At 70.9% G+C, this 43,097-nt stretch carries 48 protein-coding genes and 3 pseudogenes (1 of these 51 only partly in view); 20 read left to right on the forward strand and 31 right to left on the reverse strand.

The window, feature by feature from the left end; genetic code table 11:
• Together Q9S36_RS18645 and purB are read left to right on the forward strand one after the other, a co-directional pair.
• On the forward strand, positions 1-104 hold the end of the coding sequence (locus Q9S36_RS18645; protein WP_308210388.1) for a low molecular weight protein-tyrosine-phosphatase. It extends 370 nt beyond the left edge of the window; only the last 104 of its 474 coding nucleotides appear in the window; its start codon lies beyond the left edge, outside the window; the stop codon is at positions 102-104.
• Between the two features lie 26 nt (positions 105-130).
• Complete coding sequence (gene purB, locus Q9S36_RS18650) at positions 131-1,513, forward strand: adenylosuccinate lyase (RefSeq protein ID WP_311286417.1); 1,383 nt, start codon at positions 131-133, stop codon at positions 1,511-1,513.
• Positions 1,514-1,581: 68 nt separating this feature from the next.
• Here the strand turns inward: purB and Q9S36_RS18655 are convergent, their stop codons facing one another.
• The gene (locus tag Q9S36_RS18655) at positions 1,582-1,935 is read right to left on the reverse strand and encodes a hypothetical protein (RefSeq protein ID WP_064002711.1); all 354 of its coding nucleotides are present in this window, start codon (positions 1,933-1,935) and stop codon (positions 1,582-1,584) included.
• Positions 1,932-2,573, reverse strand: a complete 642-nt coding sequence (locus tag Q9S36_RS18660; RefSeq protein WP_311286418.1) for an acyl-CoA synthetase — start codon at positions 2,571-2,573, stop codon at positions 1,932-1,934. Before Q9S36_RS18660 ends, Q9S36_RS18655 begins: the two co-directional genes overlap by 4 nt.
• 95 nt (positions 2,574-2,668) lie before the next feature.
• On the opposite strand from Q9S36_RS18660, the gene Q9S36_RS18665 reads away from it, so the two are divergent.
• Complete coding sequence (locus Q9S36_RS18665; RefSeq protein WP_311286419.1) at positions 2,669-3,799, forward strand: PQQ-dependent sugar dehydrogenase; 1,131 nt, start codon at positions 2,669-2,671, stop codon at positions 3,797-3,799.
• On the opposite strand, the gene Q9S36_RS18670 is transcribed toward Q9S36_RS18665, so the two are convergent.
• The 5 genes from Q9S36_RS18670 to Q9S36_RS18690 all read right to left on the reverse strand — a co-directional run bounded on the left by Q9S36_RS18670 (position 3,774) and on the right by Q9S36_RS18690 (position 8,876).
• A complete protein-coding gene (locus Q9S36_RS18670; RefSeq protein ID WP_311286420.1) occupies positions 3,774-4,226 on the reverse strand; it encodes a hypothetical protein in 453 nt (150 codons plus the stop codon). The genes Q9S36_RS18665 and Q9S36_RS18670 overlap by 26 nt on opposite strands.
• A 127-nt stretch (positions 4,227-4,353) precedes the next feature.
• Positions 4,354-5,346, reverse strand: a complete 993-nt coding sequence (locus tag Q9S36_RS18675) for a DUF2332 domain-containing protein (protein ID WP_311286421.1) — start codon at positions 5,344-5,346, stop codon at positions 4,354-4,356.
• 151 nt (positions 5,347-5,497) lie between these two features.
• A complete protein-coding gene (locus Q9S36_RS18680; protein ID WP_253034677.1) occupies positions 5,498-6,295 on the reverse strand; it encodes an alpha/beta hydrolase in 798 nt (265 codons plus the stop codon).
• Positions 6,296-6,406: 111 nt separating this feature from the next.
• Positions 6,407-7,918: an MATE family efflux transporter gene (locus Q9S36_RS18685; protein WP_311286422.1), complete on the reverse strand. Its 1,512-nt coding sequence runs from the start codon at positions 7,916-7,918 to the stop codon at positions 6,407-6,409.
• 127 nt (positions 7,919-8,045) lie between these two features.
• Positions 8,046-8,876, reverse strand: coding sequence for an aldo/keto reductase (locus Q9S36_RS18690; protein ID WP_311286423.1), 831 nt, complete (start codon positions 8,874-8,876; stop codon positions 8,046-8,048).
• A 196-nt stretch (positions 8,877-9,072) separates the two neighbouring features.
• Here Q9S36_RS18690 and Q9S36_RS18695 point away from each other — a divergent pair, with 196 nt between their 5' ends.
• Positions 9,073-9,594, forward strand: a complete 522-nt coding sequence (locus Q9S36_RS18695; RefSeq protein WP_311286424.1) for a sigma factor-like helix-turn-helix DNA-binding protein — start codon at positions 9,073-9,075, stop codon at positions 9,592-9,594.
• Positions 9,595-9,690: 96 nt separating this feature from the next.
• On the opposite strand, the gene Q9S36_RS18700 is transcribed toward Q9S36_RS18695, so the two are convergent.
• The 4 genes from Q9S36_RS18700 to Q9S36_RS18715 all read right to left on the reverse strand — a co-directional run bounded on the left by Q9S36_RS18700 (position 9,691) and on the right by Q9S36_RS18715 (position 12,890).
• On the reverse strand, positions 9,691-10,020 hold the full coding sequence (locus tag Q9S36_RS18700) for a hypothetical protein (protein ID WP_311286425.1): 330 nt from the start codon (positions 10,018-10,020) through the stop codon (positions 9,691-9,693).
• Positions 10,021-10,172: 152 nt separating this feature from the next.
• Positions 10,173-11,033: an SDR family oxidoreductase gene (locus tag Q9S36_RS18705; RefSeq protein WP_311286426.1), complete on the reverse strand. Its 861-nt coding sequence runs from the start codon at positions 11,031-11,033 to the stop codon at positions 10,173-10,175.
• Positions 11,030-11,824, reverse strand: a complete 795-nt coding sequence (locus tag Q9S36_RS18710) for a thioesterase family protein (protein ID WP_311286427.1) — start codon at positions 11,822-11,824, stop codon at positions 11,030-11,032. Before Q9S36_RS18710 ends, Q9S36_RS18705 begins: the two co-directional genes overlap by 4 nt.
• A 58-nt stretch (positions 11,825-11,882) precedes the next feature.
• Complete coding sequence (locus Q9S36_RS18715) at positions 11,883-12,890, reverse strand: SDR family oxidoreductase (protein ID WP_311286428.1); 1,008 nt, start codon at positions 12,888-12,890, stop codon at positions 11,883-11,885.
• A gap of 199 nt (positions 12,891-13,089) precedes the next feature.
• Here Q9S36_RS18715 and Q9S36_RS18720 point away from each other — a divergent pair, with 199 nt between their 5' ends.
• Complete coding sequence (locus Q9S36_RS18720) at positions 13,090-13,335, forward strand: hypothetical protein (RefSeq protein WP_311286429.1); 246 nt, start codon at positions 13,090-13,092, stop codon at positions 13,333-13,335.
• Between the two features lie 357 nt (positions 13,336-13,692).
• Positions 13,693-15,111, forward strand: coding sequence for a DUF222 domain-containing protein (locus tag Q9S36_RS18725; protein ID WP_311286430.1), 1,419 nt, complete (start codon positions 13,693-13,695; stop codon positions 15,109-15,111).
• A gap of 379 nt (positions 15,112-15,490) precedes the next feature.
• Here the strand turns inward: Q9S36_RS18725 and Q9S36_RS18730 are convergent, their stop codons facing one another.
• Entirely contained in the window at positions 15,491-16,741 is a 1,251-nt protein-coding gene (locus Q9S36_RS18730) for an FAD-binding protein (protein ID WP_311286431.1), read from the reverse strand.
• Between the two features lie 58 nt (positions 16,742-16,799).
• Positions 16,800-18,179, reverse strand: coding sequence for an APC family permease (locus Q9S36_RS18735; protein ID WP_311286432.1), 1,380 nt, complete (start codon positions 18,177-18,179; stop codon positions 16,800-16,802).
• A 220-nt stretch (positions 18,180-18,399) separates the two neighbouring features.
• On the opposite strand from Q9S36_RS18735, the gene Q9S36_RS18740 reads away from it, so the two are divergent.
• Positions 18,400-19,215: an EI24 domain-containing protein gene (locus Q9S36_RS18740; RefSeq protein ID WP_311286433.1), complete on the forward strand. Its 816-nt coding sequence runs from the start codon at positions 18,400-18,402 to the stop codon at positions 19,213-19,215.
• Between the two features lie 130 nt (positions 19,216-19,345).
• Here the strand turns inward: Q9S36_RS18740 and Q9S36_RS18745 are convergent, their stop codons facing one another.
• Positions 19,346-19,771, reverse strand: a complete 426-nt coding sequence (locus Q9S36_RS18745) for a helix-turn-helix domain-containing protein (RefSeq protein ID WP_311286434.1) — start codon at positions 19,769-19,771, stop codon at positions 19,346-19,348.
• Between the two features lie 134 nt (positions 19,772-19,905).
• On the opposite strand from Q9S36_RS18745, the gene Q9S36_RS18750 reads away from it, so the two are divergent.
• Positions 19,906-20,778, forward strand: coding sequence for an oxidoreductase (locus Q9S36_RS18750; RefSeq protein ID WP_311286435.1), 873 nt, complete (start codon positions 19,906-19,908; stop codon positions 20,776-20,778).
• 5 nt (positions 20,779-20,783) lie between these two features.
• Here Q9S36_RS18750 and Q9S36_RS18755 read toward each other — a convergent pair whose 3' ends face one another.
• On the reverse strand, positions 20,784-21,041 hold the full coding sequence (locus tag Q9S36_RS18755) for a hypothetical protein (RefSeq protein WP_311286436.1): 258 nt from the start codon (positions 21,039-21,041) through the stop codon (positions 20,784-20,786).
• Between the two features lie 23 nt (positions 21,042-21,064).
• Here Q9S36_RS18755 and Q9S36_RS18760 point away from each other — a divergent pair.
• Positions 21,065-21,190, forward strand: a pseudogene (locus tag Q9S36_RS18760) (aldo/keto reductase family oxidoreductase); the annotation flags it as partial.
• 111 nt (positions 21,191-21,301) lie between these two features.
• Here the strand turns inward: Q9S36_RS18760 and Q9S36_RS18765 are convergent.
• The 7 genes from Q9S36_RS18765 to Q9S36_RS18795 form a co-directional block, all read right to left on the reverse strand.
• Positions 21,302-21,640: a DUF6804 family protein gene (locus Q9S36_RS18765; RefSeq protein WP_217528765.1), complete on the reverse strand. Its 339-nt coding sequence runs from the start codon at positions 21,638-21,640 to the stop codon at positions 21,302-21,304.
• Positions 21,637-22,923, reverse strand: a complete 1,287-nt coding sequence (gene nhaA, locus Q9S36_RS18770) for a Na+/H+ antiporter NhaA (RefSeq protein WP_311286437.1) — start codon at positions 22,921-22,923, stop codon at positions 21,637-21,639. The genes Q9S36_RS18765 and nhaA overlap by 4 nt, the downstream gene beginning before the upstream one ends.
• Before the next feature lie 63 nt (positions 22,924-22,986).
• Positions 22,987-23,148, reverse strand: a complete 162-nt coding sequence (locus Q9S36_RS18775; RefSeq protein ID WP_217528769.1) for a hypothetical protein — start codon at positions 23,146-23,148, stop codon at positions 22,987-22,989.
• 42 nt (positions 23,149-23,190) lie between these two features.
• Entirely contained in the window at positions 23,191-23,640 is a 450-nt protein-coding gene (locus Q9S36_RS18780) for a DUF805 domain-containing protein (protein WP_311286438.1), read from the reverse strand.
• 237 nt (positions 23,641-23,877) lie between these two features.
• Entirely contained in the window at positions 23,878-24,330 is a 453-nt protein-coding gene (locus Q9S36_RS18785; RefSeq protein ID WP_311286439.1) for an MSMEG_6728 family protein, read from the reverse strand.
• Position 24,331: 1 nt separating this feature from the next.
• Positions 24,332-24,706 (reverse strand): DUF2256 and DUF3253 domain-containing protein, encoded by a 375-nt coding sequence (locus tag Q9S36_RS18790; RefSeq protein WP_311286440.1) that lies wholly within the window; start codon positions 24,704-24,706, stop codon positions 24,332-24,334.
• 63 nt (positions 24,707-24,769) lie between these two features.
• Positions 24,770-25,420, reverse strand: coding sequence for a GNAT family N-acetyltransferase (locus Q9S36_RS18795; RefSeq protein ID WP_311286441.1), 651 nt, complete (start codon positions 25,418-25,420; stop codon positions 24,770-24,772).
• A 133-nt stretch (positions 25,421-25,553) separates the two neighbouring features.
• On the opposite strand from Q9S36_RS18795, the gene Q9S36_RS18800 reads away from it, so the two are divergent.
• Positions 25,554-25,955 (forward strand): hypothetical protein, encoded by a 402-nt coding sequence (locus tag Q9S36_RS18800; RefSeq protein WP_311286442.1) that lies wholly within the window; start codon positions 25,554-25,556, stop codon positions 25,953-25,955.
• 152 nt (positions 25,956-26,107) lie between these two features.
• Here Q9S36_RS18800 and Q9S36_RS18805 read toward each other — a convergent pair whose 3' ends face one another.
• The gene (locus Q9S36_RS18805) at positions 26,108-27,100 is read right to left on the reverse strand and encodes an alpha/beta hydrolase (protein WP_311286443.1); all 993 of its coding nucleotides are present in this window, start codon (positions 27,098-27,100) and stop codon (positions 26,108-26,110) included.
• Between the two features lie 94 nt (positions 27,101-27,194).
• Between Q9S36_RS18805 and Q9S36_RS18810 the strand changes: the two genes are divergently transcribed.
• Both Q9S36_RS18810 and Q9S36_RS18815 read left to right on the forward strand, forming a co-directional pair.
• Positions 27,195-28,748 (forward strand): cryptochrome/photolyase family protein, encoded by a 1,554-nt coding sequence (locus Q9S36_RS18810; protein ID WP_311286444.1) that lies wholly within the window; start codon positions 27,195-27,197, stop codon positions 28,746-28,748.
• 23 nt (positions 28,749-28,771) lie between these two features.
• Positions 28,772-29,509: an SDR family oxidoreductase gene (locus tag Q9S36_RS18815; RefSeq protein WP_311286445.1), complete on the forward strand. Its 738-nt coding sequence runs from the start codon at positions 28,772-28,774 to the stop codon at positions 29,507-29,509.
• 1 nt (position 29,510) lies between these two features.
• Here the strand turns inward: Q9S36_RS18815 and Q9S36_RS18820 are convergent, their stop codons facing one another.
• From Q9S36_RS18820 to Q9S36_RS18845, 6 genes are all read right to left on the reverse strand, one after another.
• On the reverse strand, positions 29,511-29,942 hold the full coding sequence (locus Q9S36_RS18820) for a hypothetical protein (protein WP_311286446.1): 432 nt from the start codon (positions 29,940-29,942) through the stop codon (positions 29,511-29,513).
• Between the two features lie 82 nt (positions 29,943-30,024).
• Positions 30,025-30,453, reverse strand: coding sequence for an SRPBCC family protein (locus tag Q9S36_RS18825; protein ID WP_311286447.1), 429 nt, complete (start codon positions 30,451-30,453; stop codon positions 30,025-30,027).
• 224 nt (positions 30,454-30,677) lie between these two features.
• A complete protein-coding gene (locus Q9S36_RS18830; RefSeq protein WP_311286448.1) occupies positions 30,678-32,855 on the reverse strand; it encodes a heavy metal translocating P-type ATPase in 2,178 nt (725 codons plus the stop codon).
• A complete protein-coding gene (locus tag Q9S36_RS18835) occupies positions 32,852-33,139 on the reverse strand; it encodes a heavy-metal-associated domain-containing protein (RefSeq protein ID WP_217528798.1) in 288 nt (95 codons plus the stop codon). The genes Q9S36_RS18830 and Q9S36_RS18835 overlap by 4 nt, the downstream gene beginning before the upstream one ends.
• 28 nt (positions 33,140-33,167) lie before the next feature.
• A complete protein-coding gene (locus Q9S36_RS18840; protein ID WP_311286449.1) occupies positions 33,168-33,449 on the reverse strand; it encodes a metal-sensitive transcriptional regulator in 282 nt (93 codons plus the stop codon).
• Between the two features lie 147 nt (positions 33,450-33,596).
• Entirely contained in the window at positions 33,597-34,301 is a 705-nt protein-coding gene (locus Q9S36_RS18845) for an FCD domain-containing protein (protein ID WP_311286450.1), read from the reverse strand.
• 167 nt (positions 34,302-34,468) lie between these two features.
• On the opposite strand from Q9S36_RS18845, the gene Q9S36_RS18850 reads away from it, so the two are divergent.
• From Q9S36_RS18850 to Q9S36_RS18880, 7 genes and pseudogenes are all read left to right on the forward strand, one after another.
• A complete protein-coding gene (locus tag Q9S36_RS18850; protein ID WP_311286451.1) occupies positions 34,469-35,851 on the forward strand; it encodes a GntP family permease in 1,383 nt (460 codons plus the stop codon).
• Positions 35,844-36,611 carry an SDR family oxidoreductase gene (locus Q9S36_RS18855; protein WP_311286452.1) on the forward strand — a complete coding sequence of 256 codons (768 nt, stop codon included), beginning with the start codon at positions 35,844-35,846 and terminating at the stop codon, positions 36,609-36,611. Before Q9S36_RS18850 ends, Q9S36_RS18855 begins: the two co-directional genes overlap by 8 nt.
• Positions 36,612-36,626: 15 nt before the next feature.
• Positions 36,627-37,649 (forward strand): L-idonate 5-dehydrogenase, encoded by a 1,023-nt coding sequence (locus tag Q9S36_RS18860; protein ID WP_311286453.1) that lies wholly within the window; start codon positions 36,627-36,629, stop codon positions 37,647-37,649.
• Entirely contained in the window at positions 37,646-38,143 is a 498-nt protein-coding gene (locus tag Q9S36_RS18865; protein ID WP_311286454.1) for a gluconokinase, read from the forward strand. The genes Q9S36_RS18860 and Q9S36_RS18865 overlap by 4 nt, the downstream gene beginning before the upstream one ends.
• 105 nt (positions 38,144-38,248) lie before the next feature.
• A pseudogene (locus Q9S36_RS18870) lies at positions 38,249-39,166 on the forward strand (UbiA family prenyltransferase); the annotation flags it as partial.
• Positions 39,073-40,590 (forward strand): NAD(P)/FAD-dependent oxidoreductase, encoded by a 1,518-nt coding sequence (locus tag Q9S36_RS18875; RefSeq protein WP_311286455.1) that lies wholly within the window; start codon positions 39,073-39,075, stop codon positions 40,588-40,590. The pseudogene Q9S36_RS18870 and the gene Q9S36_RS18875, both read left to right, overlap by 94 nt.
• 167 nt (positions 40,591-40,757) lie before the next feature.
• Entirely contained in the window at positions 40,758-41,237 is a 480-nt protein-coding gene (locus tag Q9S36_RS18880) for a GNAT family N-acetyltransferase (protein ID WP_311286456.1), read from the forward strand.
• Between the two features lie 305 nt (positions 41,238-41,542).
• On the opposite strand, the gene Q9S36_RS18885 is transcribed toward Q9S36_RS18880, so the two are convergent.
• Together Q9S36_RS18885 and Q9S36_RS18890 are read right to left on the reverse strand one after the other, a co-directional pair.
• Complete coding sequence (locus Q9S36_RS18885; RefSeq protein ID WP_311286457.1) at positions 41,543-41,863, reverse strand: hypothetical protein; 321 nt, start codon at positions 41,861-41,863, stop codon at positions 41,543-41,545.
• Positions 41,864-42,011: 148 nt separating this feature from the next.
• Positions 42,012-42,344 carry a metalloregulator ArsR/SmtB family transcription factor gene (locus Q9S36_RS18890; RefSeq protein WP_311286458.1) on the reverse strand — a complete coding sequence of 111 codons (333 nt, stop codon included), beginning with the start codon at positions 42,342-42,344 and terminating at the stop codon, positions 42,012-42,014.
• Between the two features lie 78 nt (positions 42,345-42,422).
• On the opposite strand from Q9S36_RS18890, the pseudogene Q9S36_RS18895 reads away from it, so the two are divergent.
• Positions 42,423-43,097, forward strand: a pseudogene (locus Q9S36_RS18895) (heavy metal translocating P-type ATPase); the annotation flags it as partial.

Here is a 43,097-nt window from a genome sequence, read left to right on the forward strand (position 1 = left end):
ACCCCTACTACGGCGGCCCCACGATGTTCGATGAGGTGCTCGGTATGATCGAGAGCGCCAGCCGGGCGTTGTTCCGGCAGCTCGAACCCGCGCTTCGCCGGTGAGCGCACCCCCCACCGAACGGAGTCGCGTGTCCTCCCTGCCCTCGATGTCCCTCAGCCCGCTCGACGGTCGTTACGCCGCCGCAGTCGCCCCGCTGGCCGAGTACCTCTCGGAGGCGGGCCTCAACCGGGCCCGCGTCGAGGTCGAGGTCGAGTGGATCATCACGCTGACCGACCGCGGTCTGTTCGGATCGTCCGCGCTCACCGATGAGCAGAAGGATTCGCTGCGCAGCCTCTACCGCGATTTCGGCGACGACGACATCGCCTGGCTCGCCGAGAAGGAGGCCGTCACCCGGCACGACGTGAAGGCGATCGAGTACCTCGTCCGCGACCGCCTGTCATCGCTCGGGCTCGACGCCATCGCCGAGCTCACCCACTTCGCGTGCACGAGCGAGGACATCAACTCCGCCTCGTACGCCCTCACCGTCCAGCGCGCCGTCGAGCGGGTCTGGCTGCCCAAGCTGCGCGCGGTCATCGCCTCGCTGACGCAGCTGGCCGAAGAGCACCGGGATGCCGTCATGCTCTCGCGCACGCACGGTCAGCCCGCGACGCCCTCGACCATGGGCAAGGAGCTCGCCGTCTTCGCGTGGCGCCTGCAGCGGGTCGCCGGCCAGATCGAGGGCGGCGAGTACCTCGCGAAGTTCTCGGGCGCGACCGGAACCTGGTCGGCGCACCTCGCCGCCGAGCCCGACGTGGACTGGCCCGCTCTCTCGCGCGGCTTCATCGAGGGGCTCGGCATCGGGTTCAACGAGCTGACGACCCAGATCGAGTCGCACGACTGGCAGGTCGAGCTGTACGACCGCGTGCGCCACGCAGGCGGCATCCTGCACAACCTCGCCACCGACGTGTGGACCTACATCTCCATGGGCTTCTTCGCGCAGATCCCCGTCGCGGGTGCGACCGGCTCGTCGACGATGCCGCACAAGATCAACCCGATCCGGTTCGAGAACGCCGAGGCGAACCTCGAGATCTCGGGCGGGCTGTTCGGGACGCTCGCGCAGACGCTCGTCACGTCGCGCCAGCAGCGCGACCTCACCGACTCGACGACGCAGCGCAACATCGGCGTCGCCTTCGGCCACTCGCTGCTCGCGCTCGACAACCTGCAACGCGGGCTCACCGAGATCTCGCTGTCGCGCGACGTGCTGCTGGCCGACCTCGACGCGAACTGGGAGGTCCTCGCCGAGGCGATCCAGACCGTCGTGCGCGCCGAGATCGTCGCCGGCCGCTCGCAGATCACCGACCCGTACGCCCTGCTGAAGGACCTCACCCGCGGCCGCCGCGTCGGAGCGCCCGAACTCGCCGAGTTCGTGAACGGCCTCGACATCGGGGATGCCGCGAAGCAGCGCCTGCTCGCGCTCACCCCCGCCGGCTACGCGGGTCTCGCCGACCGGCTCGTCGACCTGCTGCGCTGAGCGCGGGGGGCGGTGCTGCCCCGGGCGCGACCGTGGGCTGAGTCGCGGCGCGGCGCGGTGCGCGCGGGTCAGTGCGGGGAGCGCGGGCCGCGGCCGGCGTCGCCGGGGGCGTCCGGAGCGGCGTCGTCCTCCGGGTCGAGGAGTAGGCCGCGGTCGACCTGCTTGCCGACCTGCGCGGGGTCGACGACCAGCAGCGACAGCGCCATGATCACGAGCGTCGCGATGAAGGTGACCCCGGCGACGATCGCGGCGACGCCCCAGGCACGCAGGTGCTGGTCGACGTCGCTGGTCGGACGCTGATCCTGCAGCACCCCCATCGAGACGAGGGTCACGATCCCGGCGAACAGGGCCGCGAGCAGCGCGAAGCCGAGCAGCTGGACCGGGCGCATCAGGTCGCGGCGGGTCGGGTTCTTGTCGGTCATGAGCGGCCTCCAGCGGCATCCGTGTCGGCCGTCTCCACCGCGGGGACCGCAGCGGGACGAGGTGAGAATGCGGCGATCCCCAGATACACCGCGACGATCGCCGCGTAGCCGCCGAGCACACCGACGCCGATCGTGATGCCGGTGAGGGTGAACGAGCGACGCGCCTCGTCGATGTAGTACTCGAGCATGTACTCGCGCGGGATGAACACCAGCGCGACACCCAGCACGATCGTGAGGGCGCCGACGAAGACGGACTCGCGCGCGGCGGGTGCGCCCCGGCGGCGGCCGACGATGCCGATCACGAGCTCCGCGACGCCGGCCGCGAGCGCCCAGACGAGGACGACCGTGAAGTATCCGTCGACGGTGCGCGCGACGGGCAGGGTCGCGATCATGCCCGCGACGAGGGTCAGGTTGCCGAGGAGCACCGCCTGCCAGCGCTCACCCGCGCGGAACACGAGCCACGCCGACAGGATCAGGATGAGTGCGGTGGCCACGGCGAACCCGCTGAAGACGGCTCCGCCGACCTGCGCGGAGTGATCGACCGAGAACGTGATCATGACCGCCGCGATCGCCGCGAAGAGGGCGCGCCCCATCTGCAGGTGGCGCACCTCAAAGGTACGGGGGGTGGCGTCAGGCACGGGATGTCTCTCGGGGACGGGGACGGGATGCCCCCAGTTTAGGTCGTCCGCCCGGTTCCGGCCTCCGGAGCGGCAGGATGCGGTTGACTGAGCGCATGTCCCCGCCCCGCCGCTCCACCGCCTCGTCCGCCGGGCTCGGCCTCGCCGCGGCTCTCGCTCTCGCGGGGTGCGCGGCGCCCGGCCAGCCGACCGTCGAGCAGCCGACCGCTGCGTCCCCGACGCCGACGGTCACCGCCACAGCGACGCCCACCCCGACACCGACGCCCACCCCGGTGACGCCGCGCACCGTCGCGACGGGGCTCGAGGCTCCGTGGTCGATGGCCGTGCACGGGGACACCGTGTTCGTGAGCGAACGCGACAGCGCCCGCATCCTCGAGGTCGCGTCGGACGGCGCCACGCGTGTCGTCGCGACGGTCGAGGGCGTCGTGCACAGCGACGAGGGCGGTCTGCTGGGTCTCGCGATCGACGGCGACGACCTGTTCGTCTATTCGACCGCCCGCGACGGCAACCGGGTGCAGCGCTACCCGATCACAGGCTCTGCGGGTTCTTTCGGGCTCGGCGAACCGGAGTCGGTCATCGACGGGATGCCGGCGGGCACCCACCACAACGGTGGGCGCATCGCGTTCGGCCCCGACGGGATGCTCTACATCGCGAACGGCGACACGAGCGACGAACCCGCCTCGCAGGACTCCGGTTCGCTCGCGGGCAAGATCCTGCGGATCGCGCCCGACGGCAGCATCCCGTCGGACAATCCCGACCCCGACTCCCCCGTCTTCAGCCTCGGTCACCGCAACGTGCAGGGCTTCGCATGGGCGGACGACGGCACGATGTTCGCGAGCGAGTTCGGCCGCAACTACCGCGACGAGCTCAACATCATCGAGCCCGGCGGCAATTACGGCTGGCCGTACGTCGAGGGAACCGGCGGCGAGGCGGACGGGTTCATCGACCCGGTGCAGACGTGGCCGACGGATGCCGCCAGCCCCAGCGGCATCGCCGTCGTGAACGACACGATCGTCATCGCGAACCTGCGCGGCCGCGTGCTACGGGCGGTTCCGGTCGCCGATCCGTCGACGTCCACCGAGCTGACGCGCGAGTACGGCCGGCTCCGCGACGTGACCGTCGGCCCCGACGGCACGCTGTTCGTCCTCACGAACAACACCGACGGGCGGGGGTCGGCCCGCGAGGGCGACGACCGGATCGTCAGTCTCGCGGTGCCGCAGCCCTGACGAGTTCGCGGATGCGCTGCTCCACGGCATCCGTCATCTCGATCACCGCGAACGAGACCGGCCACATCGGACCGTCGTCGAGCTCCGCGGGCTCGTCGAAGCTGACCGTGCCGTAACGGGTGTTGAACTTGGATGCCGGCTGCCAGAAGACGACGACCTTGCCGTCCTTCGCATAGGCCGGGAAGCCGTAGAACGTCTTCGGGTTGAGGTGGGGCGCCTCTTCGAGGACGATGACGTGCACCCGCTCGGCGATGATGCGATCGGTGCCCTCGAGCGCCTCGATCGCGTCGAGGCAGGCCTGGTTCTCCTTCTCGATCTTGGCGAGGCCCTTCAGGCCCTTCATCGCCTTGAGCTCATCGGCCCGCTGCTTCATCGCGGCCTTCTCGGCGTCGCTGAAGCCGGCTCCCCCGCTGGTCTTTCCTGCCATGGTGGTTCCCTCCTGCTGTGGTGTCGATGTTGCCACTCGCGCGCTCGTGGGACGAGGGGGCGGTTCCGGGGACGCGTTTCGTCGGGTGGGATGCTGCGCGGCGACGGGTCGCGTCCCCGGAGCGGGGTCAGAGCGCGCGGTAGCTGCGGCCGTGCGGATGCGTGAGCGCGACGGGCTCGCCGTCGACCGCCAGCACGAATCGGTGCCTCTCGCCGGGCGGCACCATCCGCTCGAACTCGGGGAAGACGCCGAGCCCCTCGTTCGAGAGCCACACGGCATCCGTGTCGGCCATCGTCCGCCGGAACCGCTCGCGGTCCTCTGGACTCAGGTACGCGAGCACCGCCGTATGGAAGACGACGAGGGTCGCATCGCGAGGGGCGGATGCCGCGGCATCCGCGATCAGGTCGTTCAGGTCGCCGGCGCGGATCGGCGCGGGATCGGATGCCGCGATGCGCGCCGCGGCGGCGAGGCGGGCGCGGCGGTCGTCGTGCTCGGGCCACACGAGCGCGTCGAGCCAGGCGAGGGTGTCGGGGTCGGCCGGGTCGAGTGGGTTCAGGTCGATGCCACCGCGCCACACCACCTCGGGCAGGCGGGTCGGGGGCGCCGCGTTCTCGATGCGGCAGTCGACGACGACGTCGGTCGGGGTCGTCGGCTCGATGGCGGTGACGGTGCCGTCGTCCGCGGTGTAGCGGTACGCGTACCGGTCGGGGTGGAGGCAGAGCCCCGCCGACGCGCCCACCTCGAGCAGGGCGAGCGGGCCCGGGATGCGGACCAGCTGCGGCAGCAGGACGGCGCAGCGGGCGGCCTCGTTCGTCTGCGTCGCGTGGGTCAGCGCGACCTCGCGGATGCGCGGCCAGCGCGAGATCGCGTGACCCCGGGCATCCGTCCACGACGTGATCGGCACACCGGCGACGCGCATCGCGGCGAAGACGAGGTTCGCCTGCCGCTTGGCGCGGGGGAGCTCGTCGATCAGCGCGAGCATGTCGCCGTCGTCCGCGATCCCGAGCGCCCAGTCCTCGTACGTCGCCGATGATCCGGCCGCTTCGCGCGCACCGAAGGTGCGGTAGTGCTCGGCCGTCGGCGAATCCGCGGCGACGCCCCACGAGGGAAGGTCGGTCATGGCGCGAGCGTAGCGCGCGGTTCCGGCGCGTCATCGGATTCGGAGATGTGCAGCGGATTCGGACGCGGGAGCGCTCACAGGTCCCAATCCGGCGACATCGTCCGAATCCGATGACGCGGATGCCGCGGCCCGAGAACGCCGCCCCCGCGGCCTACTCGGCGAGGAAGGCCAGCGCCGCCTCTCGGAAGACGCGGGAACCCGGTGCGTTGAAGTGGTGACGGTCCGGGATCTCGACGAACCGGCCCTGCGGAGTCGCGGCGGCGAGCGACTTCGAGCCCTCGATGATGCCGTCCTTCGTGCCCGTCGCGAAGAGCACCGGCTGGCCGGGCGCCTTTCCGGGGTCGGGGTCGACCGTGCCCGTCGCGCGCATGCCGCGGGCGATCGCGAGCAGCGCCCGCAGGTCGTTGCCGGGCACCCGCTCGGTGAGGGTGATGTAGTCGTGGGTCACGGCATCCGTCACCGGCTCTCCCTCGTCGACGTACGCCTGCACCTGGTCGAGATCGAGACGACCGAGCGGCACCCCGTCGGGGACGCCGCCGAGGACGACGCGCGGGATGCGGGGCTCCAGGTCGCGGGCGACCTCCCACCCGACGCGGGCACCGAGCGAGTACCCGACGTACAGCGCCTCGTCGACGAGGTAGGTGTCGAGCACGGCCTCGAGGTCGGTCACCATCGTCCGCAGCGCGTAGGCACGCGACTCATGCGGCTTGTCGCTCGCGCCGTGTCCGCGCTGGTCGACGGCGAGCACGCGGTACCCCGCGCGCAGCAGGTCGCGCACCCAGCCCGTGTTCACCCAGTTGTCGCGGGCGCTCGAGGCGAAACCGTGCACGAGGATGACCGTCGGGGCATCCGCCGGTCCCCACTCGTACGTCGCGATGCGGTAGCCGTCCCCCACCATCACGAACTGCGGGTCGGGGGTCTCGGTCAGCGCGGGAAACACGGTGGTCACCCCACGATCATGCACCCCACAGGTTTCGCTCAGGTATCGATTGCGCCGAAGCGAGGTCCCGATCGAGCCGGGAACAGCGGTGCGATACCCGGCCGGATCGGGACCTCGGCGTCAGCGCTTGCGGGCGAGGCGGCGCGACGTGCCGGCGCGGCGGCGCAGCGCGCGGCGCATCCGCGAGGTGGGCTTCGGCAGCGGGACCGGCTGCGTCACGACCGTCTCGACCGTCATCGAGCCGTCGACCGGTCCGATGACGGCGATCGGCGTCGTCGGCGTGATGGTCATCGGCGCCATCGGCATCGTCGCGAGCATCCGGTGCGCACGGATGTACGCCGGGATCAGGATGATCGCCGCCGAGATCCACGCGAGCGGGTTCGACCAGGCGACACCGATGAACCCGAACAGCGCACCCAGCAGGATGGCCGCCGCCGCACGCGCGACGAGCTCGACGACACCCGTCACCGTCGGGATCACGGCGTTGCCGAGTCCCTGCAGCGCACCGCGCGTGACGAACAGGATGCCGAGGGCGGTGTAGCTGAACCCGTTGATGACGAGCATCGAGACCGCGAGGTGCACGACGTCGTCGGCGCCGTCCCCGACGAAGATGCGCACGATCGGGCCGCCCAGCGAGATGAGCAGGATGCCGAGGGCCACCGCCGCCGCGACGGCGATCCACGTCGCCTGCACGACGCCGCGCCGGATGCGGTCGGGGCGGCCCGCGCCGTAGTTCTGGGCGACGTACATCGAGACCGCGAGCGACATCGACTGCAGCAGAGCGACGGCGAGACCGTCGACACGGGATGCCGCGGTGTAGGCCGCGATCGCCTCGCCGCCGAGCGTGTTGAGCGCGACCTGCACGGTCAGCGCACCGATCGCGATGATCGACGCCTGGAAGCCCATCGGCAGACCGAGACGCAGGTGCGCGACGATGTCGGCGCGGGTGATGCGCCAGTCCTCGCGCTTCAGGTGCAGCTCGGGGATGCGGCGGCGCACGAACTCGAGGCACAGGAGTACCGAGACACCCTGGGCGACGACGGTCGCGAGAGCCGCGCCGGCGACACCGAGGCCGAGCCACGCGATCGCGGCGATCACGAGCACGACGTTCAGGGCGCACGACACGATGAGGAAGATGAGCGGCGTCCGCGAGTCGCCGATGGCTCGGATGACGGCCGACAGGAAGTTGAAGAACATCAGCGCGCCGGCGCCGAGGAAGCTGACCTGCGTGAAGATCGTCGCGTCGGCGAGGAGTTCGGGCGGGGTCTGCAGCGCCACGAGTGCAGGCTCGGCGAGCAGCGGCGCGCCGAGGGTCAGGATGACCGTCGTGATGCCGCTGAGGACGGCACCGGTGGCGACGGAGCGGCGGACACCGTCGGCATCCATCGCCCCGTAGGCCTGCGCGGTCGGGATCGCGAACCCGGACGTGAGACCCCACGCGAAACCGAGCAGCAGGAACAGGAGACTGCCGGTCGCCCCCACGGCGGCGAGCGCGTCGACGCCGAGCAGCCGACCCACGACGATCGTGTCGGCGAAGTGGTACAGCTGCTGCACCACGTTGCCGATCATGAGCGGCAGGGTGAACAGCAGGATGACGCGCCAAGGGCGGCCCGTCGTGAGGGAGGTAGCCATGGGGGCTTTCAGGGGGTTCGAATCGATTCGAGGTCGGTCGATTGTATCGACCCCTCCCTGAGAGATGTAAGGGGGGTCCACGAAAAAAGGGGCGCCGATTCCTCGGCGCCCCTTCTCGGTGAACGGGTCAGAACGTGGCGGTGTCCGGGTCGGCGCCGACGCGCTGGCCGCGGTCGAGCGCGTTGATGGCCTCGACCTGCTCCGACGTCAGCTCGAAGCCGAACACGTCGAAGTTCGTGCGGATGCGCTCGGGCGTCGACGACTTCGGGAAGACGATGAGGCCCTCCTGCAGGTGCCAGCGGATGACGACCTGCGCCGGGCTCACACCGTGGGCCTCGGCGGCATCCGCCACCGCCTTCTCGCCGAACAGGTCGTACTTGCCCTGGCCCAGCGGACCCCACGACTCGGTGTGGATGCCCTTCGATTCCTGGAACGCGCGGAGCTCGCGCTGCGCGAACGCCGGGTGCAGCTCGATCTGGTTGACCGCCGGCACGGTGTCGGTCTCGTCGAGCAGGCGCTGCAGGTGCGGCTGGTGGAAGTTCGAGACGCCGATGGAGCGGGTCAGGCCGTCGGCCTGGAAGGTCTCGAACTGCTGCCACGTCTCGACGTAGCGGTCCTTGTCGGGGCGCGGCCAGTGGATCAGGTACAGGTCGACGTAGTCGAGCCCGAGCTTCTGGAGGCTCGCCTCGATCGCGGGACGCGCGGTGTCGCGGCCCTGCTCGGAGTTCCACAGCTTCGTGGTGATGAACAGCTCGTCGCGGGGGATGCCGGAGGCCGCGATCGCGCGACCGACACCCTCTTCGTTGCCGTACACCGCCGCCGTGTCGATGTGGCGGTAGCCGGCCTCGAGGGCGACGCTGACGATGCGTTCGGCCTCGGCGGGATCGACCTGGAAGACGCCGAAGCCCAGCTGGGGGATGGTGTGTCCGTCGTTGAGTGTGAGAGTGGGAACGGTCATGGGCTCAACTTTTCCACCGCCGGGTACGTCATCGGCACCGGTTGACGAAACGTTGCGGATGCGGCATCCGCTCCGTGCGTTCGCGGGTCGCGCACGCGGGCGATTCGTCGATTCAGATGACTGGATCTCGGCTAGCACCGACTCCCGACGGGCGCAATGGCTCGAATGAACGGTTCGGGAGGCGCACGATGAGGCCATGTCGCACCCCCTTCCGCTGACGGACACCGAGCTGTCGGATCTGCTGGCCCGCACGGCCATCGGTGACGCGGACGCCTTCGCGCGGCTCTACGACGCGACCTGCGCGAGCGCCTACACGCTCGCCACCCACATCCTGCGGAACGAGCAGCCGGCGCAGCGCGTGCTGCGGGAGGTCTACGTGCACGTGTGGGAACACGCGGCGGAGGCCGAGGCGCGGCATCCGCGAGCCTGGGTCCTGCTGCTCACCCACCGTCACGCGATCGCGCACCGGCGCACCCTCGATGCGCAGGCGGAGGCCGTGTCGCGGGAGCGACTGGGCGACATGAGCCTCGAGCAGCAGCGGGTCATCGCGCTCGCCTACTTCGGCGGCTACAGCCAGACCGAGATCGCCGCGCTCACGGGAGAGACCCTCAGCGCCGTGCGCTCCCTCACCCGTGGCGCCCTCGACCAGCTGCAGGGCGCGGCGCGCGTCGTGACCTCGCCCATCACGCTGCCGCGCGTCTCCGGCGCCGTCGCGTAGCGGCATCAGGGCCCCGACTCGGCGCTTGCCTGTCGGATGCGGCGACCAGCCCGGCGAGCCCCGCTCCGACGACGATCGCGTCTGCGGCATCCGTTGTCATGCGTCCGTCCCCTTCGACGATCCCGTCCGCGGACGGGTGCTGAAGCGACTCTCAGCGGATGCGGCGCGCTCGGCGCGACGGCGGCGGTGTCGGCGCACCGCGACGACCACGGTCACGACCACGATGACCGCGGAGACCACGGCCCACGGCCAGACGTCCACGCGCAGACCGGCGTACGACGCGGTGTACGACTCGCAGAAGGACTTCTCCGGATCGGGCGAGTCGAGGCAGCGTCCGAAACCGAAGATCGGGGCGAGGACGATCGTCGCGAGGAGCAGCGCGGCGGCGCCCCACAGCACCGCCCGCATCGGAGATCCCGCACCCATGGGGTGATCCGACCACATCGGAGGGTGTTCGCGCCAGGGGTCGCGCACGGATGCACGGCCGGCGGTGCCGGCGCTTAGTGCGCGTCGCGGCGAAGCGACGCCTGCCCCACCGATCGTGCATCCGTCACCGCTGGAGGCTGTAACCGTCACCGCTACAGGCTGAACCCGCCGTCGCTCGTGAGCACCTGCCCGACGATCCAGGCGCCCTCGGCGGTCGACAGCCAGCCGATGAGGGCCGCGGGATCGCTGGGCACGCCGACGCGGCCGAACGCGGTCGTGCGCAGCCATTCGTCGAGGCCCGAGGTGTCGCGGTCGGCGCTGTCGGGGTCCATGTACCCGGTGTTCACGGGTCCCGGGTTGATCGTGTTGAGGACGATGCCGAGATCGAGGAGGTCCGCCGCGACGGTGCGGGTGCCCCCCGCGAGCGCCGCCTTGCTCGTCGCGTAGGCGACCTCGCCGCGCATCGCGCCGTGGCCCTGCCCGGACGTCATCCAGAACACGCGGCCGGTCGGCTCGGCGTAGGGCTTCGAACCCTCGACCGCGTCGCCCGGGCGACGCTGACCGGACTGCGGCGGCGCGAGTCGCCGGGCGAACTCCGCGGTCAGCAGCAGCGTCGACCGCGTGTTGGTGTCCCAGAACGCGTCGAGGCGGTCGGCGGTCATGTCGAGGATGCTGCCGTCGTCGCCGCTCTTCGCGTGGTTGCAGACGAGGATGTCGAGCCGGCCGGTGAGCGCGGACGCGGCGTCGATGAGGGCTGGGATCGCCGCGGCATCCGTCAGATCCGTCTCGACATCGCCGAAGGTCGCGTCGCCGACGAGGGCCGAGCGGATGCCGGTGCGCACCGCGTCGAGATCGTCGCCACCCCACGGCCGGTCGAGGTCGTGGGGGCGCCAGTGCTGGATGAACACGCTCGCGCCGAGCTGCGCGAGCCGCGTCGCCACGGCGTACCCGATCCCGCGCCGGCGCGAGACGCCGGTGACGAGGGCGGTCCTCCCGGCGAGGGGCGCGGTCATCGGTGCGGCCTCACGGTGAGGGACTGCACGACCGAGCCGACGACGCCGCGCTCGTCGTGCAGGACGGTGTGCGTCATCCCGAGCCCCGTCGCGCCGAAGGTGACGGTCGTGTCGAACCCGATCCACCCGTCCTCGGGGGCCCGGACGAGGTGGAGGGTCAGGTCGAGGTTCGGGAACGCGACCTCGCGCGGATCGACGCGCGGGGTCACGCCGTTCGCGATGTCGATGAGCGACACGAGGCGCGCCGTCGTCGAGACCGGCTCGCCCTCGAGCAGCGGCACGGCGGGCAGGATCCAGGTCCAGGCGCGGCCGGGCGCCTCCTGCCGGCGGCGCACCTCGCCGACCGTCGCGATGAACTCGCCGGGCCACGCCGACGACGGGTCGACGCGCTCGATCGCGTCGCGGGGCGGCATCGCTGGGTGCGCGGAGCCGGCGAGCGCCTCGGTGTCGCGCGTGTGCAGGAGCCACGCCCGTGCCGAGAGCGCGGGACGACCGCCCTGCGCGAGCGTCGCCTCGACGAGCTCGATGCTGCGACCCGGCCGCAGCACGCGACACGTCACCTCGACCTCGTCGATCGGGATGACCCCGAGGATGTCGACCGACAGGCGCGAGAGCTGCATGGGCTGCGGGCTGCGCGCCGCATGGTCGACCTCGATGGCGTGCGCGAGCAGGCCGATCGGCGGGGCGACGTGCTGCTCGGTGACGTTCCACGCGCCGCCGGTGAAGGCGGTGGGCTGGAACCGGGTCTCGTTCACACCTTCGGAAGCGAGGCGTTCGAAGTAGGCGGGCACGAGATGGGATGCTACCCGCGGCCGGCCCCCGGGGTCAGGGGGTCTGGGGGGGCGGGGTTCAGCGTCGCAGGAGCTTCACCGCGCCCGCGACCGCGGCGGCCCCGACGACGGATGCCGCCGAGTACAGTCCCTTCCGGTGGCGCAGCGCGCGCGTCTGCAGGCTCTCGCCGCGCGCGCGGTCGTCGAACGCGCCGTGCGCACCGTGATCGCCGGCGACCGGCTCGTAGAGGTTCGGCGGGGTGGTCGACGAGCCCTTGTCGTCGGCGAACTGACCCTCCCACGCGTTCTTGGCGAGGTACCAGTCCATGAACCGGCCCGCCACCCGCGTGCCGAGGACGAGGCCGACCGTCGACTCCCCCACCCAGGTGCGGCGGCGCGGCTTGTCGGCGACGTCGGCGACCGCACGGGCGCCCACCTCGGGCTGGAAGATCGGCGGCACCGGCTGAGGGTGCTTCGAGAACGGCGACTTCACCCACCCGAACTGCGTCGTGTTGAGCGCGGGCATGTCGACGATCGAGACCGCGACGGCGCTCCCCTCGTGCGTGAGCTCGGACACGACCGAGTCGGTGAAGCCGTGGATCGCGTGCTTCGACCCGCAGTACGCCGCCTGCAGCGGGATGCCGCGGTGGGCGAGGGCCGAGCCGATCTGGATGATGTGGCCGCGGTCGCGCCCCCGCATCCGTCGCAGCGCGGAGCGCGTGCCGTTGACGGTGCCGAGGTAGGTGACCTGCGTCGCACGCTCGTAGTCCTCGGGGGTCGTGTCGAGGAAGGGGGCGATCGAGCCGGACATGACGTTGTTCACCCACAGGTCGATCTCGCCGAGCTCGGCCTCGACCTCGGCCGCCGCGAGCTCGAGGGCGGCGTGATCGGCGACGTCGACGGTGATGCCGTGCGCGCGGCGGCCCTTGGCGCGCACCTCGGTGGCGGCGGCATCCACTCCCTCGAATCCGCGGGCGAGGACGGCGACGTCCCAGCCGCGGGCGGCGAGTTCGCGCACGATCGCGCGGCCGAGTCCGGCGCTGCCGCCGGTGACGACGGCGACGCCTCGGGATGTGGTGCTGCTCACGACCGGCTCCTCCGCGGGGGCCCGACCGGGCGGGGGACCCGTGTGAGGCGGGCCTCTGCCGCTGCCTCCATCCTTCGCTCTCCCGCGGAGGGTCGGGATGCCGTTGCCAGGGTCGCGGCGATGAGGTACAGGGCAAGCGCATCGAGGTCGAGAAAGCAAGCCGGGATGCGGCATCCGCCCGTCGGGCTAGCGTCGCGGCATGAAGAGCTCAGAGATCCGTTGGAACGACGAAGCACGCGGCAAGATCCTCGACGACGCCGACCGGGTGCTGCGGGAGGCCGTCGTCGACCTGGCCCGCTCCGGTGACGGGATGTCCTCGGACGAGGCGTACGCCGCGCTCACCGGCAGGCTGAAGGACGAGTTCATCGACTGGGAGCCCGGCCCCGACATCCGCACCTACGCCGACGCGATCGCGAACGGCGAGATCGAGACCGACGAGGGGTGACTCAGCACGGCGCGAGCGGTGGGGGCGCGCGGCGTCGTTCGCGTCGACCATCTCCCAGACTCCCATCAGCTCGTCGAGGATGAACCGACCGGCCTGACGCCACATCTCGACGACCTCCTCGTCGGGGATGCGGTCGACCTCGGACCGCGATTCACTCGGGCCTGAGGTTGCCGCACCCCGCACCTGCGACGGCGGGTAGACCGAGTTCTCGGGTATCGCGGCGACCCGAAGGTCTCGGCAGCCGCTCGGGGCGGGCCGAAGAGGATGAGAGAACTCTCATCCTCGGGACGTTCACATCGTGTGATCTGGGCCTGTTTTGCCGGGGTGGATGTCGGTGGCTAGTGGCAGAGTGCAGGTATGACGGATGCGGCGCAAACCCCCGGTGGCGAGGACTATCTCGCTGCCCTGGCGGGAGTTGTCGCGGACGTCGATTCCGCAGCTCGACGGATCGCTGCGGCGCAGATCGAGGAACTGCGCGCACTGGCCTCGGCGGGCCGTCTGGCCGAGGCGCAGACTGCGCAGCGGAACGCCCGGGTGCAGGTTCACGACATGGCGTTGCGGTCGATCGCGGCCGAGGTCGGCGGTGTGATGCGCGTGACCGATCGGACCGTCCAACGCCGCATCGGGGAAGCGCGGACGTTGATCGAAGGGTTTCCCGCGACGGTCGAGGCGTGGGAGCAGGGGCGGATCGTGCGCGGTCATGCGATCGCGATTCTCGAGACCGGGATCACCCTTCCCGCGGAGATGTGGGCGGAGTTCGAACACGTCGCGATCTCACGGTGCGAGCGTGATACTCCGAACCGGGTGCGAGGCGAGCTCGAAATTCTCGCGCACCGGATGCACCCGCGCTCGTTCGCGGAACGCCACGAGGAAGCCGCCGCGACGCGGTGCGTGCGGATCGTGCCGGGGCGGGACGGGATGAGCGACCTGATCGCGACCCTTCCGACAGTGCTTGCGGAGGGGATTCACGACAGGCTGACGCAGCAAGCGCGGGCGACCATCGACACCCGCGACGAGCGCGGCGCTGCGCGCGGCGGGGCGGATGTCGCGTTCGGGCGCGAAGCCGCCGCGACACGCACTGGTGACGGCGACACTGACGGTGACCGCGATGACGACGACGCCGCGATCATCGCGACCGACCAGCGCTCCACCGATCAGGTCCGGGCGGACGTGTTCGCCGACCTCCTCCTCGCGGGAACACCCGCGCTCGACGACACCCGCGACACCAGCGCAGGCCCGCTGGGCGCGATCCGCGCCCGCGTGCAGATCCTCATCCCCGCCGCCACCCTCACCGGCGAGGACGACGGGCCGTGCGACCTCACCGGCCGCTCCCCGATCGACCCTGCCACGGCCCGAACGCTCGCGGGCGGCACCCACGTCTGGGAGCGCTTGTTCCACGACCCGACCACCGGGGTCACGGTCGCAACCGACTCGTACCGCGTCCCGTCCGGGATGCGACGATTCCTGCAAGCCCGTGACCAGCACTGCCGGTTCCCGGGTTGCCGCGTCGCGGCGATCCGCTGCGAAGTGGACCACACGCACGATCACGCCCTCGGCGGACGAACAGAACTGTCGAACCTCGCTCATCTGTGCCAACGGCACCACTCCATGAAGCAGTTCACCGCGTGGAGGGTGCGACAACTGAAGGGTGGCGTCCTCGAATGGATTTCACCCCTCGGCAGGATCTACAGAGAAGACGCACCGACACCGGCCGTCGCCTTCACCCCTGCCGCACCACCACCACCGACCGCACCAGCGGAACCCGCACCCTTCTGAAGTCGACGACGGTTCGACGACCGAACTGCCGCCGACTACCACCCACGCGGTCTCGCTGACCGCTGAGCCAGCGCGGGCTCTCGTCGGGCCGGCCCGCAACCCTCGGGACCCACCCGCGCAATCATCGAGCCGGACCCGGCACCGCGCGACCATCGAGCGACCCCACGGAAACATCGAACCCGAGCGATCCCGCGCAACCATCGAGCCCGACTCGACCCCACACAACCATCAGGCCCGACGCGGCACCGCGCAACCGGCGACCCGACTCTGCACCGCTGCCCGACCCGGCCCCGCATGACCATCGAGCCCGACTCGACCCCACGCAACCATCGAGTCGACTCCACACCGCCACCCCACGCAACCGTGCAGCCCGCGCGGACTACACCCCGAACGCGCGCAGGTAGTCGTTCACGAACGCGCTGCGCGGGTCGAGCTCGCGCTGCAGAGCGACGAAGTCCGCCCAGCGCGGGTAGAGCTCGGCGGGGTCGCGCGGGGTGAAGACCTTGCCCCAGTGCGGTCGCGCGTCGAACGGCGCGAGCGCCGCTTCGAGCTCGGGCAGCACCTCAGCGACGCCGGCCTCGTCGGCGGTCCACGTGAAGTGGAACGCGACCGAGTCGCGGCCCGAGCTCGGCGACAGCCACAACTCGTCGCCGGCGATCGTGCGCACCTCGCACACCTGCAGTACAGGCTTCAACCGGTCGGCGAGCCCGCGCACCGCGTCGAACGCGGCGACCGCGTCGGCGATCGGCAGCAGGAACTCGGACTGCAGCTCCTCACCGTTCGACGGGGTGAACTCGAGGCGGAAGTGCGGCAGCCGGTCGAGCCAGCGTCCCGCCTTGCCGCCCTGCACCGTGCACGACGCGGCGGACACCCCGGGCAGCGGATGCCGCGCCCCGGACGCCTCGCGATCGCGCAGCGCCGCAGGGATCGGTGTCGCCGCGGCATCCGTGCGCTCCTTGCGCCACACCTGGTCGACGTAGGCCTCCTCTCGGAACGTCGTGAAGAGCGAGACGCTGTACGCCGACCCGGCGATGACGTCGAACGCCGTCCGCACAGCCTCGACGGGCACGTTCTCGTAGACCGTCTGGGCGACCTCGAAGGTCGGCTCGATCGCGAGTTCCACCGTCGTGACGATGCCGAGCGCGCCGAGCCCCACGACGGCGCCGTAGAAGGTCTCATCGGTCTCGCTGAGCCGCACGAGGTCGCCGGTCGAGGTGACGAGCTCGAGCCCCGTGACCGCCGCGGCCAACGACCGGTTCGCGACACCGGACCCGTGCGTGCCCGTGCTCACCGCGCCGGCGACAGAGATGTGCGGCAGCGAGGCCAGGTTGGCGAGCGCCCACCCCTGCCGGTCGAGCTCCTGCGCGAGCTCGCCGTAGCGGACGCCGCCGCCGACGCGCACACGGCGCTGCGCGGCATCCACCTGGATCGGCAGGTCGAGCTCGGCGGTCGACACGAGCGTGCCGGTCGTGTCGGCGATGCGGGTGAACGAGTGCCGCGAACCCAGGGCCTTCACGGACGCGGATGCCGCGACCACCTCGCGCAGCTCGTCGACCGTCGTCGGGGCGACGACGCGCTCTGCCGAGTAGCGGATGTTGCGGGACCAGTTGAGGCCGGCGTCGTCGCTCATGCGTGCCAGCCTAGGCGCGCCCGCACGGGGTCAGCCCTGCATCCGCGGATCCATGCACTCAGTCGCGGAACCCCTTCACGGTCGGGATCGCGCCGGTGCGCGCGGCGATCTTGCGGTCGCCGCGGCGACGGCTGAACCGCGCGACGAAGAACAGGATCGCTCCGACGACGACGTATCCCGCGGTGGCGAGCCAGACCAGGCCGGTCTGCTGGGTGAGCAGCACGATGCTGGCGATGATGGCGAGGATGGGGACGATGCGCGGCACCGAAAAGTGCTCGTGCTCGACCTTGTCCTTCTTCAGCACGAGCACGCTCACGTTCGCGGTCAGGAACACGAGGAGCAGCAGGAGCACGGTCGTCTCGGCGAGCGTCGAGATGTCGCCGACCACCGTGAGGAGCATCGTCACCCCGGCGACGACGATGATCGAGACCCACGGCGTCCGCCGCTTCGGCAGCACCTTGCCGAAGGCGTGCGGCATGAGACCCGACTCCGCGAGACCGTAGGCGACACGGCTCGCCATCACCATGAACAGCAGCGCGCCGTTGGCGATCGCGACGAGCGCGATGAGGCTGAACAGCCATCCCGGCACCGCGAGACCGCTCGCGGTCACGACCTCGAGCAGCGGACCGGAGGACGTCGCGAGCTTCGACGGTTCGACGACGATGACCGCGCCGATCGCGATGAGCAGGTACACGACGGCGGCCGTGAGGATCGCGCCGAACAGTGCTCGCGGGTACGACCGCGACGGGTTCTTGACTTCCTCGGCCATGTTCGCCGCCGCCTCGAAACCGAGGAAGGAGAAGAACGCGATGATGGATGCCGCGAACGCGCCCTGCAGGGGTGCGACATCGGGAGCGAACTCGAAGATGCGCGACGGCTCGCCTCCCCCGCTGCCGAACACGATGGCCGCGATGACGATCACGAGGATGAGTCCCGAGACCTCGATCATCGACGCGACCATGTTCGTCGCGAGCGACTCCTTCACCCCGCGCAGGTTGATGAGGGTCAGCACGAGGAGGAAGCAGATCGCGACCGGGATCGGCGGGATGTCGAACAGAGCGCTGAAGTAGTCGCCCGCGAACGCGTTGGCGAGCGCCGCGGCCGTCGTGATGCCCGAGGCCATCATGAGGAAGCCGACGAGGAACGACAGGAACGGGATGCCGAACGCCTTGTCGACGTAGCGCGCCGCGCCGCCGGCGTGCGGGTACTTGGTGATCAGCTCGGCGTAGGTGCCGGCCGTGAGCAGCGCGATGACGAGCGCGATGAGCAGCGGCAGCCAGATGACACCGCCGACGTCGGTCGCCATCGTGCCGACCAGTGTGTAGATGCCGGCGCCGAGGGTGTCACCCACGATGAAGGCGAACAGCAACCAGGTGCCGACGGCGCGCTTCAGACCGGGCTTCTCCTGGGCGAGGGGAGCCGACGTGTCGTTTGTCATCGCACCACTCCAACCGAGACAGCGCGTGGGATGCAACCCCTATCGCGGCGGGTTCTCCTGTGCGTGCGCGACCCCGACGACCTGATCCTGCAGCAGAACCGCCTGTCTGAGCACCTCGCGCAGCGCCCCTCGCCGCCGAGCCGACGCCAACGGCGGTCATCCGGCGCTGGAAGCGACGGTTCGCGTCGGTTCGAGATCGGCGACCGGGCAGGATGGGGGCATGACGACTCCCCCGCACGCGCCGCGCCCGGTCGCCTCGTTCTTCCGCGGGGTCGGCGACCTCGGTCGCGGCTTCGCGTTCTGGAGGCGCTTGCCCGGCCGGATGGCGCTCGGCCTCATCCCCGCGGCGATCGTCGGCATCCTGCTGCTCGCGGGGATCATCACCCTCGTCGTCTTCCTGCGCGACATCGTCGACGCGCTCACCCCGTTCGCCGACGACTGGGCCGAGGTCGCGGCATCCCTCGTCCGGCTCGGCATCGGCGCGGCCCTGCTCGGCGGCGCGATCGTCCTCGCGGTCGTCTCGTTCACCGCGCTCACGCTGCTCGTCGGCGACCCGTTCTACGAGCGGATCTGGCGATCGGTCGAGCAGCACCTCGGTGACGCGCCGCCCGAGTCGGACTACGGGTTCTGGCGGTCGATCCGCGACAGCGTCGGGCTCATCCTCCGCGGGCTCCTCGCGGCGATCGTCGCCGGACTCGTCGGGCTCATTCCGCTGATCGGCACCGCCCTGGGTGCGGTCGTCGCCGCCTTCCTGACGGGCTGGCTGCTCGCCGACGAACTCACCTCGCGCGCGCTGTCAGCGCGGGGGCTGGATGCCGCGGCCCGCCGCGACCTGCGCCGCGGTCAGCGCGCGCGGGTGCTGGGATTCGGCGTCGCGACGCAGCTGTGCTTCCTCGTCCCGCTCGGCGCCGTCATCGCGATGCCCGCCGCGGTCGCCGGGTCCACCGTGCTCGCGCGCACCCTGCTCGACAGGCGCGCAGCCATGAGCCAGGCTGAGGAGTCGACCGCGCCGACGCGGTCCGGAAGCGGAGCATGATGCGCCTCGTCCCTCTCGGTCCCACCGATCAGCGGGTCCCCAACGTCGTCGCCGGAATGATGCGGATCGAGGATGTCCGACGCGGCGATCCGCGAGCTCTACGACGCCTGCCGCGCCGATATGACGATCGTCACGACGCGGCGTCGTAGCGCTCGCGGTTCTCGCGGACGGCATCCATGTTCTCGTGCGCCCAGGCGCGCACGAGACGGGTCGTGCGATGGAGCGAGACGCCGAGCTCGGTCAGCGCGTAGTCGACGGTGACCGGCACGGTCGGGGTGACCGTACGGGTGACGAGTCCATCGCGCTCCAGCGCCCGGAGCGTCTGGGTGAGCATCTTCTGGCTGACGCCCGCGATGACGCGGGCGAGCTCCGAGTAGCGCATCGTCGTCGCCCCGCCGTCACCGGCCGGGCCGTCGCCCCCCAGCGCACAGAGGATCAGGACCACCCACTTGTCGGAGAGCCGGTCGAGCAGCTGCCTGCTCGGACACATCTCGAAGAAGGCGTTGTACGCCGCCTTGTCCTCAGCCCGCCGCCGGGCCGCCGTCGTGGTCGCCATGGAATGTCCTCAGGATCATCTGGGGGAGTTACGCACTTTCGGGTGCCTACTTCCCGAAAGAGAGTGCTTTTTCCAGAATGGGGCACGCGGGGCCGGAACACCAGCCCCTCCCCCAGACCAGAAAGGCGATCCCCATGACCGCACCCGTGTCCACACTCCCCGGAGGAACCTGGACGATCGGCGACCGCACCATCGCACGCTTCGGCTACGGCGCGATGCAACTGGCCGGACCTGGCGTCATGGGCCCGCCGGCCGACCGCGACTGCGCCCTCGCCGTCCTGCGCGAAGCGGTCGCGCAGGGCGTCACCCACATCGACACCAGCGCCGCGTACGGCCCCCACGTCACGAACGCACTCGTCCGCGAGGCCCTCCACCCCTACTCCGGCGACCTGCTGATCGCCACGAAGGTCGGTGCGGACCGCAGCGCCGACGGCGGCTGGCCCACCGCGCGGCGTCCGGAGGACCTCCGGCGGCAGGTCCACGAGAATCTGCGCGATCTCGCCGTCGACAGCCTCGACCTCGTCTACCTGCGCATGGGTGACGCGACCGGCCCCCAGCCCGGATCGCTCGCCGAGGCGTTCGGCGCGATGCTCGACCTGCAGCAGGAGGGACTCGTGCGCCGGGTGGGGCTGAGCAACGTCACGCACGACCAGGTCGCCGACGCCCGCGGCCTCGGCGAGGTGTCGGCCGTGCAGAACCTCTACAACCTGGCCAACCGGTGGGATGACGCTCTGATCGACGAGCTCGCGTCGGCCGGCATCGCCTACGTGCCCTTCTTCCCACTGGGCGGCTTCAGCCCGCTGCAGTCCGACGCGCTCTCGCGTGTCGCGAGCCGCCTCGGCACGACGCCCATGGTCACCGCGCTCGCCTGGCTGCTGCAGCGCTCACCCAACCTGCTCCTCATCGCGGGGACGTCGAAGGTCGCGCACCTGCGGGAGAACCTCGCTGCGGCATCCCTCGTCCTCTCGGACGACGACGTGGCCGAACTCGACGCGATCGGCGGCTGACGGGCTCAGCGTCGGACGGCGGTGACGACGACGTCGTGCAGCACCCGCTCCGCGCCGGAGGGGCTGAGCACGTTCCGGGGTCGCGTCTCCGCCGTCCGCACCCGCCACAGGTCCTCGGCGAGGACACCGCGCACGCGTTCCGGTCCGGTGACCGCGTCGGCGGGAGGACCGTCGGGGTGCGCGTGGTCGTGTCCGACGATCAGGAGCGTGCCGCCGGGGGCCACCCAGCGCGAGATGCGGGCGTAGAACGCATCCTGAGGCATCGCGGGGTGGGCGTAGAACGTCCATCCAGGTCGTGCTGGGGACGACCACGCCGCAGCGATTGACGGATGCCGCGGCCGGCTCCGACATCCCCCTCACCCGCGCCGAGTGGTACGGCCTCATCTCGGCGGCGGGCCACAAGGTGCCCTGAGCCGGATGGCGGACTACGACGACCTGCGCGCGGGGGCCGTCCTGACCTATTTCGAACGGGTGCTCGACGTGTTCGCCGACCACCCGCAGGTCACGCTCGACCTCCGCTGAGTCAGGTCTGGCGGCGGATCTTGATCGTCGCGCCGGCGGCGAGGAAGACGAACGCGGCCGCGACCTGGGCAGCGCTCCAGATCGCACCCGAGAACGCGAAGGGGAAGATCGGGTTCCAGATCACCGCGACAGCGAGCATGATCGGCACCCACCACCAGTGCCTCGCCTGCACCGCGAACCATCCGATGATGAGGGCGAGGATCGTGGCGACGAACCGGACGGTGAGGAACCAGTCGCTCTCGAGCAGCGCCGGCGCGACGAACAGCACGGCCGCCGCCAGCAGGCTCGGCGCGAGCGCGTTGCGCTGGTACATCGCGGGTGTCGGCTGCGTGCGACTCATGGGGCTCCTGGGGACGGGGACGCGCTCTCAGTCTGCCGCACGCGTCGCGCGCGCCCGGCGAGCACGGCGCCACCGACGATCGCAGCGATGACCGACCCGCTGAGGATGCCGATCTTCGCGTGGTCGTCCTGGAGCGATCCGACGCCGTACGACAACTCGCCGACGAGCAGCGCGACCGTGAACCCGATGCCGGCGAGCAGGCCCACGCCGAGCATGTCGCCCCATCGCAGTTCGAACGTCCGCCGCACCGACGGCACCCGCGTGAGCAGGAACACCGCGAGCAGAATGCCGACCGGCTTGCCCACGACGAGCCCTACCAGGATGCCGAGGGTCACCGGATCGCCGAAGGCCGAGACCAGCCCGTCCCAGCCGCCGACGGTCACCCCGGCGGAGAAGAACGCGAACACGGGGATCGCGACCAGCGTCGAGATCGGACCGAAGCGGTCGGCGAAGTGCGCAGTGAACGCATCGTGGATGGGGCTGCCGTCGGCATCCGTCCCCACCTGCACCCGCGCTCGCGGCGTCACCGTCGCGGGGACGGTGAAGGCCAGCAGCACGCCGGCGATCGTCGCGTGCACGCCCGATGCGTGGACGAGCGCCCAGGTGACGATCGCGAGCGGCATCAGCACCCACCAGTGACGGATGCCGCGCCGCACCGCCAGCCCGAACAGGACGAGCGGGACGATCGCCGCCGCGAGCCACACCGGCTGCAGGTCGTCGGTGTAGACGGTGGCGATGATCGTGATGGCGAAGAGGTCGTCGACGACGGCGAGAGTCAGCAGGAAGACACGGAGCGCGGGCGGCAGCCCCTTCGCGACGACGGCGAACACCGCGATGGCGAAGGCGATGTCGGTCGCCGTCGGGATCGCCCAGCCCCGCACCGCGTCACCGGGTGCGGTCACCGTGAACGCCGTGAAGATGAGCGCCGGGACGATGACACCGCCGAGCGCGCCGATCACGGGGACCGCGGCGATGCGCGGCGAGCGCAGCCGCCCCGCGACGATCTCCTCTTTGAGTTCGAGACCCACGACGAAGAAGAAGATCGCGAGCAGTCCGTCGGCCGCCCATTGCGCGACGGTCAGGTGCAGGTGGAGCGCCTCGGGTCCGAACGACGTCTCGCGCAGACCGGTGTACCAGGGCGCGGCGGGCGAGTTGGCGAGGACGAGGGCCGCGACGGTCGCAGCCAGCAGCAGGATGCCGCCGAAGGTGTCGGTCTGCACGGTCTGACGGATGCCGCGCCAGATCTCGTGCGGCGCCGTGCGGGAGGAGGGGGAAGTGGACATGACGGATCGCTTTCCGCGTCGGTGATCAGGGGTCGCTGAGGACGCACCGTCGAGCGGTGCGCGTCAGGCCCCCGACGGCGGGCAGCCGGCGATCTCGCCGTGCGCGTTGGTGCCCCATTCGCTCACCCATCCGTTGGTTCCCGGATGCTGCGGTGCGGTGAGGGCGCGGATGCCGATCGCCGACGGCAGCGCGCGCTCGAGGCGGTAGCGGGCCGTGATCGTCACACCTCCATCGTACCGGCGCGGGTCGCGCCTCGACCGGCTGCCTCAGCCGAAACGACGGCCGGCAGGGTTCGTCGGAAGCAGCGTCAGGACGAGCAGGACGATGCCGCCGCCGGGGACGAGGGAGAGGAAGAACAGCGGTCCCGGCAGATTTGCGTCGTGCAGCCGACGCCACGTGAGAGCGGCATCCGGGACGATCGTCGCGACGATGAAGAGGAACAGCAGGATGCCGCCGACCGCGATCAGGGGGCCCGGCTGGCTCTCACCGGTCATCGGGTCGTACGAGACGCCGACGAGCGCGCCGCCGATCATGATGACGACGAGCGCGAGGACGATGAGGAAGTAGGCGAGCCTCATCCACCAGAACTCGCTGAGGCTGGCGCGACCCGTGAAGGTCGCGTACTTCTTCCAGTACCGGACGAACGCCTGCGTGAACGACGCCCCGTAGTGGGGCCATTCGAGGGGCGGCTGGCCCGGGCCCGGGGCGGGCGGCATCGGCTGGCCGTATAGGGGAGGCGGCGGGGGCGGGGCGTAGGACATCGGTTCCTCCAGCGCGGTCGACTGCGTGGGTCCATCGTGGCGGATGCCGGACTTTTTCGTGACGACTTCCGGTCGGATCCCTCTCATGTACAGAGGCGCATCCCCCCGCCCGCACACACACAGAGTTCGCGGATGCCGCACGCAAGACGGACCTCATCGCGCAGGTGCGGGCGTGGGCGGCATCCGCCTGACTCAGGCCTCGTCCGCCGTCGGCCAGACGTACGGCAGGTCGTCGGGGTCGTCGAAGCCCCGCGCGCGGTAGTACTCGAGGTCCTTCCGCAGCAGGTTCGACCGGTGGGAGCGGTGGACGTCCTCACGGCCGAACCAGGGCGGCATCCGGACCGTCCCCGACCGGTACTCGACACCGTCCTCGGCGATCTCGTCGAGCGTTGCCAGGGTCGAGGGCCGGGTCGTGTCGGCGAAGCCGCGCCGGACCCACTCGTCGACCGTGAGGTCCTGGTAGACCATGAGCGCCGCGCGGTGCCCGCGCCACATGGCGACCGCCGGGTGGTGGCGCCAGCCGTAGTCCGGGATCGTGAGCGCGCGCATCACCTGCAGGGTCTCGACGCGCTGCTTGCCGAGCCGCTTCGTGTCGAGCGTGGCCATGCCGCGGGCGAGGTCGGCGTACGGGACGAAGGTCTGCACGTCAGCGGACCTTCCGGATGCGGATGGGTCCCTTCGCGGTCGACGGGTCGACGACCTGCCCCCGCTGCGTGATCTCGACCTCGCCGGCCGCGACGAGCCGCCGCGCGGCGCGACGGGCGGGTTCCATGAGGTCGCGCCAGTCGTCGCCGCCGACCGCTCTCGCCGCCTCGGACGGGCAGATCGTCGCCGCCGCGGCCCGCGCATCCAGCAGCTCGACGATCGTCCGCGTGAGCTTCTCGTCGACGGGACGGATGCCGCGCTTCCGGCACGCGTCGGAGCAGTACTTCACGTCGTCCCAGGTCTTATCCCACTTCTTGCGCCACTGGATCTCGCGCCCGCACGAGGCGCACGTCTTGGGTGCCCGGGTGGAAGCCATGCCGCGACGTTACGTCGGACGGCGGGTGGCGGCGAAGGGGTTGCGCCGTCCGAGTTGCGCCTGTCAGGTCAGGACGCCGAGATGGGCGCGGACGGACTCCGCGCCGGAGACGGCGATGGACCAGTCAGGTCGGATGAAGGCGTCCCGATGCAACCGAACCCGCTGTTCATCTACGGGCTCACCCTGCCGAGGGACGACGCGCGTCACGCCGTTGAGTTCGTACCCGAGCTTGCGGGACACGGCGAGGGACGCCTCGTTCCAGGACGCTGCGCTGGATTCCGCCCATTCCGCCCCGAGAACGTCGAACGCGAACATCAGCAGCGCCGCCCGCATCTCGGTTCCCCAGCCCCGGCCCTGAGCAGACCTGGTGAGCCAGGAGCCCGTGTTGACGGTTCGCCGGTCGGCGAAGGTATACGCAGACAGGTCTTGCGAACCCACAACACGGCCGTTCGCGTGGACGGCGAACGCGACTGTCCAGTGTGCAGGGTTCACTCTGGTGCGAAGACTCCATTGGTACTCGGCCAGGTTCCGGGGAAGATCAGCGGGATCCGCATCGGTCCAGGGAACGCCGAACGGCATCCGCTCCGGGTCGTGCACCCCGTCCGCCGCCGCCTGAACCAATCCCGGCAGGTCGACGTCACGGACGGGGCGCAGGGTCAGATTCGGCGTGCCGATCGAGAGTTCGAACAGCGGCCAGATCTCCTCGAGTTCCATGCCGGGACCCTACCCGTCTCGGCGGGCGGCGCGCCTTCACATGACGGCGTCACACTCCGGCTGGCAGCGCGGGCACCACCAGGTGCGGCGACGCTCGAGGTCGTTCGCGACCTCGTTGCGGACGAGGATGCGGGTGCCGCACCGCAGGCACGGGCGTCCCGCGCGCCCGACGACCCAGTGGGACTCGCCCTTCCGCGTCGACCCGGTGGTCACCTGGTACATCCCCGGCACGGTCGCCGAGATCCGCAGCATCCGCGCCGCCCTCTCTCGGGTGGGCCTCGCGCTCGCCCGCATCGTCAGCGTGCTGGGCAGCATGTTCGACCCCGAACGGGTCGTCGTCTCGGGGGCGATCGCCGACGGCGTCGCCGAGGTGGTCGCCGCCGCGCGGCGCTCGCTGCCGACCGACCTCGACCTGCCCGCGCCCGAGCTCGTCGCCTCGACGCTCGGCGGCGAGGTCGTCGTGACCGGTGCGGTCGCCGCCGCCGTCGCGTCGGCCCGCGAGCGGGTGCTCGACGTGTGGGGCGCCGCCGGCTGAGCAGGACGGCCGCGTGTGGGTCGGTGCGGCATCCGTCGCCGAATCACCATCCGGCTGCCGAATCACCACCCGTGTGGCGACATCTGCGAGGTGACTCGGCACGGGTGTGGTGATTCGGCGGAGAGGGGCGGCGCGCGGGGGGCGACGCCGGGTCAGCGTGCGCCGCGGCGGGGGTCCTGGCCCGAGCGGGTGTAGGCGCGCCAGAGGATGCGCGCGTGGCGCTCCTTCGCGCGCTCGACGCCCGCCTCGTCGCCGCGGGCGGCGGACCACCACTCGGCGAAGCGCTCGCGCATCGCGCTGAGCACGATGTCGAGTCCCGCGTGCGGCGGCGGGGGGACGACCGCCTGCTCGGCCGGCATCCGTCCCTTCGGGGCGAGTGAGTCGTTCGCGTGCTTCACGATGAGGTCGGCGGCACCCACGGCGTGCGCGTTGATGATCGAGTGCGCCGCTCCCCGGATCTCCCAGCGGCGCGCGCGCCGGGCGACGGCGACCAGCCGGGAGTGGAACCGGCGCGGGGAGGTCGCGTCGTACTCGCCGCGGATCAACAGGACGGATGCCTCGACGAGCGGCATCCGCTCGATCAGCCGGTAGCGCAGCAGGTGCGGGAGCACCTGCACGAAGTAGACGAAACCGCAGAGGACGTAGGCCGACAGCGCCGTCATGGCGAGGTGGAACGTCTCGCGGGTGGCGGACTGCGCGAAGCGGAGCGCGACGATCGGGAGCGACGACTCCTGGTCGTTGACCACGGGGCTCACGAGCACGGCGTGACGCAGCTGCGGCCGGCGGATGAGTACCTCGGTGACGATCTGCGTCCCCATCGAGTGGCCGATGATCACGGGGTCGCCGAGCCCGTAGTGGTCGAGCACCTCCTCGACCCGATCGGCGAAGAACTCGGCCGTGGGCTGGTCGCCGGGGCGCGGCATCCCGGCAAAGCCCGGAAGATCGAGGGCGAAGACGTCGCCGTGCTCGGCGAGCGACGGGGCGAGGAACTCGAAATAGGTCGCCGCGACCCCGACCCCCGCGACCAGCACGAACGGGCGGCCGCCGTCGCCCGCGGTGGTCTCGACCCGCGTGACCCGCGTGCGGCGATCGCCGTGGCCGACGTGCTCGACGTCGACGTCGGGGGCGTCCTCTGTCGCGGGCATGCCCCCAGGATGCCAGGTCGCGCGCGCCGCTAGCGCAGGGCCGCACCGCGCACAAGCGCTGGGGATCGGTCCGCGGCATTCCTACGCTGGCGCCATGCTGCGCCACCTCGTCATCGTGCTGGGCGACCAGCTCGACCACGAGTCGAGCGCGTTCGACGACTTCGACGCGGCTCGCGATGCCGTCTGGATGGCGGAGGTCGCCGAGGAATCCGAGCACGTGTGGAGCACGAAGCAGCGCACCGCCGTCTTCCTCGCCGCCATGCGCCACTTCGCCGCCGAACTGACGGATGCCGGGCGCCCCCTCCACTACGCGAAGCTCGACGCCCGCGGGACCCGGGGATCGCTCGCCGAGCAGCTCGCCGCCGACCTGAAGAGGCTGAAGCCCGAGGGGCTCATCGTGACGGAGCCCGGGGAGTGGCGTGTGCGGGAAGCGCTCCGCGAGGTCGCCGAGACCACCGGCATCCCGCTGGAGATCCGTGAGGATCGGCACTTCTTCAGCACCGTCGCGGAGTTCGCCGCGCACGCCGAGGGACGCAAGGCGCTGCGGATGGAGTACTTCTACCGCGAGATGCGCAAGAAGCACGACGTCCTGATGACGACGCGCGGGCAGCCGCTCGGCGGGCAGTGGAACTACGACGCCGATAACCGCAAGGCGTTCCCGAAGCAGGGGCCGGGGCTCGTCCCGCCGCGCGCGCGATTCGAACCCGACGAGATCACCCGGGACGTCATCGCCCTCGTCGAGAAGAGGTTCGGCGACCATCCCGGCTCGCTCGACTCGTTCGCGTGGCCGGTGACACGCGCACAGGCGCTCGAGGCGCTCGACCTGTTCGTCACCGAGCGGCTGCCGGGCTTCGGTGAGACGCAGGACGCGATGTGGCCGGGCGAGCCGTGGCTGTGGCACGCGCACCTGTCGTCGTCGATGAACCTCAAGATGCTGACGCCGCGCGAGGTCGTCGCCGCGGCCGAGGCGGCGTATCGCGCGAAGAAAGCGCCGCTCGCGGCCGTCGAAGGGTTCATCCGCCAGATCCTCGGCTGGCGCGAGTACGTCCGCGGGATCTACTGGACGCAGATGCCCGGATACCTCGAGCGGAATGCGTTCGAGGCGTTCGAGCCGCTACCGGACTTCTACTGGACCGGCGACACCGCGATGGTGTGCCTGCAGGACGCGATCGGCACGACGCTCGAGAACGGGTACGCCCACCACATCCAGCGCCTCATGGTGACGGGTCTGTACGCAATGCTGCTCGGCGTCGACCCAAAGGAGGTGCACGCCTGGTACCTCGCGGTGTACGTCGATGCGGTCGAGTGGGCGGAGCTGCCGAACACCCTCGGGATGAGCCAGTACGCCGACGGCGGTCTGATGGGCAGCAAGCCGTATGCCGCGACCGGCAAGTACATCGATCGTATGAGCCCGTACTGCAAGACCTGCCCGTTCGATCCCGCGAAGCGGGTCGGCGACGACGCGTGCCCGTTCACGACCCTGTACTGGGACTACCTCATCCGGCACGAGGAGCCGCTCGCCGCCAACCACCGCATGTCGCTGCAGGTGAAGAACGTCTCACGCCTGGACGACGACGAGATCACCGGCATCCGCGAACGCGCCGACGCGATCCGCCGCGGCGACGTCCCCGTTCCGAGCCACGCCTGACCCCACCCGAGCAAGGAGACATCATGACCTCGACCGACATCGCCCTCGTCACCGGTGCCCGCGGCGGCGTCGGCAGCGCCCTCGTCGCCCGGCTGCGAGCACGCGGGCTGCGGGTCGCCGCGGTGGGGCGGGATGCCGCATCCCTCACCGCCGTCGAGGCGGACGCGCACATCGAGGCCGACGTGACAACGCCCGAGGGTGCCGCCGCCGCACTCGAAGGGTGCCGGTCCGAGCTGGGTGACGCGCCCGGCTGGCTCGCGCACGCGGTCGGCAGCACGCTCATCACGCCGCTGCACCGCACGAAGGCCGACGCGGCGCGCAACATCCTGCGGGTGAACCTCGAGAGCAGCATCTGGATCCTGCAGGCCTGGCTCGAGGCGACCGGCAAGGAGCCCGGTGCCGCGGTGTTCGCGAGCTCCGTCGTCGCGCGAATCGGCGTCGCGAACCACGAGGCGATCGCCGCAGCGAAGGGCGGTGTCGAGGCGCTCGTGCGCAGCGCTGCCGCGACGTATGCGAGCCGCGGCATCCGAGTCAACGCGGTCGCTCCGGGCATGACCGACACCCCCATGACGGCCGGGATGCTGAGCGTCCCGATGCAGCGGGAGGGCGCCGAGAAGCAGTACCCGCTGGGCGGGGTGCAGAGCGCCGACGACGTGGCGGCGGTCATGGACTGGCTGTTGTCGACGGATGCCGCCCGCATCACCGGTCAGGTGATCCCGGTCGACGGCGGGTTCACGACCATCCGCCCGCTCGTGAAATAGGTCAGCGGGTCACGTCGTAGACGTCGTCGTCGTTCCGCGTCACGGCAAGCGTGTCGTCGGCGTCGCCCGAGTAGGCCGGCCATGCGCCGCCCGTCGAGCAGAAGTCGACCCGATCGCGCGGGAGTTCGCTCGCGTCGATCCCGTCCGCCGTCACGACGACGAGCGCCTGAGCGTCGTCGCGGTCCGAGAGGTCGGGAACCGCCTTCGCGTCGACGTCGAGCCGGGCGGCGACATCCGCGGCGGTCTCGTACGGACAGGCGACCGTGAACCGCTTCGCCCCCTCCTCGGGGAGCAGGTCGGTCACGGTGAGGGTCGACCCCGCCGCGACCGTGCCGAGCACACGCTCCTCGATGTCGCTCGACGTCGGCGCGCACGCTGTGGTCAGGCCGGCGGCGAGGAGGGCGAGGGACAGGGCGGCGAGTGCGCGGTTCATGCTCCCTGTCTACGGGGATGCCGCGCCGCGATCATCGGCCTCGCGAGGAATCCGTGTCCGTCGGAAGGATGACGCCGGGTCGTCAGCCCTGCTCGAGCACGCGCTTGGCTTTCGCGAGCGACGCCGTGAGCGTGGAGCGCACCTCGCCGGCGATCATCGCCTGCGCGAGGCGCATGACGCCGGTCGGTTCCGCCTCGATGCCCACCCTCACGAGGGTCGCACCGTTCGCGTCCGCGAACGTCAGCTCCGACGACGTCGCCATGACGCCGCTGGTGCTGGTGATCGCCATGCGGGTGCCCGGTTCGTACCCGGTCACCCGCCAGTCGAACGCGAACTCGCGCCCGACCGCCCGCATCCGGGTGTGCAGCGTCGACCCCACGCCGACGGGCGGAGGCGAGGTCAGTTCCTCCGAGATGACCGACTCGTCCCAGCGGGCGCGCCCCTCGGTGAAGAAGGCGAACACCTCGTCCACCGGACGGTCGATCGTGACGGACTCGGTGACGGTGAACATGTCCTCACCCTAGGTGGGATCCGATGGGGGTCGACGCGTGCGGCGTCTCGGGGACGGATGCCGGGGCGCGGCGGCCGTGGGGCGCCTGTCGCGGCCTCAAGTGTTCACCGATGCAACAGATCCGAGGCGACACGCCGGGGACGGATGCCGGGGCGCGGCGTGTCGCGCGGCATCCATTGCATCCGCGAACGCCCCGCCCGCGAACGCCGGCCGAGCGCCCCGCCTCAGCCCCGCCCCACCGCCTGGAACCCGCGCAGGCGCAGGCTGTTCGTCACCACGAACACCGACGACAGCGCCATCGCGGCGGCGGCCACGAGCGGGTTGAGCAGCGCGGCCATCGCGAGCGGGATCGCGGCGACGTTGTACGCGAACGCCCAGAACAGGTTGCCCTTGATGATCCCGAGGGTCCGCCGCGCGAGCCGCACCGCATCGGCGACGACGAGGGGATCGCCCGAGACGACGGTGATGTCGGATGCCGCGATCGCCGCATCCGTCCCGCCACCCATCGCGATCCCGAGGTCGGCGGCGGCGAGCGCCGCGGCGTCGTTGACACCGTCGCCGACCATCGCGACGACCCGGCCTTCGCCCTGCAGCCGGCGGATCGCGTCGAGCTTTCCCGCCGGAGTCACCCCGGCCTCGACGCGGGAGATCCCGACCTCGGCGGCGACCCGCGCTGCCGAGGAGGCGGTGTCGCCGGTCAGCAGGATCGGCTCGAGACCGAGCTCACGGAACCGGGCGATCGCCGCGGCGCTCGTGGGCTTCACCGTGTCGGCGACGACGATCGCACCGAGGTACTCCCCATCCCGGGCGACGGCGACGACCGTCCCCTCGGGCAGATCCGCAGGCACGGCGACGGCCCACTGCTCCGCGAGCCACGACGGACGCCCGGCGACGACCGCCGCTCCCTCCACGACACCCTGCACGCCGAACCCGGCGTGCGACTGGAACGACTCGACACCCCCCGGCGTCGACGCTGCCACGATCGCCCGCGCGACGGGGTGCTCCGACCCCGACTCGACCGCCGCCGCGACGGCGAGCAGCTCCTCGCGCGAGACGCCCGACGGCAGTACCTCGGTCACGCTCATGCGTCCGGTCGTGACGGTGCCGGTCTTGTCGAGCACGATCGTGTCGACGGTGCGGGTCTGCTCGAGCACCTGAGGTCCACGGATCAGGATGCCGAGCTGCGACCCGCGCCCGGTTCCCACCAGCAGCGCGGTCGGGGTCGCGAGACCCAGCGCGCACGGGCAGGCGATGATGAGCGTCGCGACGGCGGCGGTGAACGCGAGCTCCCACGGCGCGCCGGCGATCGTCCAGCCGACGAGGGCGACGAGCGCGAGGGCGATCACGACGGGGACGAAGACGGCCGAGACCCGGTCGGCGAGGCGCTGCACCTCGGCCTTGCCGGTCTGCGCCTCTTCCATGAGCCGCCGCATCCGCGCCAGCTCGGTGTCGGCACCCACCCGGGTGATCTGCACCTCGAGGCGTCCGCCGACGTTGATCGTCGCGCCGACGACGCGCGACCCCTCCGCGACCTCGACGGGCATCGACTCACCCGTCAGCATGCTCGCGTCGACGCTGCTCATCCCTGCCGTGACGAGACCGTCCGAGGGGATCTTCTCGCCCGGACGCACGACGACCGTGTCGCCGACGACCAGCTGCGAGACCGGCACGCGCGTCTCGACACCGTTCTGCAGCTTCGCGGCATCCGTCGCCCCGAGTTCGAGCAGCGCGCGCAGCGCCTCGGACGACGCCCGCTTCGCGCGAGCCTCGATGTAGCGCCCGGCGAGGATGAAGACGGTGACGAGCGCGGCGACCTCGAGGTAGATCTCGTGCCCGCCCGCCCGCGGCGCGCCGACGAGCGTGAAGGACATCGTCATACCGGGCATCCCCGCGCCGCCGAAGAACAGGGCGTACAGCGACCAGCCGAACGAGGCGATCACGCCGAGGCTGATGAGGGTGTCCATCGTCGCGGCGCCGTGGCGCAGGTTGACGGCCGCGGCCCGGTGGAAGGGCCACGCGCCCCACACCGCGACGGGAGCCGCGAGGGTCAGCGCGAGCCACTGCCAGTACTCGAACTGCAGCGCCGGGATCATCGACATCAGCGCGACCGGCAACGACAGGGCGGCGCTGATCAGCAGACGATTGCGGAGCGGCTTCGTCTCGTCATCCGCCTCCGTCGTCTCGGGCTCGGGTGCGGGCACCGTCGCCGCGTAGCCGGCAGCTTCGACCGTCGCGATGAGCTGCGCCGTCTCGACGCCCTCGGCACGCACGCGCGCCTTCTCGGTGGCGTAGTTGACGGATGCCTCGACCCCGGGCAGCTTGTTGAGCTTGCGCTCGATCCGGGTGGCGCACGAGGCGCACGTCATCCCGGAGATGTCGAGTTCGACGTCGGTGGCGCTCACGCCGACACCCGGGTGTATCCGGCCTCCTCGATGGCGGCGGTCAGGGCGTCGTCGTCGAGGGGGGTCGCGCTGTGCACGGTGACGTGCGAGGTGCCGCCGGCGACGAGGTCGACGGTCACGGCCTCGACGCCGTCGATCTCGGAGAGCTCCTCGCGGACGCTCGCGGCGCAGTGGCCGCAGGTCATACCGGTGACGAGCAGTTCCTCGGTGACAGCGGATGCCGGGGCGGCAGGCGTCGCGGATGCGGAGACGTCGGTGAGGCCCAGCTGGATGCGTTCGGTCATGGTGTTTCCTCCAGGTTCAGGAGCGGGTTCAGGAGCGGACGAGACGGGCGATCGCGTCGTTCGCCTCGCGGATCTTGTCGGCGGCGACCTGACCGCCTTCGGCGCTCGCCTCGGCGACGCAGTGGCTGAGGTGGTCGGCGAGCAGCGAGAGCGCGACGGTTTCGAGCGCCTTCGTCGCGGCCGATACCTGGGTGAGGATGTCGATGCAGTACTTGTCCTCGTCGACCATGCAGGCGATGCCGCGCACCTGCCCCTCGACGCGGCGCAGCCGCTTCTGCAGGTCGTCCTTGTTCGCGTCGTACCCGTTCACGCCGGATACGGTACCCCCCTAGGGTATTCACGTCAAGGCGTCTGGGGTCACGGCATCCCTTCCCCTGTCACAACGCGTCGCGCGGAGCCGCACTTCGTGACAGGCGAGCGGATGCCGCGGCCGCGGCCGCGGTCCCCAGACTCCGGATCAGGCCCCTTCGACCTCGTCCGACACGAGCGTCAGGTGCTCGCGCGCCGACGCCTCGGCATCCGCGCCGCGCCCGTCGTGGATCGCTTGCGCCGTCGCGAGGTGCGCTTCGAGCGTGCCGACGCGCGGCACTCCGGGCGTGAGTCCTCGGACGGCCCGGCCACGCAGGATCTCGGCGATCGGGTCGCTGAGCTTCAAGAAGAGAGGATTGCCCGACACGCGCAGCAGAAGCCGGTGATAGGCGATGTCGGCATCCAGGTACTCGGGCGAGTCGCCGAGGCCCTTCCCGCCGAGATCGCTGAGCAGCGTCGCCCAGCGGAGCAGCTCCTCGCGTTCGACCGGGTCGGCGCGCTCCGCCGCCAGGCGGGCGGCAACCGGCTCGACCGCGATGCGCAATTCGGTGAGCTCGATGAGGACATCCCGCCGGCGCGAACTGTCGAGCGACCATTCGATGATGTCGGCGTTCAGCACGTCCCACTCCGCGAGAGGGCGGACGACGATCCCGACCCGGCGACGCGAGGTGAGCAGCCCGTGCGTCTCGAGGACGCGCACTGCCTCGCGGACGACGGTTCGGGACGCAGCGAACGTCTCCTCGAGACCCGCCAAGGTCAAACCGGTGCCCGCGGGCAATTCTCCCCCCACGATGCGTCGACCAAGGGTCTCGACGATGTGGGCATGGGATGCGGTGGTGACGGGCGTGGGCATCGGTGTCCTTCGTTGCGAGTGTCACGTTACCCGCCCCGCGCGGCGTCGTTGGATGGCCGCGACAAAAGTACTACTTATCGCTTGCGAAAGGTACTACTTATGTGACACCGTGGGCTCGCTGCCGGGAAAGGCCCCGGCGTCGGGACGATTCACTGGAGAACACACCCATGGACGAGTGGACGCAAACACTCGGAGCAGTGCCCCTGCTTCTGATCGCGGCCGGAGCGGTCGCCCTGATCCTGCTGCTCATCATCAAGGTCCGCCTGCACGCGTTCATCGTGCTCGTGCTGGTCTCGCTGCTGACGGCACTGGCCACCGGCATCCCGGTCGGCAGCATCGGGAAGGTGCTGATCGACAACTTCAGTTCGACCGTCGGCACGGTCGCGCTCCTCGTCGGCTTCGGCGCGATGCTCGGCGCCCTCATCGAGAGCTCGGGGGGCGCCCGCGTGCTGGCCGAGAAGATGGTCGCGGTCTTCGGCGAGAAGCGCGCCGCGATCGCCTTGAGCGTCGCGTCGCTCCTCATGGGCTTCCCGATGTTCTTCGACGCCGGGCTCGTCGTCATGCTGCCGATCATCTTCGCCGTCGCCCGCCGCATCGGCGGCAAGCACATGCTGCTCTACGGCATCTCTGCCGCCGCCGCGTTCTCGGTCATGCACGTCTTCGTGCCGCCGCACCCCGGTCCGATCACGGCGAGCGAGACCTACGGCGCCAACCTCGGGCTCGTGCTTCTCATCGGTCTCGTCGTGGCGATCCCGACGTGGTACCTCAGCGGTTACCTCTGGGCGCGCTTCGTCGACCGCCGCATCCCGCTCGCCATCCCGCGCCTGTTCGGCGAGGACGTCGAACCCACGAACCCGCCCAAGGCCGGCACCGTCATCGGCGTCATCGCCATCCCGCTCGTCCTGATCCTCCTGAACACCGGGTCCGCCGCGCTCGTCTCGTCGGGAGCCGTCGACGGCACCGCCGTCTGGGTGCAGGCGCTCGGCCTCATCGGCACGAGCCAGGTCGCGCTGCTCATCGCCGTCCTCGTCGCCCTGTTCGTCCTCGGCACCCGCCGCGGTGTCGGCGGCAGCGCGCTGGACAAGGTCGTCGAGTCCGCTCTCGGACCGATCTGCTCGGTCGTGCTCATCACCGGCGCCGGCGGCATGTTCGGCGGCGTCCTGCGCGCCTCGGGCATCGGCGACGCGCTCTCGGACTCGCTGGCCTCGATCGGCGTTCCGGTCATCTTCGCCGCCTACATCATCGCCGTCCTCCTCCGCGTGGCGCAGGGCTCGGCGACCGTCGCCCTCGTCACCGCGGCGGGGCTCGTCGCCCCGGCCGTCGTGTCGGGCGGCTTCAACCCGCTGCAGGTCGCCTGTATCGTCCTCGCCACCGCGGCCGGCTCCGTCTTCGCGGGTCACGTGAACGACTCGGGCTTCTGGCTCGTCGGCCGCCTCATGGGTATGGACGTCAAGACCACGCTCAAGACGTGGACCGTGCAGCAGGCCCTCGAGTCGCTCGTCGGCTTCCTCATCGTGCTCGGGATCTTCGGTCTGGTGTCCCTTGTCTGACCTGTTCGACCTGACCGGCCGCCTGGCCCTCGTGACGGGATCGTCACGGGGGCTCGGGCAGAGCCTCGCCGTGGGCCTCGCCGAGGCCGGCGCCCGCGTGATCGTGCACGGCCGCGACGCCGAGGCGACGGAGCGCAGCGCCGACGCGATCGCCGGGCGCACCGGCATCCGTCCCGAGACGACCCTGTTCGACGTGACGGATGCCGCGGCCGTCGAGGCCGCGATCGGTGAGCTCGTCGAGCGGGTCGGGACCCCCGACATCCTCGTCAACAACGCCGGGATCCAGCGGCGGGCGCCCTTCGCGGAGTTCCCCGTCGCGGACTGGGATGCGGTGATCTCGAGCAACCTGTCGAGCGCCTTCTACGTGTCGCGCTTCGTCGCGCCCGGCATGATCGCGCGCGGCTCCGGCAAGATCATCAACATCGCCTCGGTCCAGTCGCTGCTCGGGCGGCAGACGATCGCGCCGTACGCGGCCAGCAAGGGCGGCATCGCCCAGCTCAGCCGCGGAATGGCCGCGGATCTGGCGCGCCACGGCATCCAGGTCAACACGCTGTCGCCGGGGTACTTCGCCACCGAGATGAACGCGGCGCTCGTCGCCGATGCCGACTTCTCGGACTGGGTCGCCCAGCGCACCCCGGCCGGCCGCTGGGGCGAGGTCGAGGAGCTCCGCGGACCGCTGGTGTTCCTCGCCTCGGCGGCGAGCGACTTCGTGAACGGACAGAACCTGTTCGTCGACGGCGGCATGACCGCGGTCGTCTGACCCGAGGAGCAAGACATGGATGCCGTCGTCATCAACGGAAAGCTCGACCTCACCGTGGCCGAGCACCCCGTCCCCGAGCCCGACGCCGGCCAGGTCCGCGTGCGCGTGGGCTACGTGGGGATCTGCGGGTCCGACCTGCACTACTACGGCGAGGGGGCGAACGGAGCGTTCGTCGTCACCGAGCCCCTCGTTCCCGGGCACGAGCTGTCGGGGTGGGTCGACCTCGACCCCGACGGGCGCTTCGCACCCGGCACGCCGGTGACGGTGCATCCCGCCCGGTTCGGTCCCGAGGGGTCGACTCCGGTCGAACCCCATCTGCGCCCCGGCGGCAGCTACCTCGGCAGCGCCGCGACCACCCCGCACACGCAGGGCGCGATGAGCGAGTACCTGGTGGTGGATGCCGGCATGATCCGGACTCTGCCCGCGGAGCTGCCCGTGCGTCGCGCCGCCCTCGCCGAGCCCCTGGCCGTCGCCCTGCACGGTGCGGGTCGGGCGGGCTCCCTCGACGGAGCGCGCGTGCTCGTCTGCGGCGCCGGCCCCATCGGACTGCTCGCCGTCGTCGCCGCACAGGAGGCCGGCGCCGCACGTGTAGAGATCACCGACCTGCTGCCCGAGCCGCTCGACCGGGCGCGCGCGCTCGGGGCCGATGCCGTGTGGCGGGTCGGCGAGGACGCGATCCCCTCGGACACCTACGACGTCGTGCTCGAGTGCTCCGGTGCCGCACCCGCGGTGTCGTCCGCGATCGCCGCCGTCCGTCGGCGAGGCACCATCGTGCAGATCGGGATGCTGCCGAATCAGCCGGTCGGCGTGAACATCGCGCCGCTCATCTCGAAAGAGGCCACGCTCACCGGTGCCTTCCGGTTTCTCGACGAGATCGACCACGCCATCGAGGTGCTGGGCCGCCGCCCCGAGATCGACTCCGTCATCACCCACGAGTTCGCGCCGGCCGACGCGATCGAGGCGTTCGAGACGGCGCGGCGCCCCGCCGACAGCAGCAAGGTTGTCGTCGCGATGAACTCTGCGAAGGTGGCATCGTGAGCACCGCACCGCGCATCGTCGTCATGGGACCGAGCGGGTCGGGCAAGACCGCCGTCGGAGCCGCCCTCGCCGTCGATCTCGGCGTCGACTTCGTCGACGCCGACGATCTGCACCCGGCGGCGAACGTGGCGAAGATGGAGGCCGGCCACCCCCTCGACGACGAGGATCGCGCGCCCTGGCTCGACATCGTCGGGTCGACGCTCGCCGACGCTCCGGGCCTGGTCGTCGCGTGCTCGGCGCTGGCCCGCCGCTATCGCGATCGCATCCGCGCCGCCGCCCCGGACGTCCGCTTCGTCGAACTCGTCGTGTCGCCCGAAGAGCTCGACCGACGGATGCGGTCGCGCGAGCACTTCATGCCGCCGGCGCTCCTCGCCTCGCAGCTCGCGACCCTCGAACACCTCGGCGAGGACGAACCGGGCGTCGCGGTCGAGAACGTCGGCCGCATCCTCGATGTGGCGCGACGCGCGCGCATCGCGCTCGACCAGGCCGACTGAGGCTCCGCCCGCGCTCCCCTGTCACAACACGCCGCGCGCGTTTGCACGTTGCGACAGGCGAGCGCCGCGCCGCGACCCGAGCGCGCCGCTGCGCGCAAGAGCGGGATGCCGGTCGATCGCCCCGCATACAATCGCGGAAGACGGCCGTCCGCGCCGCCGCATCCGAGGAGAACCGCCATCGACCACCCTGCGCCGACCCGGCCCGTCACCTGGCGGACGACCCTCGGGCGCCTCGTCCACATCTCGCGCCCCGTGCTCTGGATCAACACGATCGGCACCGGCGTGCTCGGGATGTGGCTCACCGGCGCGCTGCTGGATCCCACGGCGATCCCGCTCCTCGTCTGGCTGACGCTGCCGTTCAACCTGCTGATCTACGGCGTGAACGACATCTTCGACCAGGAGACCGACGCCCTGAACCCGCGCAAGGGGTCGATCGAGGGCGCCCGGATTGAGCCGCGCGAGGTGCGGACGATCGTCTGGGCCGTCGCGATCACGAACGTGCCGTTCCTCGCGTGGTTCCTGATCGCCTACCCGCTCGCCGCGAACGCGCTGATCCTGCTTTACACGGCGGTGTTCGTGTTCTACTCGGCGCCGCCGCTGCGGTTCAAACAGCGACCGTTCCTCGACTCGCTGAGCAACGCGGCCTACGGGCTCCCGCTGCTGATCGTCCCCGTCGCGCTCGGCGCTCCGCCGCTGTGGCCCGCCGTGGCCGGGCTGCTCGTCTGGAGCGTCGCGAAGCACGCCTACGACGCCGTGCAGGACATCGACGAGGACCGCGAGGCCGGCATCCGGACGACCGCCGTCCTCCTCGGGCCGCGCGGCACGGCGCTGTGGAGCGGCTTCTGGTGGCTCGCGTCGAGCGGGCTGTTCGCGTTCGTCAGCATCCCGGTCGCCGCGCTCAACGCCGTCATCGCCGGTGTCCTCGTCGTGTGGATGCTGGTGCGCCCCACTCCCGCGACCGGTCGCCGCCTCTACCCGGTGTCGATCGCGTTCCCGTACGTCGCCGGGTCGGTGGCGAGCGGGTTGCAGCTGACGAAGATGTTCTTCGAGGCGTACGGATGAGCCGCATCGTGGTGGTCGGTGCCGGACTGGGGGGGCTGGCGGCATCCGCTCTTCTCTCCCGTGCCGGTCACGAGGTGACCCTGCTCGAGGCGGCGGACCGGGTCGGCGGCAAGAGCCGCAGGCTCGAGGTCGACGGCGAGCGCATCGACTCGGGGCCGTCGCTCGTGACGTTCCCCGGGGTGTGGCGCGAGCTGTGCGCGCGTCTCGGCACGGATCCGGGCGCGCTCGACCTCGAGCGCCTGCCCGAGGTGGGCCGCTACTACTACGACGGCGAAGAAGTCACGCTGCCGGTGCCGCCCGGCCACCCGTGGTATCCAGCGTGGCGACGCTTCAGCGATCTGCACGCTCCGCTCGCCGACGACGTGACCGCGCTGCTGGTCGCCGATCCGCTCGACCGGCGGTCGCTCCCCTCGCTGCGCCGGCTGCTCGCCGTCTACGGCCCGCGGCTCAGCACCCGGGCCTACCTCGACAGCCTCACGTGGATGCCCGACGGGCTGCGCGAGATCATCGCGATCCACACCCTCAATGCCGGGGTGTCGCCGTCGCAGACGCCCGCGCTCTACGCGAGCATGCCGGCGATCATGGCGGCATCCGGCGTGTGGGTGCCGCGCGGCGGCGTGTACGAGATCCCGCTCGCGCTGGAACGGATGGCGGATGCCGCCGGTGTCGACATCCGCACCGGCGAGACCGTGACGCGTCTCGAGCGCGGCCGCGTCACGACGGCCCGCGGATCGTTCGCGGCCGACGTCGTCGTGAGCGCCCTCGACGCCGACCGCGTCGACGCGCTGCTCGGCCGGCGACCGCGGCGGGCGCGCGCGCTGTCGTGCTCGGCTGTCGCGATCTACGGGGCGCTGCGCGAGCCGCTGCCCGAGCGGATCGCGGCGCACAGCGTCATCCTCCCCACCAAGCCCGACGCGCTGTTCCGCAGCCTCGCCGCGGGCGACGAGCCCGCCGACACGATGGCGTTCGTGAACCTGTACCGGGCGGGCGAGATCTACCCGAACGACCGCAGCACGCTCGCGCTGCTGCTGACCGCTCCGGCCGACGGGTCGGGGTACAGCCTCGAGCATCCGTTCGTGCGCCGCGAGGTCGAACGGATCTCGCGGACGATGGGTCTCGATGACCTGTTGACCGACACGATGACGGATGCCGCGGTCCTCGACCCGCGCTACTTCGGCACGTTCGGCGAGCGCCACGGCGCGCTGTACGGCGCCGCGCGACCGCTGTGGATGAGCGGCCCGCTGCACCGCCCCGCGCACCACGACCCGCGGACGCCGTGGCTCTGGCGCGTGGGTGCGTCCGTGCATCCGGGCGGTGGGATCCCCGCCGTGCTCGGCGGGGCGATGATGGTCGCCGCGAAGCTGTTGCAGCGGCATCCGGTCTGATCGGGGTCGGGTTCCGGGGACGCGAGTCGTCGCGTGCGCGAGCGGTGAACGACCGGATGCACCCCCTGGAGCGCAGGCCGCGTCGGCTCCGGGAACGCGATTCGTCGCCCGCCGCGCGCGGGAGCGATCGAACACGTCCCCGGAACGCTCGCCCGTAGCATCAGGGTGTGACGACCGACGCTGTGATCCGCCGTGCCCGCGCCGCCGACGTTCCCGCGCTCGTCGACCTGCGCGCGCAGATGATGCGCGACATGGGTGCGGACACGGGCGACGAGTCCTGGCGAGCGGATGCCGCGGCCTGGTACCGCGCCCGTCTCGCCGAGCCGACGCGGTGCGCCGCGATCATCGCCGAGGTCCCCGGTGACGGCGTCGTCGCGTGCGCCGTGGGCACGGTCGACGACCACGCCCCGTCGCCCCGCAACCCAAGCGGACTGCGGGGCGAGATCGCGAACGTCGTGACGTTCCCCGCGTTCCGCCGCCGCGGGCTCGCCCGCACCTGCGTGGAAGCGCTGCTGCAGTGGTTCGACGCCGAGACGGCCGTCCGCGTCGTGCGCCTCGCTGCGACGGCGGACGGCGAAGCGCTCTACCGGCGACTCGGTTTCAGCGAGCCGCGCGACCTGATCCTGGAACGACGGATGCCGCGCTGATCCGAGCAGGACGGGGGACGACCCGGCCTGTAGGAACCGCTCAGACATGTCCATGACAGAATCGGATTCCCGAGCAACGCCGTCATGAAATGTCCGCTCCGACAAGTAAGCGTCCCGGGCCGAAGTGTCCGCCCAGGACCACGCGGGTGCACCGGGGACGACCAGGTTCGCGCCTTCGACATTCAGCGTGTCCATCAGCGCGCGTTGAGCGCGACGCCAGCAGCGACCGCTATGCGCCCCTCGAACTGGCGTGGTCGACGCTGCACGCTCGCCGGTCGGTCGGGTCGCCCTAGTTCTCGGGCAACCTAACCGGCTGTAGGCGGCGCCATCCTGACCGATGTGATGAACCCGACACCCATGTGGTTCGCAATGATCTTGAACGCCGGTGTCTCAGCCAGGGTCTGGATACAAGCGTGATGAACGCTGAGAACCGCTTCCTGCAGGTCGTCGTTCGACTCGAGCATTTCGACAGAGATGCCGATCTCTTTCGCCTTCTCCGCCGGGATGTGCCGATCATGGGACAACGTCAGCTCGTGACTCGCCAGCTCACTGACAACTGGGGCTGCCTTTTCCTCCGAGTCGTTCGCTCCAGCAAACATCCCGGTAGCAAGCCATTCGCGAACCATTCTTACAAGAGCTCATGGCCGCCGCGGCGATCGGCTAGCTAACTATGCAGCGGGTCCGAACCGGCAGCGACGCGCTCTCCCCAGCCGCCGCAGAGCCCCTCGACGTGAACGCGGAACCCCCTCGTCAATCGGGGATCTCCGGCAAGCGTCATCCTCCGCCGGGCAGATGCTCGAGGTGCCCGATGGCTTCCTCGAGCAGTTCGGAGACGTGGCCGTCGAAGAGTGAGTAGTGGATGTGCCGGCCGTCGCGCGTGCCGATGACCAGGCTCAGATGCCGCAGTAGCCGCAGATGGTTCGATGCAGTGGTCTGTCCGATGTGCAGCTGTTCGCTGAGGTCGGTCACGGTGCTCGGCTGAACACTCAACGCGCTCAGAATGCGCAGCCGCACAGGTGACGCCAGCGCCTGCATGATCTCGGCGAGACGCTCAGCATCCGCCACGGACAGGGAGCCTGCTTCCCGACGCGTCTCAGTACCGGCCATGCTCACCATTGTGCCCTCCGATCACGATAATCATTCACAATGACACCATATCATGATCTTGTGATGTATCCTGCTCGCATGACTGCTTCTTCCCCGACGACTACCGCACCCGCTGCGGAGACGCACGACCATTCCCACGGTTCGGCCCGGTGGGAGCTGTGGTTCGCGATCGCCGCGGGCGTGACCTACGCGGGCGGGATGATCGCCGAGTTCGCGTTGGGGCTGCCGATGGTCGGGTGGCCGTTGGTGTTCTTCCTCGCCACCTACTTCTTCGGTGGGTTCTTCACGTTCCGCACCGCGATCGCCTCGACGATGCGAGGGAAGTTCGAGGTCGACTTCCTCATGCTGGTGGCCGCTATCGGCGCCGCCCTCATCGGCCGGTGGGCGGAAGGGGCGGTGCTGCTGTTCCTGTTCAGCCTCGGCCACGCGCTCGAGGAATACGCCCTCAGCCGTGCCAGCAAGTCCATCGAATCGCTCGCCGAGCTCGCTCCCCGCAGCGCCCTAGTGCGCCGCGGCGGGGACGAGCTGGTGGAGGTGCCGGTGGAGGAGATCGTCGTCGGGGACATCGTCGTCATCCGCCCGAACTCCCGCATTCCCTCAGACGGGTTCGTGATCTCCGGGGTGTCCGCAGTGGATCAGTCCGCAGTCACCGGGGAGTCGATTCCGGTGGAGAAGGAGCCGGTGGCCGACCCGGAGCGGGCGATGCGCACCGTCGACACCCTGCCCGCCGCCAACCGGGTGTTCGCCGGCACA

Source organism: Microbacterium sp. ARD31 (genome assembly GCF_031844425.1).

Bases quoted from the DNA above. Each gene is read 5' to 3' on its own strand.
- Q9S36_RS18665 (WP_311286419.1), top strand. From the start codon at position 2,669: ATGTCCCCGCCCCGCCGCTCCACCGCCTCGTCCGCCGGGCTCGGCCTC.
- Q9S36_RS18795 (WP_311286441.1), bottom strand. From the start codon at position 25,420: ATGGAACTCGAGGAGATCTGGCCGCTGTTCGAACTCTCGATCGGCACG.
- Q9S36_RS18700 (WP_311286425.1), bottom strand. From the start codon at position 10,020: ATGGGTGCGGGATCTCCGATGCGGGCGGTGCTGTGGGGCGCCGCCGCG.
- Q9S36_RS18750 (WP_311286435.1), top strand. From the start codon at position 19,906: ATGACCGCACCCGTGTCCACACTCCCCGGAGGAACCTGGACGATCGGC.
- Q9S36_RS18675 (WP_311286421.1), bottom strand. From the start codon at position 5,346: ATGACCGACCTTCCCTCGTGGGGCGTCGCCGCGGATTCGCCGACGGCC.
- Q9S36_RS18725 (WP_311286430.1), top strand. From the start codon at position 13,693: ATGACGGATGCGGCGCAAACCCCCGGTGGCGAGGACTATCTCGCTGCC.
- nhaA (WP_311286437.1), bottom strand. From the start codon at position 22,923: ATGTCCACTTCCCCCTCCTCCCGCACGGCGCCGCACGAGATCTGGCGC.
- Q9S36_RS18885 (WP_311286457.1), bottom strand. From the start codon at position 41,863: ATGGTTCGCGAATGGCTTGCTACCGGGATGTTTGCTGGAGCGAACGAC.
- Q9S36_RS18765 (WP_217528765.1), bottom strand. From the start codon at position 21,640: ATGAGTCGCACGCAGCCGACACCCGCGATGTACCAGCGCAACGCGCTC.
- Q9S36_RS18825 (WP_311286447.1), bottom strand. From the start codon at position 30,453: ATGTTCACCGTCACCGAGTCCGTCACGATCGACCGTCCGGTGGACGAG.
- Q9S36_RS18845 (WP_311286450.1), bottom strand. From the start codon at position 34,301: ATGCCCACGCCCGTCACCACCGCATCCCATGCCCACATCGTCGAGACC.
- Q9S36_RS18655 (WP_064002711.1), bottom strand. From the start codon at position 1,935: ATGACCGACAAGAACCCGACCCGCCGCGACCTGATGCGCCCGGTCCAG.
- Q9S36_RS18705 (WP_311286426.1), bottom strand. From the start codon at position 11,033: ATGACCGCGCCCCTCGCCGGGAGGACCGCCCTCGTCACCGGCGTCTCG.
- Q9S36_RS18850 (WP_311286451.1), top strand. From the start codon at position 34,469: ATGGACGAGTGGACGCAAACACTCGGAGCAGTGCCCCTGCTTCTGATC.
- Q9S36_RS18740 (WP_311286433.1), top strand. From the start codon at position 18,400: ATGACGACTCCCCCGCACGCGCCGCGCCCGGTCGCCTCGTTCTTCCGC.
- Q9S36_RS18890 (WP_311286458.1), bottom strand. From the start codon at position 42,344: ATGGCCGGTACTGAGACGCGTCGGGAAGCAGGCTCCCTGTCCGTGGCG.
- Q9S36_RS18695 (WP_311286424.1), top strand. From the start codon at position 9,073: ATGTCGCACCCCCTTCCGCTGACGGACACCGAGCTGTCGGATCTGCTG.
- Q9S36_RS18755 (WP_311286436.1), bottom strand. From the start codon at position 21,041: ATGCCTCAGGATGCGTTCTACGCCCGCATCTCGCGCTGGGTGGCCCCC.
- Q9S36_RS18810 (WP_311286444.1), top strand. From the start codon at position 27,195: ATGCTGCGCCACCTCGTCATCGTGCTGGGCGACCAGCTCGACCACGAG.
- Q9S36_RS18735 (WP_311286432.1), bottom strand. From the start codon at position 18,179: ATGACAAACGACACGTCGGCTCCCCTCGCCCAGGAGAAGCCCGGTCTG.
- Q9S36_RS18670 (WP_311286420.1), bottom strand. From the start codon at position 4,226: ATGGCAGGAAAGACCAGCGGGGGAGCCGGCTTCAGCGACGCCGAGAAG.
- Q9S36_RS18745 (WP_311286434.1), bottom strand. From the start codon at position 19,771: ATGGCGACCACGACGGCGGCCCGGCGGCGGGCTGAGGACAAGGCGGCG.
- Q9S36_RS18690 (WP_311286423.1), bottom strand. From the start codon at position 8,876: ATGACCGTTCCCACTCTCACACTCAACGACGGACACACCATCCCCCAG.
- Q9S36_RS18805 (WP_311286443.1), bottom strand. From the start codon at position 27,100: ATGCCCGCGACAGAGGACGCCCCCGACGTCGACGTCGAGCACGTCGGC.
- Q9S36_RS18685 (WP_311286422.1), bottom strand. From the start codon at position 7,918: ATGGCTACCTCCCTCACGACGGGCCGCCCTTGGCGCGTCATCCTGCTG.
- Q9S36_RS18815 (WP_311286445.1), top strand. From the start codon at position 28,772: ATGACCTCGACCGACATCGCCCTCGTCACCGGTGCCCGCGGCGGCGTC.
- Q9S36_RS18730 (WP_311286431.1), bottom strand. From the start codon at position 16,741: ATGAGCGACGACGCCGGCCTCAACTGGTCCCGCAACATCCGCTACTCG.
- Q9S36_RS18820 (WP_311286446.1), bottom strand. From the start codon at position 29,942: ATGAACCGCGCACTCGCCGCCCTGTCCCTCGCCCTCCTCGCCGCCGGC.
- Q9S36_RS18860 (WP_311286453.1), top strand. From the start codon at position 36,627: ATGGATGCCGTCGTCATCAACGGAAAGCTCGACCTCACCGTGGCCGAG.
- Q9S36_RS18720 (WP_311286429.1), top strand. From the start codon at position 13,090: ATGAAGAGCTCAGAGATCCGTTGGAACGACGAAGCACGCGGCAAGATC.
- Q9S36_RS18790 (WP_311286440.1), bottom strand. From the start codon at position 24,706: ATGGCTTCCACCCGGGCACCCAAGACGTGCGCCTCGTGCGGGCGCGAG.
- Q9S36_RS18835 (WP_217528798.1), bottom strand. From the start codon at position 33,139: ATGACCGAACGCATCCAGCTGGGCCTCACCGACGTCTCCGCATCCGCG.
- Q9S36_RS18780 (WP_311286438.1), bottom strand. From the start codon at position 23,640: ATGCCGCCCGCCCCGGGCCCGGGCCAGCCGCCCCTCGAATGGCCCCAC.